We start from the raw sequence: 56,460 nt of genomic DNA, 5'->3' as shown, positions 1-56,460 counted from the left end.
ACCACGATCGTCGCCGGGGCGATCTTCATGGTGTGGGTGGATGCCGGCTCGCGCGTCGCCTTCTCGCCCACGCCGCTGCCCGTCGGCGTCGGAACCGCCCTGGTCGGCGTGCCCGTCTTCATCGTTCTGCTCGCCCGCCGGAGGAACCGCGCATGACCCTCGCCGCACGCGACGTGTCGTGGACGCGCTCGGGCATGCTCGTCGTCGACGGCGTGAGCGTGCGCCCCGAGCCGGGGCAGACCCTGGGCCTGCTCGGGCCCAACGGATCGGGCAAGTCGTCGCTTCTCCGGCTGCTGCACGGGCTCGTCCGCCCGACCGCGGGACTCGTGACCCTCGACGACGAAGACCTCGCCTCCCTTGGTCGGCGCCGAGTAGCGCGCACCGTGGCCGCCGTCACGCAGCACGCCGACACGGAGGTCGACATCACCGTGCGCGAGATCGTGCGCCTCGGGCGCATCCCGCACCGGACGACGTTCGGCGGCGACCCGGCGGCCGATGCCGCGGCGGTCGATCGCGCCCTGGAGCACGTCGGCCTGGCTGATCGGGCCGACCGCATGTGGCACACGCTCTCGGGCGGCGAGCGCCAGCGCGCGCAGATCGCCCGCGCGCTGGCGCAGGAGCCCCGCGAACTGCTGCTCGACGAGCCCACCAACCACCTCGACATCCGTCATCAGCTCGACCTGCTCGAACTCGTCTGCGACCTGCCGGTGACGTGCATCGTCGCGATCCACGATCTGAACCTCGCCGCGATGTACTGCGACGCCGTGATGGTGCTGCAGTCGGGCCGGGTCGTCGCCGCGGGCGCCCCCGCCGAGGTGCTGACCGCCGAGCTCATCGCCGACGTCTACGGCGTGGCCGCCGAGGTCACCCGGGACCCACGGGGCGGGCATCCGGTCATCACCTTCCTGCGCCGCTGACGCGGTCGTCGTCTGCCCCACTCCCCCGTGCGGCTCCCCCGCCGGGTGGGGCCGCACGGCCCACGATCCGCCGTACGGGGGATCCGCCTGCCCCCGCCCGGTCCCTAGCGTGGAGACATCGGCTAAGGAGGCGGAATGCTCGAACTGAGCGGCATCACCAAGAACTACGGCACGCACCGCGTGCTCGACGACGTGGGGTTCCGAGTGCCCGACGGGCGCCTGACCGGTTTCGTCGGCGGCAACGGGGCGGGCAAGACCACCACGATGCGCATCATGCTCGGCGTGCTCTCGCGCGACCGGGGCGAGGTCACCCTCGACGGGTCGCCGGTGACCGCTGCCGACCGCCGCCGCTTCGGGTACATGCCCGAGGAACGCGGGCTGTATCCCAAGATGAAGGTGCTCGAGCAGATCGTCTACCTCGCCCGGCTGCACGGCTTCTCGAAGCCGGAGGCAACGTCGCGCGCCCGTACCCTGCTCGAGGAGCTCGGTCTCGGGGAGCGCCTGAACGACAACATCGAGACGCTGTCGCTCGGCAACCAGCAGCGCGCGCAGATCGCTGCGGCTCTCGTGCACGACCCCGAGGTGCTGATCCTCGACGAGCCGTTCTCGGGGCTCGACCCCCTCGCCGTCGACGTCGTGGCCGGTGTCCTGCAGACGCGGGCGGCCCAGGGCGTCGGCGTGCTGTTCTCGTCGCACCAGCTCGACGTCGTCGAGCGCCTCTGCGACGACCTCGTCATCATCGCCGGCGGAACCATCCGCGCTGCCGGCACCCGCGACGGGCTCCGCCGCGAGCACCAGGGGCACCGCTACGAGCTCGTCTCGACGGGAGATGCCGGCTGGCTCCGCACCGAACCGGGGGTCGAGGTCGTCGAGTTCGACGGCGGCTACGCCTTGTTCGACGTCGATGCCGACGAGACCGCGCAGCGCGTGCTGCGCCGGGCCGTCGAGCACGGCGACGTCGCGAGCTTCACGCCGCGGCATCCGTCCCTCGCCCAGATCTTCACCGACGTCATCCAGGAGGTCGCCCCGTGAGCGCCGCATCTCCCTCATTCGCCCAGAGCACCTGGCTCGTCGCCGAACGCGAGATCGGCTCGAAGCTCCGCAGCAAGTCGTTCGTCATCTCGTTCGCCATCCTCTTCCTCGGCGCGCTCGCGCTCGTGATCTGGGGCGGCTTCTCGGCGGGGAACGACAGCGGCTCGCCCGTCGCGGTGACCCCGGACGCGGCCTCGTACGTCCAGAACGCGCCCGGCCTCGACGTGAAGGATGTCGCCGACCGGGCGGCCGCCGAGAGCGCCGTGCGCGATGGCGACGTCGACGCCGCGGTCGTCGCCGACACGTCCGCGCCGAGCGGATACGTCGTCATCGGCGACACGTCGGTGTCGAACACCATCCTGCTGTCGCTCGCGCAGCTGCCGAAAGTCGAGCTGCTCGACCCCTCCGGCGACGCCGGCTTCCTCGGCTACATCGTCGCGATCGGGTTCGGCGCGATCTTCTTCATCTCGGCGCAGACCTTCGGTGCGACGATCGCCCAGTCGGTCGTCGAGGAGAAGCAGACGCGCGTCGTCGAGCTGCTGATCTCGGCCGTACCGGTCCGGGCGCTGCTCGCGGGCAAGGTGATCGGCAACACGGTGCTGGCGATGGGGCAGATCCTCATCCTCGCCGCGGTGGCGGTGATCGGGCTGACGGTCACGGATCAGACCGCGCTGCTGACGGGCATCGGCGCCCCCATCGCCTGGTTCGCGGTGTTCTTCCTGTTCGGCTTCGTGCTGCTCGCCGCGCTCTTCGCCGCGGCCGCCGCGATGGTCTCGCGCCAGGAGGACATCGGAGCGACGACGACGCCCCTCATCCTGCTGGTCATGGCGCCGTACTTCCTGGTCATCTTCGCGTGGAACAACCCGCTGATCCTCGGGATCATGTCGTACGTGCCCTTCTCGGCACCGGTCGGCATGCCGATGCGCCTGTTCCTCGGCGACGCACTGTGGTGGGAGCCGCTGCTCTCGCTCGCGATCCTGCTCCTGACCTGCGTCGGGGCGATCCTCGTCGGCGCCAAGATCTACGAGAACTCGCTCCTGCGCATGGGAGCCCGCGTCAAGCTCGGCGAGGCCCTGCGCCGCTGACCCGGCCCCTGCTGGGCCGGCCGCCCTCCCGCCGCATCGCCGTCCTCCGGGTTCACGCCCGGAGGACGGCGATGAGTTTCTCGTGACGGGGAATGTCGGCGAACGCGCCGTCGTTCGCACGTGGCGGGACGATGGAGTCCGACGCTGTCCGCACGAACCCGGGAGAATCCCATGTCCCTCATCGAAGAGCGCGTCGCCGAGACCGACGCCCCCGTCCTCGACATCCTCGCCGCGCGCTGGAGCACGCGCCTGTACGACGAGGTCTCCCCCGTCGACGAGGACGCCCTCGCCAGCGCCCTCGAGGCGGCACGCTGGGCCCCGTCGGCTTTCAACGCACAGCCCTGGCGCTTCGTCGTCGCTCGTCGCGGCACCCAGACCCACGAGAAGGTCGTGTCGACGCTCGTCGAGTTCAACCAGGCCTGGGCCGGCCCCGCGGGCGCCCTCATCGTCTTCATCGCGCAGACGGAGAACGACGGCAAGCCCGTGCCCACCGCGCTCTACGACCTCGGCCAGGCCGCCGCGCACTTCACCGTCCAGGCCCACGCCGACGGCCTGTACACCCACCAGATGACCGGGTTCGATGCCGCAGCCCTCGCCGAGAAGCTCGGCATCGAGGCCCCGTTCACGCCCGTCACCGTCATGGCCGTCGGCGACCTCGGCGACATCGACGCCGCCCCCGCCGCCGTGCGCGAGCGCGAGCTCTCGCCCCGCACCCGCCGGCCCGTGGCCGAGTCGGTCGTCATCGACGACTGAGGCCGCCGGCAGCGGTTCGCACGGCGGCGCCCGCACCATAGACGAGGTCTGTGAGGTGCGACACCCCGGCGCCGCGGCGGTGCCGCACCGGTTATCGTCAAGCATGACCGCCCGCATCCTGTCGATCGGCACCGCCGTGCCGCCGGCCGTGCTTCACCAGAACTCCGTGCGCGACCTGTTCGCCGCACAGCCCGGCATCGGACGGCTATCGCAGCGTCTGGTCCGCGCGGCGTTCGACGCCTCGGCCATCGAGACCCGGCACACCGTGCTGACCGATCTCGCCGAGGCGCTCGAGCCCGGTGGCGCGCGATCGGATGCCGCCGGCCCGGCCGCCGGCGACCCGGCAGCCCTTCCCGTCATCTCCGACGACGGGGCACTGCTCTCGCCCTCGACGGGCACACGCAACGACACCTATATCGCCCTCGCCCCCGAGCTGTCGGCGCGCGCGGCGCGGGAGGCCCTGTCTGCGGCATCCGTCGCGCCGGCGGAGATCACTCACGTCGTGACCGTCTCGTGCACCGGCATGTACGCGCCGGGTCCCGACTACCGGCTGGTGCGCGACCTCGGCCTTCCCACGACCGTCGAGCGCTACCACCTGGGGTTCATCGGCTGCGCGGCCGCCGTCCCGGCCCTTCGGGCAGCGGCGCGCATGTGCGCCGCCCAGCCCGACGCCGTCGTGCTCGTGGTCTGCGCCGAGCTGTGCACCCTGCACTTCCGGGTCGCCGACGACCCCGACCAGATCCTCGCGGCATCGCTGTTCGCCGACGGCGCCGCGGCGGCGGTCGTCAGCGCCGACCCGGCGCGTCGCGGAGAGCGGTGGCTCGACCTCGATCGGTTCGCGACCGCGGTGACCGACGACGGTGAGCGCGACATGACCTGGACGATCGGGGACGCCGGCTTCGAGATGGTGCTGACGGCCGAGGTGCCGCGCATCATCGGGCGCGAGATCCGCGCCGCGGTGGCCGAGGTGATCGGCGACGGCCGGGTCGACACGTGGGCCGTCCACCCGGGCGGCCGAGCCGTCCTCGACCGCGTCCAATCGGGCCTCGACCTGCCGTCGGATGCCCTCGCGGCATCGCGTGCCGTGCTGCGGGACTACGGGAACATGTCGAGCGCGACGATCCTCTTCATCCTCCGCTCGCTCCTCGACGCAGACACCCTGCGCGACGGCGAGACGATCGCGACGCTCGCGTTCGGCCCCGGACTCACGATGGAGGCCGCGCTCCTCACGGCAGGAGTCGCCGCTGGAGCCGACACCGGCGTTGCCGAGACCGCGTCGACGGATGCCGTGCGGGCGGAACCCGTCGCATCGTGGACCTGAGTCGTCGCGACGTCGAGCTGCGCGAGCTGATGGACGACCCGGACTGCGATCCGGAGGCCCTCGCGCAGACGCTCCGCCGCTTCGACCTCGTCAATCGCGCCGTGAGCGGCTGGGGAACGGTGTGGCGGCGGCATCTGCGGCCCGCCCTGGAGCGTCTGGATCGACCCGCCCGCGTGCTCGACATCGGGTCAGGCGGTGGCGACGTCACCGCGCGGCTCGCGCTGCTCGCGGAACGGGATGGCCTGGACGTCGGCTGGGTCGGGATCGACCCGGATCCCCGCGCCCTCGCCGTCGCGCGCGAGCGCAGCCGGCCCGACCTGGAGTTCCGCAGCACCGACTCGACGGCGCTGCGCGCCAGCGGCGAGCGCTTCGACGCCGTCATCTCGAACCACGTGCTGCATCACCTCGGCGAGGCCGAGCTCGACGCGTTCATCGCCGACTCCCTGGCCCTGTCGCGCGGCATCGTGCTCCACGCCGACATCGAGCGGGGGCGCGCGGCTTACGCGCTCTATGGCGCGGGCATCCTGCCGGTACAGCACGGGACCTTCCTGCGCACCGACGGGCTGCGCTCGATCCGCCGCAGCTACCGTGCCCGAGAGCTGCGGACGACGCTGGCCGGTCGCGGCGAGTGGCACGTCGTCCGACCGGCGCCGTTCCGCGTGCTCGCCGTGGGAGCGGGGCGTGCCTGACGTCATCGTCGTCGGCGCCGGCCCGGTGGGGATGCTGCTGGCGGCCGAGCTCACGCGACGGGGCGTCGACGTCACGGTGCTCGAGCGCCGCGAACGCAGCGGCGACGGGTCGCGGGCGATCGGGCTGCACGCTCCCGTCCTCGCCGCGCTCGAGGAGGGCGGTGCGACCGACCGCATCCTCGAGGACGCGGTCCGTGTCTCGCGCGGCGAGGCCCGCAGCGACGGAACACTGCTCGGCGTCGTCCGATTCGATCGCCTGTCGGTGCGGCATCCGTATGTCGCCACCCTTCCGCAGGCCCTCACCGAGCGCGCTCTCGCGTTCGGTGCGCCGTCGCCGCTGCGTGGGGTCGCCGTCACCCGCGTGACACCGGGGCCGGCCGACGTACGGGTCGAGACGTCCGGTGCTCGCGGGGCCGGCGAACTGTTGGCGCCGCTCGTCGTGGTCGCCGGAGGCGTCGGCGCACGCGAGCTCGTGTTCCGGCCGAACGCCGTGAGACGCACGAGCTACCCCGACCGGTACCTCATGAGCGACGCCGACGTCCCCGGGAGACCCGATGCCGACGTCGCGGTGGTCCACCTCGCGCGAGCGGGGGTGCTCGAGTCCTTCCCCCTGCCGGGAGGCCGACGCCGCTTCGTCGCCTGGGACGAGCCGCCCGGGCAGGATGACGGCGGGTTCGACGAGCCGGATGCGCGGCTGCGGCGGCTGCGCACGGCGATGCGGGAACGGGGTGAAACGGATGCCGCAGAGGCGCTGACCGGCGCGACGGGGTTCCGCGTGCGACGTGTGCTCGCACCGGCCCTGCGTCGCGGCCGGGTGACGGTGATCGGCGACGCCGCACACGAGATCAGCCCGATCGGAGGACAGGGGATGAACCTCGGCCTCCTCGACGCGGCGACCCTCGCGCCGCTGCTCGCTGCCTGGGTCCGCAGCGGCACCGAGCCCACTGCTGCCCTCGCACGATGGGAGCACGATCGGCTGCGTTCGGCCCGCACGGCGGGACGGCTGGCGGCGGTCAACATGCGTCTCGGCCGCCCGGTGAGTGCGGGCGCGCACGCCGTGCGCAGTCAGATGCTCGGGCGCGTGCTCGCCGCGACCGGCTCGCTCGTCCCGAACGCCTATGCGATGGGGCTCGACGCCGCTGCTCGCTGAGTTCTCAGCGCAGCGAGCCCGCAGCCACCACCAGCTGCGCGGCGAGCACGAGAGCCGCGGCCATGACGAGGCGGAAGCCGGTGCGGTCGGGACCGCGGAGCCGCATCCGCACCACCACCGCGACCGCGAGCACCAGCACCACGCCGAAGAACAGCCACGGCAGGACTCCCTCGCTCCGCCCGCCGATGAGCACGGCGATCGCGGCGACGACGATCCCGGCGACAGCGATGATGATCGATACCGGCGCTCCGAGGCGATGCGGCAGCCCCCGCACACCGGTGTCGCGGTCGTCGTCGAGGTCGGGCAGGACGTTGGTCAGGTGCACCGCCGCCCCGAGCGCAGCACCCGCCACAGCAGCGAAGGGCGCCGCGAGCGTCGGATCGGGTGACGAGAGCGTCGCCAGCGAGGGGAAGAGACCGAAGCTCACGAGGAAGGGCACGACCGACACCGGCGTCGACTTCAGCCCGAGGTTGTACGACCAGGCCGACGCGATCGTCACGGCGTGCGCGAGCAGCATCCCCCATCCGAGCACCGCCGAGAGAGCGAGCGCGATGACGGCGGAGCCCCCGGCCGCGATCCAGGCCGCACGATTCGAGACCTCACCGCGGACGAGAGGCTTGTCGGTGCGGCCGACGGCGCGGTCGCGTTCACGGTCGATCGCGTCGTTGGAGATGCCGATCGAGAGCTGACCGAAAAGCACGGATGCCACCAGCACCGCGAGCCGCCAGGGCTCGAGCCCGGCCGCGAGTCCGAGCGCCAGAGCCAGAGCCGTCACGACGACCGAGGGCCCCGGGTGTGAGGCGCCCCACAGGGCCCGGATCGCACGCATGCGTCCACACTCTCACGTCAGGGTCATCGGCTCCGACGGGGTTGCGCGCCTCGGCGTCGTGGGCAGGCCGTCGCCGCGATCAGTCGTCGAGCAGCTCGGCCTCGATCACGTCGTCGTCCCCTCCGGCAGCTGCCGGCGCGGCAGGCTCCGCCGCGGGACCGGCACTCGTCAGCACGAGTGCCGAGCCGTCGGCGGCCACGTCGACCCGGACGATGTCGCCGTCGCGCACCCCGCCCGACAGGATGGCCATGGCGAGGCGGTCCTGGATCTCGGACTGGATGAGGCGGCGCAGCGGCCGGGCTCCGAACACCGGGTCGTAGCCGCGCTCGGCCAGCCACGCGCGCGCATCGGGGGTGACCGCGAGCGAGAGACGCCGGTCCCTGAGGCGCCGCTGCAGCGCGTCGACGGAGAGCTCGACGATCTGTGCGAGGTCGTCCTGGCTCAGCGCCTCGAACATCACGGTGTCATCGAGACGGTTCAGGAACTCGGGCCGGAACGCCTGGCGCAGCAGGATCTGCACCTGCTCGCGCTTCTGCTCGAGGCTCAGCGTCGGGTCGATGAGGATCGGCGATCCGAGGTTCGAGGTGAGGATCAGGATGACGTTGCGGAAGTCGACCGTCCGGCCCTGGCCGTCGGTGAGGCGGCCGTCGTCCATGACCTGCAGCAGCACGTCGAAGACCTCGGGGTGCGCCTTCTCGACCTCGTCGAGCAGCACGACGGAGTACGGGCGGCGGCGCACGGCCTCGGTGAGCTGGCCGCCCTGCTCGTAGCCGATGTACCCGGGAGGGGCACCGACGAGCCGCGACACGGAGTGCTTCTCGCCGTACTCCGACATGTCGATGCGCACCATGGCGTGTTCGTCGTCGAAGAGGAACTCGGCCAAAGCCTTGGCGAGCTCGGTCTTGCCGACACCGGTCGGCCCCAGGAACAGGAACGAGCCCGTGGGCCGGTTCGGGTCGCTGATGCCCGCTCGCGAGCGACGCACGGCGTCGGCGACGGCCTTCACGGCGGTCTTCTGCCCGATGAGGCGCTTGCCGAGCTCGGACTCGAGGCGCACGAGCTTCTCGGTCTCCCCCTGCAGCAGGCGCCCGACGGGGATGCCGGTCCAGGCGGCGATCACGGCGGCGATGTCCTCGTCGGTGACCTGTTCGTTGACCATCCGCTCGGGCCCGTCGACGGCGGTCTCGGCGCGCTCCGCTTCGACGACCTCGCGTTCGAGCGCCGGGATCTCGGCGTACAGAAGCCGCGATGCCTTCTCGAGGTTGCCCTCGCGCTGCGCGCGCTCGGCTTCGACGCGAGCCGCGTCGAGACGCGTCTTGAGGTCACCGACGCGGTTCAGCGACGCCCGCTCGCGCTCCCAGCGCGCCTGCAACTCGTCGAGCTTCTGCTGCTCGTCCTTCAGCGTCGCGCGCAAGGCGTCGAGACGCTCGCGCGAGGCGGCATCCTTCTCCTTCTTGAGCGCGAGCTCCTCGAGCTTCAGCCGGTCGACGTGCCGGCGCAGCTCGTCGATCTCGAGCGGCGCCGAGTCGATCTCCATGCGCAGACGCGACGCGGCCTCATCGATCAGGTCGATCGCCTTGTCGGGCAGCTGGCGGGCTGGGATGTAGCGGTTCGAGAGGGATGCCGCGGCCACGAGCGCACCGTCCGAGATGGCGACCTTGTGGTGGGCCTCGTAGCGCTCCTTGAGCCCGCGGAGAATGGCGATGGTGTCCTCGACGCTCGGCTCGCCGACGTAGACCTGCTGGAAGCGGCGCTCGAGCGCGGCATCCTTCTCGATGAACTCGCGGTACTCGTCGAGGGTGGTCGCACCGATGAGGCGGAGCTCACCGCGGGCGAGCATGGGCTTGAGCATGTTGGATGCCGCGACCGAGCCTTCGCCGCCGCCCGCGCCCATGAGCACGTGCAGCTCGTCGATGAAGGTGATGATGCGGCCGTCGGACTCGGTGATCTCCTTGAGTACGCTCTTCAGGCGCTCCTCGAACTGACCGCGGTACATGGCGCCGGCCACGAGCGCGGAGATGTCGAGCGAGACGAGCTCTTTGTTCTTGAGGCTCTCGGCGACGTCGCCCGCGACGATGCGCTGAGCGAGGCCCTCAACGACGGCGGTCTTGCCGACGCCGGGCTCGCCGATGAGGACGGGGTTGTTCTTCGTGCGGCGGGTGAGCACCTGGCTGACGCGGCGGATCTCGCTGTCGCGCCCGATGACCGGGTCGAGCTTGCCCTGCCGGGCACGGTCGGTGAGGTTGATGCCGAACTGCTCGAGGGCGCTCTGCGCCTCCTCCTGTCCGGGCTGCTGTGTGGCGTTCATATTTCTCCTGAAATCTCTCGGCTCAAACTTGAGCCTGTGTGACTCAAGTTTACCACCGTGTCGTTCAGGACGCTACGGCCTCTGCCGCAGCCCCGGCCACCGACGCCGCCTCGGGCGTGCAGGCGAAGCGGGCACGGTACGCCGAGGGGCTGAGCCCGAGCGCTCGCGCGAAGTTCTGCCGCAGGACGGAGGCCGAGCCGAATCCACTGTCGGCCGCGATCTGGTCGAGCCCGAGGTCGGTCCGCTCGAGCAGCCGCTGCGCCCGCAGGATCCGCTGCCGCCCGAGCCACGCCGCCGGGGTCGTCCCGTAATCGGCCTTGAATCGGCGCGCGAACGTCCGCGGCGACATGTGCGCGCGCGACGCGAGCAGATCGACGGACAGATCGAGGTCGAGGTTCGCGATCATCCAGTCGGTGATGGGCGCGAGCGACAGCGATGCCGCCTCGGGGAGCGGACGCGCGATGAACTGGGCCTGCCCGCCGTCGCGGAGGGGCGGCACGACCATCCGCCGGGCGATCGTGTTCGCCGCCTCGGCCCCGAGCTCGATGCGCAGCAGGTGCAGGCAGGCGTCGAGCCCCGCCGCGGTACCCGCAGACGTGATGATCCGGTCCGACTGCACGTACAGCACGTCGGGGTCGACCTCGATGCGCGGGTACATCTGCGCCATGGTCTCGGCGTAGCGCCAGTGCGTCGTGGCGCGCTTGCCGTCGAGCACACCGGATGCCGCGACCACGAAGGCTCCGCTGCAGACGGTGAGCACCCATGCGCCACGCTCGACCGCACGTCGGACGACGGCTGTGACACGTTCGTCCACGGAGTCCCAGGTCTCGCGCGGGATGGGAGTGATCACGACCAGATCGGCCTCGTCGGCGAACCCGAGTCCCGCGTCGACGTTGAGTGAGAACGGGAGATTGGCGGGGACCGCCCCGGGATCGGGTGCCACCACCCGGAAGTCGAAGTTCGGGATGCCCTCGTCACTGCGGTCGAGACCGAACGCCTCGCACGCGAGACCGAACTCGAAGGGCGCGAACCCGGGCTGGACGACGCAAGCGACCGTGTGCATGGCAGGATTCCTCCGAATACCGTCTCATCCGCCAGTATCGGCAGGATAACGCTCATCGTAGCGTTTCTGCCATGCCTTCCGACATCCTTCTTCTCGCACTCGTCCTCCCCGTGATCGCCGCCGTGACAGGCACGCTCGCGGTGGTCGCACGCGACGGCTACCGCCGCGTCCCCACCGACGCGACACGCGTGCCGCCGGCAGAGGAATCGACGCCGACACACCGCGAGCGCGAGCGGTCACCGCGCCGGAGCGCGGTCGCCGTCAGCGGTCGCGGCGCGCGCGGGCGCGACGGGATGCCGCGAGCAGTCGCGACGCCGATTCCGCCCAGGTGAATCGGGAGATGTGCGCACGGCCCGCCGCGACGAGCGCCGCGCGGGCGGCATCGTCATCGAGTGACTCGACGGCCGCGGCGAAGGCTCGCGGGTCGCGCGGCGGCACGTAGAGCGCGCCATCGCCGCCGACCTCATGGAAGATCGCCATGTCGCTGACCACCGCGGGCACCCCGAGCGCCAGGGCTTCCGCGATCGGCAGCCCGTACCCCTCGTCGAGGCTGAGTGTCGCGAGCATTCCCGCATCGGCGAGGAGCGCGGCGTACTCGGCATCCGTCACTCCGCCGTGGAAGATGATGCGGGCACCGGCGGGCGCGAGCTCCTCGAGCTCGGCGCGTCGACCGTCGGAGATCCGACTCAGCAGGTGCAGCGTGCGGCCGGGCAGCCACTGCATCGCCCGGACGAGCGTCTCGACGTTCTTGTAGGGCATGAACGAGCCCATGTAGACGATGTTCTGCGGCTTCGCAGCCCCGGGCATGGCCGTCGCGGGCGCCAGCTCGGCGAGACGCTGCGGAGCGTTGGGCAGCACCACCACCTCGCGCTTGGTCAGCTTGACGTCGGCGAACTGACGCTTGCTCGTCTCGCTGACCGTCGCGACGACGTCTGCGGCGTTCAGCGTCGCCCGCTGCGGCGCATACGAGAGGTGGAAGAGCCGCCAGCCCAAGCGCACGAACCACGGCAGATCGCGGGGCGGTGTGCGGTGCCGGTAGTAGATCGTGTCGTGCAGCGTGAGGATCAGCGCGAACCGCCGGCCGAGGGCCCCGATCGTCTGCATCGGCGAGTAGACGACGTCGGGTCGGTGCCGGTTCAGCCGCAGCGCCGCGAACGGCTCGAGCATGGAGGTCGGCGCGTGCAGCGTGACGTGCGGCGCCCCTGCCGGGAGGAACGGCAGCTGCGCGGGGTCGTGCACGATGAACGTGACCTCGACACCCTCGGCGGGCGCCGCCGCGAACAGCGCGTGGGCGAGCTCATGGGAGAAGCGGCTGATGCCGTCGTGGAAGTCGGTGCGGATGTAGCGCGCGTCGAAGAAGAGCCGCATCGTCACGCGTCGAGCGGCTCGCCGCGGTAGAGCTTCTCGAACGTGTCGAGGGTGCGCTCGATGTCGTGGATCTCGACGCCGTCGAGTGAGGCCTGCTGCATCCGCAGGTACTCCGCGGGAGAGGCGGTCAGCACGCGCCGCAGCTTGTCTGCGAGGTCGTCGACGTTGCCGGGCTCGAAGAGGTAGCCATTCACGCCCGATTGGACGAGGTGCGGCAGGGCGACGGCATCCGCCGCCACGACGGGCAGGCCCGAGGCCATGGCCTCCATCGTCGCGATCGACTGCAGCTCGGCGATCGAGGCGATCGCGAAGACGTCGGCCCGCGTGTATGCCGCGCGGAGGTCGGCCTCGTCGGTGCGCCCGTAGAACGTGACGCGGTCGGTGATGCCGAGCTGCTGCGCGGTCTGCTCGAGGTTCCGACGCTGGTCGCCGCCGCCGACGATGTCGAAATGGACGTCCAGCTCGGGGGCGAGCTTGGCGACGGCCTTCAGGGTGACCTCGACGTGCTTCTCGGTTGTGAGGCGCCCGACGAACAGGATGCGGCGGTGCTCGCGCGGAGTCAGGTCGGAGGTGTAGTTGCGCTTGTCGATGCCGCAGCTGATCGGGATGACGCCCGAGATGTCGATCGTGTCCTCGAGGAACTGCGCGGCCTTGCGCGTCGGGGTGGTCACGGCGCGCGACATCAGGAACGTGCGCTTGGCGTCGTCCCAGCAGAGCTTGATGATGATCTTGTCGAGGAACGGCGGCAGCGTCGTGAAGTCGATGACGTTCTCGGCCATGACGTGGTTGGTCGCGACGACGGGGATGCCGCGCTTCTTCGCCTCGCGCGTGAGTCCGCGGCCGATGACGATGTGCGACTGGCTGTGGACGACGTCGGGCTTGACCGAGTCGAGCACGCGCCGGGCGTAGTGCTTCGAGCGCCAGGGCAGCACGAAACGCAGCCAGTCGTGCGGGTACCAGCGCCACCCGGGGAGGCGGTGGACGGTGAGGTCGGCGCCCTCGATGTTCTCGGTGAAGACTCCCGACTGGGAGTGCTTCACGCTGGGGGTCACGACGTGCACGTCGTGACCGCGGGCGGCGAGGCCGGCGGAGAGGCGTTCGGCGAAACGGGCGGCTCCGTTGACATCGGGGGCGAAGGTGTCGGCGCCCATCACGATGGTCAGGGGCGCGCGAGAACTCTCGGCGGGAACACCCTCGGTCGTCGTGGATTCGGTCACGGGTCAGGCCCAATCTGTACGGCGGCGTGCCGCCGGCTGTGGCCGACGCGGCGGGCCCGAGCTTACCCGAGCGGTATAGGGGCTCCCGGGAGGCGGCACGGCGTTGGGGGAAACCGGCTCGGCCGCGTCAGACGCTGCACGCGGCGCCCCGCGCGCACCCAGGCGGCATCCCTAGGCTGGGGTCATGGCCCGACTCGAAGCCGATGCCGATCCCGCCCGCTGGGTTGCCGTCACCGAATCGTTCGGATTCTCCGGACGCCGCGCTCGCAAGCGCGCGATCGGGATGCTGCTGAGCCAGGCGAACGCCGCGATAGGAGCGGCGCCCCGCCCCGGTGGACGCTTCGCCGCGTGGGCCGCGAGCCAGGCGGTGCCGATGCTCATGCGCCGAGCCAACGGGCGCGTGCGAGCGTGGATGTGGAAGGCCGACCCCGAACTGCTCGTCGTCCTCGCGCAGATGCAGGAGGCGACCCCGCAGGTGCGGACCGCGCGGGCGATGATGCCGATGGAGTACGACGACACCGAGGACTTCCGCTCCCCCTACCTCGGGTCGGGCGAGAAGCTCGTCATGACGCTGCCGCCTGACCCGCGGACGCCCCCGTTCGTCTCGTACACCTGGGACACGGGAACCCATCTCGTGACGCTGTCGGCCGTGTGCAGCGATCGCGAGCGCGTGGGGACGGTTCTCGACGAGCTCGATCACCTCGCCCGCTCGCTCCGCGTGGTCGACGACCTGACTCTCGACGAGTCCGCCAACACGCTCCGCCTCCCACCCGCCTGACCGCTCGCACACGCCGTCGACTCGCCAGGAACTGCGGATGCCGGGGCAGCCGGATCCGCGTTTCGTGGCGAGTCGACGGGGGTCACTCCCCCGCAGGCGGGTCGGAGGGGCGTCGGTAGAGCACGACCTCGGTCGCTCGGCGTACACGCGCGCCGTGACGCAGGGTCACGACGGCTCCGGTCGCACCGGCGGCGAACACGCGCGCGCCCGGGCGCTGCTGCATCTCGTCGCGCAGACGCTGCTCGAGGTCGCGCACCTCGCGGCGCAGTCCCGCGACCTCGTTCTCGAGCTCCAGGATGCGCGCGATGGCGGGCAGGCTGATGCCTTCCGCCGACATCCGCGCCACTTCTCGCAGCTGCCGGATGTGACGCAGCGAGTATCGACGCGATCCCCCCTGCGTGCGCCCGGGCACGACGAGGCCCAGCCGGTCGTACTGCCGGAGGGTCTGCGCGTGCATGGCCGCGAGCTCCGCCGCGGCCGCGATCGCGAAGATCGGGGCGTCCTCGTCGATGTCGTCATCAGCCATGGTTGGTCACCTCCTGGGCGTCGAGAGTGTCGTCGGGCGACCCGCCGCGTCCGCCCGTGGGGATCGGATGCGGCGGGTCGAGACGAATGTGTCAGCCGCGCGCCTTGTTCATCAGGTCGGCGCGGGGGTTCTCGCGGGGCTCGACCTCCGCGAATCGTTCGAGGGCCGCTCGGGCCTCCTCGTCGAGGTGCGCGGGAACGGCGACCTGGACCTCGGCCAGCAGATCGCCCGTGCCCTTCGAGGTGCTCACGCCGCGCCCCTTGACCCGCAGGACGCGGCCCGACGGGGTGCCGGGCGCGACCCGGAGCTTGACGGGGTCGCCGCCCAGCGTCGGCACCTCGATCGTGGCGCCGAGGGCCGCCTCGGTGAAGGTCACCGGGACCACCACGCGAAGGTTGAGTCCGTCGCGCGTGAAGACCGGGTGCGGCCGGACCGTGACGCTCACGACGATGTCACCCGATTCACCGCCGTCCGGCGAGGGACGCCCGCGACCGCGGAGCCGGATCTTCTGCCCGTCCTTCACACCCGCCGGGATCTTCACCTTGAACGGCTTGCCGTCCTCGCCCTGGAGCGTGACGGTGTCACCGCGGACCGCGGTGGCGAAGTCGAGCGTCGTCCGTGCGGTGACGTCCGCACCGCGCTGCGGGCCGCCGAAGCCCTGGAAGCCCCCGGTCGAGCGGCCGAAGCCGCCCGACCCGAAGCGGCTCGACCGCCCCGTCTGCTGGTTGAACATCGCGAAGATGTCGTCGAAGTCCGCGCCGCGAGCTCCGGCGCCGCCTCGCGCACCCTGGTTGAAGGCGCTGAAGACGTCCTCGAAGCCACCGGCGCCCTGGCCACCCGCGGTGAAGCGGGCGCTGCCCGACCCCATCGCCCGGATCTGGTCGTACTCGGCGCGCTGCTCCTTGTCGGAGAGCACGGAGTACGCCTCGCTGATCTCCTTGAACTTCGCCTCGGCCGCGGGGTCTCCCTGCGTCGAGTCGGGGTGGTACTTGCGCGCGAGCTTGCGGTAGGTCTTCTTCAGGTCGGTGTCGGAGACGTCTTTGGAGACGCCCAGCACCTTGTAGAAGTCCTTGTCGAACCAGTCCTGACTGGCCATGTCGTTGCCTCCTATTCGGCCGGCACCGCGACGACGACCTTCGCCGGACGCAGCTCGATGCCGCCGAGGCGGTAGCCGACCTCGACGACCTCGAGGATCGTCGGCTCGGCCGTGCCCGGGGTGGGCGCCTGGAAGATCGCCTCGTGCTGCTGCGGGTCGAACGCGTCGCCGGCGGCGCCGTAGGACTCGACGCCCAGTCTCGCCACCACCCCGCGGAGCTTGTCCGCGATCACCGCGAGCGGCGATCCCTCGGCGAGGTCGCCGTGCTTGTCGGCACGGTCGAGGTCGTCGAGCACGGGCAGCAGGCCCTTCGCGACCGAGCCCTTGGCGCGCTCGATCTCAGCCTCGCGCTGGTCCTCGGTACGCCGACGGTAGTTGGCGTACTCGGCCTGCACGCGCTTGAGGTCGAGCAGCAGGTCGTGCTCTTCGGCGGGGGCTTCCGCGACGGCGGCCTCGTCGGACTGCGTCGCGCCGAGGATGTCGTCGATGGTCAGTTCGTCGTCCGCAGCCGCGGCATCCGATGCTCCGGGGGCCCCGTGCGCGTCGGGGCCGGACGCCTGGGCGTCCGACCCCTCCTCGCCGAGGACCTCGTCATCGCCGTGCGGCTCTTCGAAGTCCTTGTCGGTCATGATTACTTCTTGTCTTCCTCGTCTTCGACGACCTCGGCGTCGACGACGTCCTCATCGGATGCCGTCGCGCCGGCGTCGCCGGTCGGAGCGTCGGTCGGGGCGCCCTGCGCCTGGTCGGCCTGACCCTGCGCGTAGATGGCCTCGCCGAGCTTGCCCTGCGATGCGTTGAGCTTGTCGAACGCGGTCTTCACCGCGTCGTCGTCGTCGCCCGCGAGTGCGGTCTTCAGCGCGTCGACGTCGCCCTGGACCTCGGACTTGACGTCCTCGGGGAGCTTGTCGGCGTTGTCGGCGATCAGCTTCTCGATCGAGTACGAGAGGGTCTCGGCCTGGTTGCGGACCTCGGCGGCCTCGCGGCGCTTCTTGTCCTCGGCCGCGTGCTCCTCGGCCTCGCGCACCATGCGCTCGATGTCGTCCTTGGGCAGCGACGAGCCGCCGGTGATCGTCATCGACTGCTCCTTGCCGGTGCCCTTGTCCTTCGCCGAGACGTGCACGATGCCGTTCGCGTCGATGTCGAAGGTGACCTCGACCTGCGGGATGCCGCGAGGCGCCGGTGCGATGCCGGTGAGCTCGAACGTGCCGAGCGGCTTGTTGTCGCGCGTGAAGTCGCGCTCACCCTGGAACACCTGGATCGCGACCGACGGCTGGTTGTCGTCGGCGGTCGTGAAGGTCTCGCTGCGCTTGGTCGGGATGGCGGTGTTGCGCTCGATGAGCTTCGTCATGATGCCGCCCTTGGTCTCGATGCCGAGGCTCAGGGGGGTGACGTCAATGAGGAGGACATCCTTGCGCTCGCCCTTGAGGACACCGGCCTGCAGGGCGGCGCCGACGGCGACGACCTCGTCCGGGTTCACGCCCTTGTTGGGCTCCTTGCCGGCTTCCTTCTTCACGAGCTCCGAGACGGCGGGCATGCGGGTGGAACCACCCACGAGCACGACGTGGTCGATGTCGCCGACCTTGATGCCGGCCTCACGGATGACGTCCTCGAAGGGCTTCTTCGTGCGGTCGAGCAGGTCCTTGGTGAGGTCCTCGAACTTGGCACGCGAGAGCGTCTCCGACAGCGAGACGGGGCCCGAGTCGGTCAGCGAGAGGTACGGCAGGTTGATCGACGTCGACTGCGAGCTCGAGAGCTCCTTCTTCGCCTGCTCCGCAGCCTCCTTGAGGCGCTGCAGCGCGATCTTGTCGCCGGAGACGTCGACGCCGGTCGTGTCCTTGAACTGCTTAATCAGGTACTCGACGATGCGCTGGTCCCAGTCGTCACCGCCGAGGCGGTTGTCACCGGCGGTGGCGCGCACCTGGATGGTCGAGAAGTCGTCGTCCTTGCCCACTTCGAGGAGCGAGACGTCGAAGGTTCCGCCACCGAGGTCGAAGACGAGGATGAGCTCGTCCTCCTTGCCCTTGTCGAGGCCGTAGGCCAGGGCGGCTGCGGTGGGCTCGTTGATGATGCGCAGGACGTTCAGGCCCGCAATCTCGCCGGCCTCCTTGGTCGCCTGACGCTCGGCGTCGTTGAAGTACGCGGGCACCGTGATGACGGCGTCGGTCACGGTGTCGCCCAGGTACTGCTCGGCGTCGCGCTTGAGCTTCTGGAGGATGCGGGCCGAGATCTCCTGCGGCGTGTACGCCTTGCCGTCGATCGCCTGGGTCTTCCAGTCGGTGCCCATGTGACGCTTGACCGAGGTCAGCGTGCGGTCGACGTTGGTGACGGCCTGGCGCTTCGCGGTCTCACCGACGAGCACCTCGCCGTCCTTGGTGAACGCGACGACCGAGGGGGTCGTACGGAGCCCTTCGGCGTTGGCGATGACCTTGGGCTCGCCGCCCTCGAGGACGGCCACGACGGAGTTCGTCGTGCCCAGGTCGATACCCACTGCACGTGCCATGAGTTGTCTCCTTACTTGCGGTTCTATGGGATCGGAAGTCTGCGGCGGCCCAACCTGAGCCGCGATGACTCAACTGTACTCCCGGCCCGAAATGGTGTCAAGCGAACTTGAGCCAAGGCGTATCAAGTTCCGTATAGCGCCGCGCTGCGTAATGTCGTGCACCTGAGCCAAACCTGAGAAAGACTGAGGCACGATCATCGGTTCCTCCCAGGGGCGCGCTATATGTTGAGTCCACCCATGACAAGAAGCGTGATCCCGAACTCGCCTCTCGTCGACCTCGGACCCGCAATGGGCGGTCGTCGAGCGTTGCGTCGCGCCCGGAGACGACCATGACCCGCACCGCTGTCGTGATCGAGGATGACGACGACCTCCGCAGCCTGCTGACCCAGACCCTCGAGCAGCACGGCTTCGCCGTTCACGCTTTCGCAGACGGGCATGCCGGCGTCAACGCGGTGCGCGCCGTGCGTCCAGACCTGACCACCGTCGACGTCAAGCTCGACGGCATCGACGGGTTCGAGGCGGTCCGCCGCATCCGCGCCTTCCACGACGGATACGTGCTGATCATCAGTGCCGTCGACGACGAGACGGCGACCGTCGAGGGATTCCGCAGCGGCGCCGACGACTACGTCATCAAGCCCTGGCGCCCGTACGAGCTCCGGGCCCGCATCGACGCCCTCATGCGACGCCCGCGGACGCTCCAGGCGAACGAGGCGGCACCGGGCGCCTGGCTCGAAGCCGGCGGCCTGCGACTGAGCCCCGGCTCGCGCCGCGTCGAGCTCGACGGACGCTCCCTCGATCTGACGCGTTCCGAGTTCGACGTCCTGCAGGCCCTCATGCAGCGTCCCGGTGACGTCGTCGAGAAAGCGTGGATCGCGCTCATGCTCCGACGGCAGAGCGGAGCGCACGGCGAACACGTCAGCCCCCACGATCTCCACGCGGTCGAGGTCCACCTGATGAACCTGCGCCGCAAGCTCGGCGACGACGGCCGGACCGGCCGCTGGATCGAGACGGTGCGCGGCATCGGCTATCGGTTCGCGCGTCGCGACTGAAAAGGGCGTCGGCCCCCTTCCCGACGGATACGCTGGCCCCGTCGCGATGACGCGACGTGCCGCCGCCGGCAGGCGGCACCGAGTGTTCACGGAGAGGTTCTAGCGTGCCCGGCATGTCACCCGAGACCGATCCGCCCCGTGGACCCAGCTCCCCGACGTCATCCGCGCGCGGCGTGCCCGCGCCGCCGGCCGCAGCCGACACGCAGGCGCTCGGACGCATCGCCGCCATGCAGGGTCGCGATGTCGACGAGCAGCCGGTCCCCCGCAAGGCCGTCGTCTCGTGGGCGCTGTGGGACTGGGCGACGCAGCCGTTCAACTCCGTCATCCTCACGTTCGTCTTCGCGTCGCTGTTCCTCGTGTCGGACTCGTTCCTTCCCGCCGACATCGCGGCACTGCCCGACACCGACCCGGTCAAGGAGGCAGCACTCGCCGAGTTGGCGAGCGGCTACGGCGTGGCCTCGACGGCCGCCGGCATCCTGATCCTGCTGCTGGCCCCGGTGCTCGGCCAGACTGCCGACCGGTCGGGGCGCAAGAAGCGCTGGCTCGGGGTTTTCACCGTCGTCCTCGCGCTGCTGCAGTTCGCCCTGTTCTTCACCTTCGCCGACCCGGCCTTCTTCTGGTACGGCGCGATCGTCCTCTCCCTCGGCGCCGTCGTCTCCGAGATCGCGGGCGTCAACTACAACGCCATGCTCGTGGAGGTCTCGACGCCCCGCACGATCGGCCGGGTCAGCGGCCTGGGCTGGGGGCTCGGTTACATCGGCGGCATCATCGCCCTCGCGCTGGTGGTCGCCCTCACCTTCGCCGACTGGTTCGGGATGGACACGAGCAACGGTCTCGCCTACCGGCTCATCGCCGTGGGCTGCGGCGTGTGGACGATCGTCTTCGCCATCCCCCTGCTGCTGAACGTGCCCGAGCGCACCGCGCCGCACGACACTGAGAAGGTCGGCTTCTTCGCCGCGTACGCTCACCTCGTCACGGACATCGTCCGCCTCTACCGGACCGAGCGCCCGACATTCTGGTTCCTGCTCGCGAGCGCGGTCTACCGCGACGGGCTCGCGGGCGTCTTCGCCTTCGGCGGCGTCCTCGCCGCACGCGCCTTCGGGTTCTCCGCGACCGAGGTCATGGTCTTCGGCATCGCCGCGAACCTCGTCGCCGGCGCCTCGACCATCGTCGCGGGGCGATTCGACGACCGCTTCGGCGCGCGCTCCGTGATCGTGGCCACCCTGTCGGGTCTCATCGCCGTCGCGGTGCTGCTGTTCGTCCTGCGAGACGCCGGCTCGATCGTCTTCTGGATCGCCGGGCTCATCCTCTCGGGCTGTGTCGGGCCCGCCCAGGCCGCGAGCCGCTCGCTGCTCGCCCGGGTGACGCCGCCGGGGATGCAGGGCGAGATCTTCGGCCTCTACGCCACGACGGGACGCGTCGCGAGCTTCCTCTCGCCCGCCATGTGGTCGTTGTTCATCGCCTGGTTCGGCAGCATCATCTGGGGCGTGCTGGGCATCGCCGTCGTGTTGCTCTTCGGGCTCGTGCTGCTGCTCTTCGTTCGACTGCCGAGGCAGGCCGGCATCCGCTGAACGTGCTCAGGCGGGGCGGCGCATGGGGACGTGCGGGATGTCGTCCTCGGAGAACTCGGGTCCGTTGACCTCGAACCCGAAACGCCCGTACCAGTCGGCGAGGTGCTTCTGCGCGTCGAGGTCGATCGCGGTGCCGGGCCACCGCTCGCCGGCGCGCTCGACCGCCGCGCGCATGAGCTGGGCAGACAGACCGCGGCCTCGCGCGTCGGCCGCGGTCGCCACGCGGCCGATGCGGGCGTTTCCCGAGACGTCGCGAAGCAGTCGGAGCGTCGCGAGCACGCGTCCGCCGTCTTCGATCCAGAAGAGTTCGGTGTCGGGCTCGAGGTCGCGGCCGTCGAGCTCCGGATAGGCGGCGGTCTGCTCGACGACGAAGACGCTCACGCGCAGCCAGAGGAGGCGGTAGAGCGTCTCGGCGGGGACATCGGTCAGACGGGCGGAAGACACCGGAGGCATCCGCCCAGCGTACGACCGTGTCAGCCGCGCCTGCCGCCGATCCACGGGAAACGCACTCCCCGTTCGTTCGGCTCTTCGACCTCGAGCCCGTAGTGGTCGCCGATCCGCTCGATGAACTGAGCCCGCTCCGCGCGGGCGTACGCACGACGTTCGCGCTGGAAGGCCAGAACCGTCGACCAGCACATCAGCAGCATCACGATCGAGAACGGCAGGGCGATGAGGATCGCCGCCGTCTGCAACGCCTCCAGACCTCCGGCCAGCAGGAGCGCGCTCGCGAGGGCGGCGGTGATGACGACGAAGAAGGTGCGCACCCAGCGCGGCGGCTCGGGATTTCCGCCCGTCGCGATCATGCCCATGACGAGCGCGCCCGAGTCTGCCGAGGTGATGAAGAAGACGGCGATCAGGACGATAGCACCGATGGTCAGCACACCACCGGCGGGCAGCCCCTCGAGCAGCTGGAACAGGGCGCCCTGCAGGTTCACCGACCCGTCGGCGGCGAGCATCGACCCGGGCTGCTCGAGTTCGCGATACAGCGCCGAGCCGCCGAGGACGGCGAACCACAGGATGCCGATCAGCGTGGGGACGAGCAGCACGCCCGCCACGAACTGGCGCACCGTGCGCCCCTTGCTGACGCGCGCGATGAAGATGCCGACGAAGGGCGCCCACGAGATCCACCAGCCCCAGTAGAACGACGTCCACTGCGCCTGCCACGCCTCGCCCGCCGCGCCCTGCAGGGCGCTGACGGTGAACGAGAGACCGATGAAGTCCTGAATGTAGGCGCCGATCGACTGCACCCACTCGCGCAGCAGGAACTGCGTGGGTCCGACGAAGAGCAGGAACAGCAGCAGCACGCCGGCGACGATGAGGTTGAAGTTGGACAGCCACTTCATGCCCTTCGTCACTCCCGACAGCACGGAGAACAGCACGAAGACGGAGACGATCGCGATGAGCCCGATGAGCATCGCGTCGTTCAAGGGCGGGAGGCCGATGAACTCGAGCCCGGATCCCATCTGCATGACGCCGAGCCCGAGCGAGGTCGCGACGCCGAACAGGGTGCCGACGAGGGCGACCGCGTCGATGACGTTGCCCGCAGCGCCGCGAACCCGATTCCCCAGCAGCGGCTCGAGCGCCCAGCGGATCGAGATCGGGCGGCGGCGACGATGGATCGCGTAGGCGAGGGCGAGTCCGACGACGACGTACATCGCCCAGGCGTGCACGCCCCAGTGCAGGTAGGTCTGGGTCAGAGCGCTCTGCGCCAGCTGCTGCTCGGTGCCCGTGACGCCGGGACGCGGGTCCACGAAGTGGCTGAGCGGCTCACTCACGCCGTAGAAGACGAGGCCGATGCCCATGCCCGCGGCGAAGAGCAGCGAGAACCACGATCCCGTCGAGAACTCGGGCTCGTCGTCGTCGCGTCCGAGCTTGATGTCGCCGAAGCGGCTGAAGCCGACGAAGATCGCGAAGCCGACGAAGAAGGCGGCGATGAGGACGTAGTACCAGTTGAACGAGTCGACGATCGACGTCTGGATGGCGCCGAAGAACGACTCGGCTGTGGTGGGGAAGATGATCGCGAAGGCGCTGAACCCGACGATGACGACCGCGGCCGGCCAGAACACCCAGCGGGCGATCGTGCCCGGGGTGGACACCGCGGCTATGCGTTCTGCGGGAGAGGGCTGATTCTCGGTGCTCACCGAACCAGGGTCGCAGGATACCGACGCGACGCAAAGCGGGGAAGGGCAGTTGCCTGCCGCGATGACACCGGGTATGGCTCAGCCGCGCGGCCAGGCGTCGGCGAGTTTGGTGAGCAGCCGAGCCAGCTCGGCCCGCTCGTCATCGGTGAATCCGCCCAGCGCGCCGCCGAGGGCCGCCCGACGCTCGCCCCGCACGCTCTGTGCGAAGCTGCGCCCCTCGCCGGTCAGCGCGATGCGCGTGCGGCGGGCGTCGTCGGGGTCGGCCTCCCGACGCACCAGGTCGAGCTCGACCGCCTGCTGCACCAGCCGCGAGGCGCGTGGCTGATCGACACCGATCGCCTCGCCGATCTCGCTGACGCTGAGCGGATGGGATGCCGCGGCGAGCGCCTCGAGCATGCGCAGGCGGGCGAGCCCCGCCATCCTCCCGCGTCCCTCGGCGAACGGGCCGCCGTGATGGCCGTGCGGGCCGTGCCCGCCGTGAACGCCGTGCCCGCCGAACGGTCCGCCCGCCTGCGGTCCGCGTTCGACGCCCGGCGCGGGCCGCCGCAGTCCGCGCAGGCGCCCCAGGGCGTCCGCGATGGCATCGATCCGCGGGTCGTCGTCGGCCGTCATGCTTCGAGAATACATGCGGCTTGACATGCACTCGTGGTGCATGTCATAGTGCATACACATGACAGATGACATGCATCAGAGGCCGGATACGCCAGCCATGAAGGGAACACCATGAACAACCACGACAACACCCCCGAGACGCCCGACACCCGCACGCGGTCGCTGCCCTTCTGGATGCGCGCGGCCGGAACCGCCCTCGCCGGCGAGATGAATCGGACGCTCGCCGCCGAGGGACTCGACCGCCGAGACTGGGCCGTGCTCGACGTCCTCGCGGGAGAGCGAGAGATCCCCGGCCTCGCCGAGCGCGTGCAACGCGGCGGCAAGCGCGTCCGCTCCCTCGCGGCTCGCGGCTGGGCCGTCGAGCGCGACGGCGCCTGGACCATCACTGAGGACGGACGTCGCGAGCGCGACCGCATCCACGGCCTCGTGAGCGGTGTCCGCGATCGCGTGCGCGACGCCGTGACGGAGGCGGACTACGTAACGACCCTCGCCTCGCTCGAGGCGATCGCCCGCGAGCTCGGCTGGGACGAGAGCTCACCGCGCCGATTCGGCCCGCGCGGCCGGCACGGCTTCGGGCGCGGCTTCGGTCACGGCTGCGGCCCTCGCTTCGGCGAGCACCCGCACCGCGGCGAGCACCCGCACCGCGGCGAGCGCGCCTTCGAGCGCGGCTTCACCGCGGGCTTCGCGGCCGGGCGCAACGCCGCCTGACCCACGACGTCCCGAACGGCGGCCCCGAGGCTCTCCACCTCGGGGCCGCTGTGCACCCCGGAACGGGCGTCAGGCGCCGCGCGACCCGGCGTCGATGGTGCCGACGTCGGTGCGGTGGAAGTTCTGGAAGGAGCGGGATGCCGTCGGCCCGCGCTGTCCCTGGTAGCGGTTGCCGTAGGGGCCCGACCCGTAGGAGTTCTCGCTCGGCGAGCTGAGCTGGAAGAAGCAGAGCTGCCCGATCTTCATGCCCGGCCACAGCTTGATGGGCAGAGTGGCCACATTGGCGAGCTCGAGCGTCACGTGACCCGAGAACCCCGGGTCGATGAATCCTGCCGTCGAATGAGTGATCAGGCCGAGGCGTCCGAGCGACGACTTGCCCTCCAGGCGCGCGGCGACGTCGTCGCCCAGGCGCACCTGCTCGAAGGTCGACCCGAGCGCGAACTCCCCGGGATGCAGGATGAAAGGCTGATCCGGCTCGACCTCGATCAGACGGGTCAGTTCGGGTTGATCCTGGGCGGGATCGATGAAGGGGTACTTGTGGTTGTCGAACAGCCGGAAGTAACGGTCGAGGCGCACGTCGACGCTCGACGGCTGCACCATCGAGGCATCCCAGGGATCGAGGCCGATGCGACCCTGGTCGATTCCGGCACGGATGTCGCGATCACTCAGCAGCACGGACACAGCCTAGAGCGCGACGCCGCCGCTACCGGCATCCGCGACAGCGTCATCCAGCCCGACGCCCCGCGGGCGGTGCCGTGGTCTGCCGGGCGACCAGCTTGGTCGGAAGCCGCAGGTGCGTGGCCGGCGGCGTCTCGCCGCGCATGAGGGCCAGCAGCATCTGGACCGCAGCCGCGCCCAACCGCCCCATCGGCTGACGCACCGTCGTGAGGGGAACCGGGAGCCGCGTCGCCTCGGGGATGTCGTCGAACCCGACGATCGACAGATCGCGCGGCACCTCGAGCCCGAGCTCGGCGGCGACCTGCAGGATCGCGATGGCCGACACGTCGTTCGCCGCGAACACCGCGGTGGGGCGATTGTCAGCCGAGAGCATCTCGATCGCGACCTCGCGCACCGTCGCCTCGCGATACCGGCCGGCACCGACGTACGTGGCATCGAACGGGATGCCGGCGTCGGCGAGCGCTCGGCGGTATCCGGCGTCGCGCGCGATCGACGATCGCAGGTCGGCGCGCCCCGCGATGTAGCCGATGCGCGTGTGGCCCATGCCGATGAGATAGGCCGTCGCCTCGCGGGCGCCGCCGTAGCTGTCGCTCTCGACGATCGGCACGTCGGCGGGGCCCGTGTGCGGGTCGATCGCGACGAGCGGCACGTCGGCGCTCGCCCTGACGACGGTCGGGGTGACCATGATGGCGCCGTCGATGAGCGTTCCGCTCAGCCGGGAGAGCGATCGGCGCTCCCACCCTTCTTCGTCACCGCGCGAGCCCGAGTACGCGAGCAGGTCGTAGCTGGTGTCACGCAGCGCCTCCCCCACGCCCTTCAGGATCTCGGCGCTGAACGGCTCGAAATCGGCGACGAGCACACCGATGACACCCGTCGAGCGCGAACGCATGCTGCTGGCGATGAGACTCGACTCGTAGCCGAGCTCGGCGACGGCCGCCATGACGGCATCCACGGTCGCCGTAGCGACGCCGTAACGCCCGTTGACGGCCTTGGACACGGTCGACACGGAGACGCCGGCACGCTCCGCGACGTCGTGGATGGTGGGTCGTCGTCGGTCCATGACCGCATGCTAGCCCGAAATGGAAACCGTTTTCGAAAACGTTTGACACCTCTTTGTTGCCCGCGCAAACTTTCGGTGTCCGACAGCACCAGCGAATGTCCGACGACTCCGAGCATCGCCGCTCGGCGATTCGAGCAGCCCAACCCGGGCCCGAAGCGGCGCGCTCGGCAGATGTCCACTCAACGAAGAGAGAAGGAATCACATGGCACGCACCATCACGGCTCGCCGCAAGGCTGCCGTCACGGCCGCCGTCCTGGCGGTGGGGGCGCTCGCGCTCACCTCCTGCAGCGGCAACGGCGACGGAGGCAGCGCCGACGGCACCGTCGAGATGACCCTGTGGCAGAACTCGACGACCGGCCCCGGCCAGGAGTTCTGGAAGGACGCGATCGCGGCGTTCGAGGCCGAGAACGAGAACGTGAAGATCTCGATGCAGTCCGTGCAGAACGAAGACATGGACGGCAAGCTCCAGACCGCGCTCAACGCGGGCGACCCGCCCGACATCTTCCTGCAGCGCGGTGGCGGCAAGATGGCCGCCATGGTGCAGGCCGGACAGCTGATGGACCTCACGGACCTCATCGGCGACACCGCCAAGGAAGAGATCTCCGAGGGCTCGTTCAAGGCCGAGACCTATCAGGACAAGGTGTGGGCGATGCCGCTCGCGGTGCTCCCCAGCGGGTTCTGGTACAGCTCCGACCTGTTCACCCAGGCCGGCATCACCGAGGCCCCCGCGACGGTCGAGGATCTCGAGGGCGTCGTCGACCAGCTCAAGGCCGCCGGCATCGCGCCCATCGCGCTCGGCGCGAAGGACGCCTGGCCCGCCGCGCACTGGTTCTACAACTTCGCCCTGCGCGAGTGCAGCCCGGAGACGATCGAGAAGACCGGCGACTCGAAGGATTTCAGCGATGAGTGCTGGCTGAAGTCCGCCGAGGACCTCGCCGACTTCGCCGAGCTGCAGCCGTTCAACGAGGGCTACCTCACGACCTCGGCGCAGCAGGGCGCGGGCAGCAGCGCAGGCCTCATCGCGAACCACCAGGCCGGCATGGAGCTCATGGGCGCGTGGAACCCGGGCGTCATCGCCTCGCTCACGCCGGACGAGCAGCCTCTCCCCGACCTGGCGTGGTTCCCCTTCCCCGAATTGTCGGGTGGCGAGGGTGAGCCCGGCTCGATCATGGGCGGCGTCGACGGATACTCCTGCTCGGCGAAGGCCCCGAAGGAGTGCGCCGACTTCCTGAACTTCCTCGCCAGCGCCGAGCAGCAGGAGGCCTACTACAAGGCCTTCAACGCACCGCCGGTCAACTCGGTCGCGCAGGAAGCGGTCGAGGAGGAGTACCTCCAGGAGGTTCTCGCCGCATACAACAAGGCACCCTTCGTCTCGCAGTGGCTCGACACCGTCCTCGGACAGAACGTCGGCAACGCGCTGAACGTCGCCGTCGTCGATCTGCTGGCGGGTAAGAGCACGCCCGAGCAGATGATCCAGTCGGTCTCCGACGCAGCGAAGAAGGGCTGATCCGCATCATGTCGCTCAGCGAGACAGCCGTGGCGGACTCCGCCGGCGGCGTGGATCTCGCGGCCCGGGGCGAGGGCGTCACCACGACGCCCTCGCCCTCCCGGCGCCGCCGAGGCCTGGGCTGGTCGGGTCGCCTCGAGATCGCGGTGCTCGTCGGCCCCGCCCTGGTGATGTTCGTCGGGTTCGTCATCTTCCCCGTCGTGATGGCGGCCTACTACGGCTTCTTCCGCTGGCAGGGCTACGGGCCGCCCACCGAGTTCGTCGGCCTGCAGAACTACATCACGATCCTCACCGATCCGACGTTCGTCGAGGCCCTCAGCCACAACGCGATCATCGTCGTGGCATCCCTCGTCCTCCAGGGACCGGTCGCGGTTCTGCTGGCTCTGCTGCTCAACCGCCGCATGCGGGGACAGTCGGTCATCCGCGTGCTGATCTTCGTGCCCTACGTCATCGCCGAGGTCGTCGTCGGCACGGGCTTCGGGCTCATGCTGCAGACGCAGGGCGCCCTCAACGGGGCCCTCGAGCAGCTCGGGCTGGGCGCGCTCACGCGCGACTGGATCGCCGATCCCTCGATCGCGATCTGGACGCTCATGGCCATCCTGACCTGGAAGTACGTCGGCTTCGCCGTCATCCTCTTCCTCGCGGGCCTCCAGGGAATCCCTGACGAGCTCTACGAGGCCGCTGCCCTCGACGGCGCGGGCTACTGGCAGATGCACTGGCGGATCACCCTGCCGCTGCTCGCCCCCACCCTGCGCATCTGGGCGTTCCTGTCGATCATCGGCGCACTGCAGCTGTTCGACCTCGTCTACATCATCTGGGGCCAGTACGTCGCATCGACAGCGGGCACCTCGACGATGGCCACCTACATGGTCGTCAACGGCCGCAACGCCGGCAGCTACGGCTTCGGAAACGCCGTCGCCGTCGTGATCTTCCTCATCTCCCTCGTCGTCGCGATCGTCTACCAGCGCTACGTGCTGCGCCGCGACACCGCGGGGGCCATCACCGAAGGGAAGCAGGAGCGATGACCGCCCTCACCTCCCCCGCAACTCGTGCGATCGTCGCGCCGGCACCCACCGGTCGTCGCGGCCGCCGCAAGGAGCGCCTGCCCTGGGGCAGCCCCGTCGTGTATTTCGTCGCCCTCGTGGTGATCGCGCTGATGCTCGCACCGGTGCTGTACATCATCATCGGAGGCTTCCGCAGCAACGCCCAGATCACCGTGGACCCGGCCGGCTGGCCGTCGCCGTGGAACATCGAGAACTACCTGGCGGTGCTCACCGGCTCGCAGTTCTGGCAGCAGGTGCTCAACTCGACCATCGCAGCCGGCGCGACGACGATCGGGGCCGTGCTGCTCGGCCTCATGGCGAGCTACATCCTCGCCCGGTACCGGTTCCGCGGCCGCGGGGTGCTGTACGCCGTCTTCGCCTCGGGCCTGATGTTCCCCATCACCGTCGCGATCACGCCGCTGTACATCGTCATCCGCGACCTCGGCCTGATGAACTCGCTCGCGGGCATCATCCTGCCGCAGATCGCCTTCGCGCTGCCGATGACGATCATCATCCTGGTGCCGTTCCTGCGGGCGATCCCCGACGAGATCCAGGAGGCCGCGTTCATCGACGGATGCGGGCGCCTGTCGTTCTTCTGGCGGATGGTGCTGCCCCTGTCGGTGCCCGGCGTCATCACGGTCGGCATCCTGGCCTTCATCGGCAGCTGGAACAGCTACCTGCTTCCGCTGTTCATCCTCAACAACGAGGCGACCTTCACCCTGCCGCTCGGCGTGCAGGCGTTCTCGTCGCAGTACTCGGTCGACACGGCGAAGGTTCTCGCCTTCACCTCTCTGTCGATGCTTCCCGCCCTGGCGTTCTTCAGCCTGTTCGAGCGCCGCATCGTCGGCGGTCTGACCGGCGCCGTCAAGGGCTGATCACCCGTAGAGAAAGCACGAACTGTGACCCTCACCGATATCTCCGTCTCGACGCGCGTCTCCGACCTGATCGCGCGCATGACCCTCGAAGAGAAGCTCGCCCAGCTGGTCGGCTTCTGGGTCGATCAGGGCGACGAGGTCGTCGCACCGATGGCCGGCGAGATGGCGTCGTCGACCGCGTACGCCGATGCGACCGTCCACGGCCTGGGGCAGCTGACCCGCGTCTACGGCACGCGGCCCGTCGACCCGATCGAGCGGGCGGCATGGCTGTGGGAGGAGCAGCGCCGACTCATTCGCGAGACGCGCCTGGGCATCCCCGCCCTCGTGCACGAGGAGTGCCTGACCGGCCTGGCGGCGTGGCAGGCGGCGACCTTCCCCACTCCCCTCGCGTGGGGCGCGGCGTTCGACCCGGAGCTCGTCGAGGAGATGGGAGCGCTGATCGGCGAGTCGATGCGCGAGCTCGGCATCCACCAGGGGCTCGCGCCGGTGCTCGACGTCATCCGCGACCCCCGCTGGGGACGCGTCGACGAGTGCATCGCCGAGGACCCGTACGTCGTGGGCGTCATCGGCACCGCGTATGTGCGGGGCCTGCAGAGCACGGGTGTCCACGCGACGCTGAAGCACTTCGTCGGGTACTCGGGCTCGCAGGCGGGCCGCAACCACGCGCCGGTCCACGCGGGACCGCGCGAGATCGCCGACGTGTTCCTGCCGCCGTTCGAGATGGCCGTCCGCGACGGCGGCGTGCGGTCGGTGATGAACTCGTACGCCGAGATCGACGGGATGCCGGTCGCGGCGACCCCCGCCTACCTCACCGATCTGCTGCGCGAGACGTGGGGGTTCGACGGCACCGTCGTGTCGGACTACTTCGCCGTCGCCTTCCTCCACACGATGCACGCCGTCGCCCGCGACCGCGGCGAGGCCGCGCAGCTCGCCCTTGAGGCCGGCATCGACGTCGAGCTGCCCACGGGCGACGCCTACGTCGGGCCGCTCGCCGAGCGCGTCCGCGCGGGCCAGGTCGACGAGGCGCTCATCGACCGCGCCGTTCGTCGAGTGCTGATCCAGAAGGAGGAGCTCGGGCTCCTCGACGAGACCTTCGAGGAGCCGCCGACGAGCATCGACCTCGACTCGCCCGCGCACCGCGCGGTCGCCCGGCGCCTGGCCGAGGAATCGGTCGTGCTGCTGACCAACGACGGCGTGCTGCCGCTCGCATCGCCCCGCCGCGTCGCCGTGATCGGACCGAACGGTGACAGCTCGGAAGCCCTCATGGGCTGCTACTCGTTCGCCAACCACGTGCTCGCCCACCACCCGGGCGTGCCGATGGGATTCGAGATCCCGACGCTCGCGGCATCGGTCATCGACGCCATGCCTGACGCCGAGGTCACCGTCGTGCGCGGCTGCGAGGCCGAGGGCGACGACCGGTCGGGCTTCATCGAGGCGGAGGATGCCGCACGCGCGGCCGACGTCGCGATCGTCGCCGTCGGCGACCGGGCCGGCCTGTTCGGGCGGGGCACCGTCGGCGAGGGGAACGACGCCGACTCGCTCGAGCTGCCGGGCGTACAGCGCGAGCTCGTCGAGCGTCTCGTTGCGACGGGGACGCCGGTCGTGCTCGTCGTCCTGTCGGGGCGTCCGTACGCGATCGACTGGGCACTTTCGGGCGAGGGGGCCGTCGCGGCAGCGCTGCAGACGTTCTTCCCGGGCGAAGAGGGCGGACCGGCGATCGCTGCGGTCCTGAGCGGCGAGGTCTCGCCCTCGGGTCACCTGCCCGTCTCGCTCCCCCGCTCGTCGGGTTCGCAGCCCTACAGCTACCTGCATCCGATCCTCGGCGGGCCGAACGAGATCACGAGCGCCGACAGCACGCCCGCACTGCCGTTCGGGCACGGGCTCAGCTACACGACGTTCGAGCGCGCCGCCCTGTCGGCGACGGCGTCGGTGTCGGCCGGAGACGCCTTCACGGCGACTGTACGCGTGCGGAACACGGGCGAGCGCGCGGGCACCGACCTCGTGCAGCTCTACGCCCGCGACGTCCACGGGAGCGTCACGCGTCCGGTCGCGCAGCTGCTCGGCTTCGCCCGCGTGCAGCTGGATGCCGGCGCCGAGGCGACCGTCTCGTTCGACGTGCCGACAGCGCGTCTGGCGTTCACCGGACGCGAGGGGATGCGCATCGTCGAGCCCGGCGAGATCGAGCTCTGGGTCGGACCGTCGTGCGCGGAGCGCGAGACCGAGGCAGCGATGGAGATCATCGGCGAGGTGCACCGCGTCACGGCATCCGACCGGCGGATCGTCGAGGTCTCGATTGAGCGCTGATTCCGGGGTCGTGCGGGGCGGGCGGTCCGGCTTCGGGCGGTCCGGGCCCTGTGGGGTAAGCTGACCGAGCACCCCCGGGTGCGTGGGGCTGTAGTTCAATGGCAGAACATCTGCTTCCCAAGCAGATAGCGCGGGTTCGATTCCCGTCAGCCCCTCCACTGCCCCGACGGGCGGCCACCGGCCGCGCGGCGGGGCATTCGCGTGGCTGCCGCCGGAAACGACCCGCGCCGGGTGGTCCCACGCCATCCGAGGCTCCACGCAGCGCGCAGCGATGCGAGGAGCAGGCGGTGAACTCGCCTCGCCCGCCTCAGCACTGACGAGCCGCGCACACCGAGCGCACCGATAACGGTTCTCCCCTGTTTTGGCGCATGGGAGGTTTCGGCACAGGGTTTTGCGCGCCGGGACCGGGTGAGCGCTTTGAGGCCGCGTGCCGATATCGATCAGTGTCGAGCGATTGCGGAACCTACAAGGTCGCGCGCTGTTGCGTAGCGGCGCGGATCGCGCCTACCCTTGAAACGTGCATTTGTACTTCCTGTGACGGCTGAGTAAGGCTTACCGCGCTCGTTGAGTCATCCGAGCTTGCGGCGGCCGCTCGTTCTCGACCCTGCACGGGTCGCCGTCATCTTGCGCACCTCGCACGCTTCTTAGCCGTGCGGTGCGTCGTTCCGAAGGATACGAATGCTCTCCCTCAACGCCCCTCTACCCGCGCGCCATCACGCGCAGCTCATCGCGTCCGACGTCTCTGTGATGCGCGGAGCCACCCCCGTCCTTAACCACGTTGACCTCACGATCACGGCCACCTCGCGCGTAGCGATCGTGGGCGAGAACGGCCGGGGTAAGTCGACGCTCCTGCACGTCCTCAGCGGCGCTCTCACCCCGGACAGCGGAGTAGTGCAGCGACTCGGGACGCTCGGCATAGCCGAACAGGAAATGCCGACCGGCGACGATAGAACTGTGGGCCAGGCGGTCGCGCAAGCGATCGCGCAGCCGCTGGCCGCCCTGGCGTCCCTCGATGAGGCTGCGGCGTCACTCTCGGCGGGCGTCACCGGAGCTGAGGAGCGATATGCCGCCGCTCTGGAGCACGCCGAAGTCCTCGATGCGTGGGACGCCGAACGCCGGGTGCAGATCGCGCTGGAAGCGCTTGACGCCGAAACCGATCCTGCCCGCCGACTGCACGACCTCTCCGTCGGGCAGCGGTACCGGGTGCGCTTGGCGTGCCTGCTCGGCGCCGATGACGATTTCCTGTTGCTCGACGAGCCGACGAACCATCTCGACAGGAGCGGCCTCGAGTTCCTGACGGCGCAACTGCGGTCGCGAAACGGCGGCGTGGTCGTCGTCTCCCACGATCGCGCGCTGCTATCCGACGTCGCGGAGACGATCGTCGACCTCGACCCAACGCCCGACGATCGGGTGCGCGTGTACGGCAACGGCTACGCCGGCTACCGGGAAGGCCGGCGCGCGGAGCGCGAAAGGTGGGAGCAAGAATACGAGCGACAGCAGACCGAGCTCGGGCGACTGCAGGACAGTCTCAGCTCAGCGCAGAACCGTCTCGTCTCGGGCTGGCGGCCAGAGAAGGGAACCAACAAGCACGGACGGGCGACGCGCGCGGGCGGGCTCGTGCAGAGTGTGCACCGCCGGCAGGAACAGCTCGAAGCGCACGCGGTGACCGCCCCCGAGCCGCCGCAAGTGTTCCGCTTCCCGGACCTCGCGACCCGAACCGGAGCGGTGCAGCTGAGTGTGGATGAGGTGACCGTGGCCGGCAGGCTCACACGCCCGGTGACGCTCTCGCTGGCGCACCGGGGACGTCTGGTCGTGACCGGCCCCAACGGGGCCGGGAAGTCCACTCTATTGAGCGTTGCAGCGGGTGATCTGCACGCGGACACGGGCAGCGTTCGTCGCCCATCGCATGTCCGGCTTGCGTTCCTCCGTCAGGAGACCGCGCTGCCGCTGGATCGCCGCGCAAGCGAGGTGTATGCGGCCTACGTCGACACACTCGTGACGGCCGGCACCGTCCGGCCGAGCGAGGCCGTCGGGCTGTCGCAGCTCGGACTCCTTCGTGCCCGCGAGTCGGGTAAGCGGATAGGTGAGCTGTCGATGGGCCAGCAACGTCGTCTCGACCTGGCCTTGGTGCTCGCCGCCAAGCCGCACGTGCTTCTGCTCGACGAACCGACCAACCACCTCTCGATCGCGCTCGTCGACGAACTGACCGACGCGCTCAACGCCACCCAAGCGGCTGTGATCGTATCTACCCACGACCGCCAGCTTCTCCGCGACGTCGACGGCTGGCCCTCGTTGCGACTGGCAGCACCGACCGAAAGCGAGGCGCTGGTATGACCCGCGAGACGGCCGACCGGCTGCGGGCGCTGCGCCCTCTCGCCATCCGCGACTATCGGCTGCTGTTCGCAGCCGTCGGTATCGAAGTCTTCGGCACCGGTATGTGGACCATCGTCATGGTGTTCCAGGTACTCGCACTCGACGACAGCCCCCTTGCCCTGTCAGCCGTAGCTACCGGGATCAGCCTCGGCCTCTTCGCCTTCTCGGTCCTCGGCGGGGTGGTGGCAGACCGCTTCTCGAAGCGGCGGATCATCATCATCGTGGAGGGATGCACCGCGGCGGTCATGACCACTGTCGCGGTGCTGTCCCTCACGGGCGCGGTCGAGCTGTGGCATGTCGGGCTCGCCTCGTTCGCGTTAGGTGCGGGTAGCGCGTTCTTCTACCCCGCCTACAGCGCCTATCTCCCGCAAGTGCTCCCACCCGAACAATTGCTCGCCGCGAACGGGCTTGAAGGGGCTCTCCGGCCATCAATGGGCCAGGGCCTCGGCCCCGCCATCGGAGGGATCGTCGTCGGGGCGCTCTTCCCCGCCGCTGGGGCGGTCATCGTCGCCGCGTCGTACGCTGTCGCGTTCGTCATCACCCTGTTCCTCGGTCGCCGGGAAGAAGCCGCCGAACCGGAACCGTCGGAGCAACGCACGAGCGTGTGGGGCGACCTCAAAGCCGGGGTCCGCTACGTCGCTCGCACCCGATGGCTGCTATGGACGCTGATCTTCGGATCATCGCTCGCGCTCATCATCCAGGGACCAATCGAGGTGCTGCTGCCGTTCCTCAGCCGCGACCGCTTCGACGACGCCGAAGCGACGTTCGGGCTCTTGCTCGCCGCCTACGGAATAGGCGGCGCGATCGGCTCGCTCCTCGTGTCGTCTCTCAAACTGCCCCGGCGCTATCTCACGCTCATGATCGGGCTCTGGGGCGGCGGAACCCTCCCGCTCGTGCTGATCGGCCTCATCAGCGACCTCGCGGTGATGCTCGTCACACTGTTCGCCGTAGGCGCGGCCACGGGAGCTGGTGTGGTCATCTGGGGCACGCTGCTTCAACGACTCGTGCCACCGGAGATGATCGGGCGCGTCGCCAGTCTCGACTTCTTCGTCTCGATCGCCTTCATGCCCGTTTCGATCGCGATCGCCGGGCCGCTGTCACTCGTCGTACCGATACCAGCGATCTTCATCGTGGCTGGCGTCGCACCGACGCTGCTCGGCGTCGTCGCCCTTGTCGCAGGACGCATGCGGCATGTCGAAACCAAACAACCACTGGACACGTGACCACGGAACAAGCACTCCCGACGGAACGGGATACTCGGACCGTGACACCGAGTCACTCCGCAACGTTGCCCTTGCAACAACGGGGCATGGCGCTCAGGCTACGGAAGCTATCGAGCACGAGCCGACACCATTTCAGAAGGCGATGACAGGAGGGAGCCGAGGTGGCTACTGACCGCACTGGCTTTGGCGTCGTGGCATTCCTGGCTGCCGCCGCGGTCACACCCGCCGGATGCGGACCCCAGGAGGCCGATGTGACACCAGACGAAGCCAAAGAGACGCTGACGAACATCATCCGCGAGTCCGCTGAGCTACTCGACACCGGCGGGTGAGAAGAGTCCAGCGCCCCCGGCGTCCAGACGTGCGACAACGGAAACAGCATCAAGTGGAACTACTTGTACTCCGCGATGCCCGGCGACGTGGAGCCGCTCGCTGACGCTGAGAAGATCGCCGCGCACTGGGAATCGCTCGGGATGACGGTGCGAATCAACACCGACCATGCGCCGGTGGTCTTCGCGACCGGGGGCCCGCTCCAAGGCCTCAGCTTCTCAACCGGGCCGGGCCTGTACGGGATCGGGGGCACCTCGGCATGCGTTCCCGGGAACGCGGATCAGATTCGCGACGAGGAGTACGTCGGGTAGCGTCGCGCACAGGGCCGCCGCCTACCCGTACCGCGCTGCAAGGCGCCGCGACCGACACCCCGGCTCAGCGGCATCCGTCCCGGGGTGTCGTGTCGGATCCCTTGCATCCCGGCCCAGCACAGCCGGATGCCGCCACCCGGTTCAGCCCTCGACGACGACCTCGTCGCCCACCCGCACCGCTCCCCCGCCGGCGGCGGGGAGGAGCAGGATGCCGAGGGTCGGCTCGGCCTGATCGAACTCGGTCGTCAGCACGCGCAGCAGGCGCGCGTCGCGCTCGCCCGTGTCGGGGTTGGCCATGATCGCGGCGCACCGGCCGATGGGGCGCTGCACGTCGAACGCGACCTCACCGATGCGGACGCGCCCGCTCCACCCCAGTTCATCCCACGCGCCGGCACCCGAAACGACGATGTTCGAGCGGAACCGCCGGCTGTCGACGGGCGCGGCCACCGCAGCATCCACGTCCTCGACCGAGGCGGCACCGTGCAGCGAGACGTAGCCGCGGGCCCGGTCCTGGAACCGGGCGGTGACACCGTCGCCGACGAGCCGCAGGGGCAGCACCCCCTCCTTCTCGAGCCGCCGGGCATCCGGTGACGCCTGCACGAACGCGGTCACGGCTTCCTCGAGCTCGCGCCGGCCGGCGTCATCGAGCCCCGCCTCGGCGAGCACGACACCGTCGGCGCTCAGCCGCAGCCACCGCGCGTCGGCGTCGAACTGCAGGGCCACACGAGCAAGCGCCGGGAAGTCCATGAGCGCGAGGCCGCGGCTCTTCGGCCACGACTCCAGGCCGTCGGCGCCCTCGGGCTCCACCGCGTCGGCGAAGCGGAACGCGAGCACCCGGTCACCGGCGATCCGGCCGTCGGGCTGGACGATGAGCTCGTCGCGCGCTTCGGGAGTGAACCCCTTGACGGGATAGCGGTACAGGGCGGAGACGACGGGCACACCGCTACTCTGCACCACCCCGCCCGAATCGCCACCAGCGCCGGCGATCTCACAACCGCCGATGGTGCGAAGAGAGAAAGAGGTAACGGAACGGACGATCAGCGAGACCGCCGGGGAAACACCCCGCCTCTAGCGTCGAGCACCATACCCACCGGCTCTCGACCGAAGGAGGACGCGATGTCCTACGTCAAGCCCACCGAGCTCGTTCAGACCGTCATCGACGCGGGCGCGTCGAAGGTCATGCTCTCGACCCGCGACACGCTCATCCGCTCCATCATGGGCGGCGCCGTCCTCACGATCGCCGCCGCCTTCGCCGTGACCATCACCGTGACGACGGGGATGCCGCTGCTCGGCGCCGTGCTCTTCCCGATCGGCTTCATCATGCTGTACCTGCTCGGCTACGACCTGCTGACCGGCGTCTTCGTGCTCGCGCCGCTCGCCTGGCTCGACCGGCGGCCGGGGGTGACGCTCGGCGGCATCCTGCGCAACTGGGGGCTGGTGTTCCTCGGCAACTTCATCGGCGCCTTCACCGTCGCCGTGCTGATGGCGATCGTCGTCACGTACGGCTTCTCGACGCCGCCGAACGAGGTGGGTCAGGCGATCGGCCACATCGGCGAGGGCCGCACGGTCGGCTACGCCGAGCACGGCGCGGCGGGCATGCTCACGCTCTTCGTCCGCGGCGTCCTGTGCAACTGGATGGTCGCGACGGGCGTCGTGCTGGCGATGATCTCGAAGGATGTCATCGGCAAGATCTTCGCGATGTGGATGCCGATCATGCTCTTCTTCTTCATGGGATTCGAGCACTCGATCGTGAACATGTTCCTGTTCCCCTCGGGACTCCTCCTCGGCGGCGACTTCACGATCATGGACTACCTGATCTGGAACGAGATCCCCACCGTGCTCGGCAACCTCGTCGGAGGCCTCGTCTTCGTCGCGATCCCGCTCTACTTCACCTACGGCCGGCCGACTTCGCCGCGCCGCGTACGCGCGCCGAAGCGAACCCGTGCGACCGGGACCGCCGAGCCTGTAGCCACCGAGCCCGCCGCCGCGGAGCCGGCAGCCGTCGAGCCCGCGACCGCCCGGGTGTGACCCATGGTCCGCACCGTAAACAGCCGGAAACACGCCGCTGACGGCGCCGCAACCTCGCCCGCGTACGGTCACGACATGAGCTCCACCGGCCCCACCCGACACGTCGTCGTGGTGGGTGCCGGGATGGTCGCCCACCGTTTCGTCGAGAGCCTGCTGAGCCGCGCCGACGACACCTGGCGCGTGACAGTCGTCGGCGATGAGCCGCGACACCCCTACGACCGGGTCGGGCTGACGTCGTTCTTCGCCGGCGCCTCCACTGAAGACCTCGAGCTCGACCGGTCGCCGTTCGACGACGAGCGCGTGCGGTTCCTCCGCGGGCGCACCGTCACCGGCATCGATCGCGACGCCGGCGAGGTGCTCGTCGATTCCGGCGAGCGCATCGGCTACGACCGGCTCGTGCTGGCGACGGGCTCGTACGCGGCCCGGCTCGCCGTGGACGGATACGACCACGAGGGCTGCTTCGTCTACCGCACCCTCGACGACGTCGAAGCCCTCGAGGCGTTCGTGCAGCGCCGGTCGGCCGAGCTCGGCCGGCCGCTCACCGGAACCGTCATCGGCGGCGGCCTGCTCGGCCTCGAAGCGGCGGGCGCGCTGCAGGGACTCGACGTCGACTGCACCGTCGTGCAGTCCTCCGACAGGCTGATGTCGGCTCAGCTCGACCTCCCCGCCGGTGATGCCCTGCGCCGCCTGATCACGGCACGGGGTATCGGGGTGCGCACCTCGGCGCTGACCACCCGACTCGACGCCGATCGCACCGGCCAGGTGGTCGGGCTCGAGTTCCGCGACGGCACGTGGGAGCGCACCGACGTCGTCGTCTTCACCGTCGGCGTCCGGCCCCGCGACGAGCTCGCGCGCGCAGCGGGCCTCGCTGTCGACCCGCGCGGCGGCGTCGTGATCGACCAGGGGTGCGACACCTCGGATGCCCGCATCCTGGCGATCGGCGAGGTCGCCAGCTTCGGCGGGCAGTGCGTCGGGCTCGTCGCTCCCGGCTACGCGATGGCCGAGGTCGCCGCGACGCGCCTGCTCGGGCTCGAGGCCAGCTTCGGCGGCTTCGACGTGTCGACGAAGCTCAAGCTGTCGGGCGTCGATGTCGCGAGCTTCGGCGACGCGTTCGCCGAGACGCCCGGGGCGCTCGACGTCGTGTACGCCGACCCTGTGGCCGGGGTCTACAAGAAGCTCGTGCTCTCGGATGACGCGAAGACGCTGCTCGGCGGCATCCTCGTGGGCGACGCGTCGGCCTACGGGTCGCTGCGTCCGCTCGTGGGCGGCGCGCTCGGCGGCGACCCGGTCGCCTACCTCATGCCGGACGGCGGCGTCGCGGCCCCGACCGGCGAGCTGCCCGATGCGGCCCTCGTCTGCTCGTGCAACAGCGTGACGGCTGGCGGCATCCGTTCGGCCGTCCACGACGAGGGATGCACAGATGTCGCCGCCGTCAAGGCCTGCACGAAGGCGGGAGCCGCGTGCGGCTCGTGCGTCCCGATGATCAAGAAGCTCGTCGGCGCCGAGCTCGCGAAGTCGGGCGCGACCGTCAGCAACGCCCTCTGCGAGCACTTCGACCTGTCGCGCCGGCAGCTCTTCGACGCGGTGCGGGTGTCGGGCCTGACGACGTTCAGCGCCGTGATCGAGCGCTTCGGCGCCGGGCGCGGATGCGACATCTGCAAGCCCGCGCTCGCCAGCATCCTGTCGACCCTCACCGGCCGTCACGTGCTCGACGGCGAGAACGCGACGCTGCAGGACACGAACGATCACGTCATGGCGAACATGCAGAAGGACGGCAGCTACTCCGTCGTCCCCCGCATCCCGGGCGGCGAGATCACCCCGGCGAAGCTGCTCGTGATCGCGCAGGTCGCCCAGGACTTCAACCTGTACACGAAGATCACCGGCGGCCAGCGGATCGACCTCTTCGGGGCCCGGTTGGAACAGCTGCCGGCGATCTGGGGGCGACTCGTCGAGGCCGGCTTCGAGTCGGGTCACGCGTACGGCAAGTCGCTGCGCACCGTTAAGTCGTGCGTGGGGTCGACCTGGTGCCGGTACGGGGTGCAGGACTCCGTCGGCATGGCGGTGCGCCTCGAGCTGCGGTACCGGGGCCTGCGCGCTCCGCACAAGTTCAAGCTCGGAGTCTCCGGATGCGCCCGCGAATGCGCCGAGGCCCGCGGGAAGGACGTGGGGGTGATCGCGACCGAGACCGGGTGGAACGTCTACGTCGGCGGAAACGGCGGGTTCACTCCGCGTCACGCGGTGCTGCTGGCCGAGAACCTCGACGACGACGCCCTCCTGAGGGCGATCGACCGCTTCCTGATGTACTACATCTCGACGGCCGACCGGCTGCAGCGCACCGCTCCGTGGTTCGAAGACCTCGAGGGCGGGATCGACGGTCTGCGCGCCGTCATCTTCGACGACGCGCTCGGGATCTGCGCCGATCTGGATGCCGCGATGGCGCGCCACATCGACGCGTACGAGGACGAGTGGGCGGCGACCCTCGCCGACCCCGAGAAGCTGCGGCGGTTCGCGTCGTTCGTCAACGCGCCGACGACGCCGGACCCGTCGCTGGCGTACATCGTCGAGCGAGGTCAGCCGCGCCCCGCGACCGCCGACGAACGCACGGACGACCGCGTGCTCATCGCCGGCACGACCCTGGAGGTGCGGCGATGACCCTGGTGGACGACACGATGAGCGAGACCGGCAGCGCACCCCGCGCGCGGAGCCGCAGCTCGGCGTGGACGGCGGTGTGCCGGCTCGACGACCTCGAGGTCGAGCGTGGCCGTGCGGCGCTGCTCGGAGACCGGCAGATCGCCCTGTTCCTCCTGCACGACGGTCGTGTTCACGCGACGGCCAACCTCGACCCGTACAGCGGCGCGAACGTCATGTCGCGCGGGATCGTCGGCACCCGCGGCGACGCCCCCACGGTCGCGTCGCCGATGTACAAGCAGGTCTTCGACCTGCGGACGGGCGTGTGTCTCGACACCCAGGGCAAGGAGCAGCGGATGCTGCCGGTCTGGCCGGTGGCCGTGAACGGCGAAGGCACCGTCTTCATCCGAGACGGAGGTGCGGTATGACGACGATGCTCGGGCTCTCGCTCACCGGCCGCCGCGTCGTCTTCGTCGGCGGCGGCGCCGTCGCCGCGCGGCGGATCGGCCGTTTCCTCGACGAAGGAGCGGACGTCCGGGTCGTGTCCCCCGCCCTCGGCGACGCCATGCGGGATGTCGTGACCGCGCACGGCCTCACCTGGCTGCCGCGCGACGTGCGGCGGGACGACATCGCCGACGCCTGGCTCGTGCACACCGCTACCGGCATCCCCCGGGTGGATGCCGCGGTCGCGGCGTGGTGCGAATCGGACCGCGTCTTCTGCGTGAACACCTCCGACGGGGCGCACGGCTCGGCGCGGCTGGCGGCTGAGACCCGCAGTGGCGACGTCATCGTGGGGGTCGCCTCGGACGCGGGCGTCGACCCGCGACGCGCGGTGCGCCTGCGCGACGCGATCGCCGCCGCGCTGCGTGCCGGGATGCTGCCGCTGCGCCGACGCCGCCGCGGCGGCGGTCGCGTCGACCTCGTCGGCGGCGGCCCGGGTCCGGCCGACCTCATGACCGTGCGGGGCCGGCGCCTCCTCGCCGAAGCGGATGTCGTCGTGGCCGACCGGCTCGGCCCCGTCGAGGTGCTTCACGAGCTCGAGCCCGGTGTCGAGGTCATCGACGTCGGCAAGCAGCCCGGCCACCACCCGGTGACGCAGGACGAGATCAACGCCCTGCTGGTCGCTCATGCCCGCGCCGGCAAACGCGTCGTGCGCCTGAAAGGCGGCGACCCGTTCGTCTTCGGCCGCGGTGGCGAGGAGGTCGCGGCCTGCCACGCGGCCGGCATCCCGGTCGAGGTCGTCCCCGGCCTCACGAGCATCGTCTCGGTGCCGCAAGCCGCCGGCATCCCGGTCACCCACCGCGGCGTCTCGGGCGGGCTCCACGTCGCCAACGGCCAGGGGCCGATCACGCCGTCGACACGGGCGGCGCTCGGCGACGACGCGATCACGACCGTCTTCCTGATGGGCGTCGCCGCGCTGCCGCGCATCGTCGAGGCCGCGCGGGCCGCGGGCGCTCCTCTCGAGCGTCCGGTCGCCATCGTCGAGCGGGGGCACACGCCGCAGCAGCGCACGACCCGATCGACGCTCGCGACGGTGCTCGCGGATGCCGCAGCCGCCGGTGTCACGAATCCCGCCGTCATCGTGATCGGCGAGGTCGCCCGAGCGGGCCTGCTGCTCGCGCCGGCTGAGGAGCGGGAGCGCGTCATCCGGTGAACCAGTCCGTCCGTCCCGCGCTCTCGGCCGCCCTCGGCGGCTGCACGATCGTCATCGCCGTCGATCGGCGATCGAACGAGCTCGCGACGGCGCTCGAGAGACACGGAGCGACCGTGCGCCATGCCCCGGCGCTGAGCATCGTGCCCCACATCGACGACGAGGCACTCATCTCGGCGACGCGCTCGCTCATCGCCGATCCGCCGGATGTCGTCGTCGTGACGACGGGCGTGGGATTCCGGGGGTGGATGGAGGCTGCCGACGAAGCGGGACTCCTCGACGATCTGCACGACGCCTTCGCGGGTGCCCAGATCGTCGCCCGCGGGCCCAAGGCGCGCGGCGCGATCCAGCAAGCGGGTCTGCTGGCGGACTGGGTCGCCGAGTCGGAGACCTCGGGTGAGCTCGGCGAGTTCCTGCTCGCCGAAGGCGTGCGCGGTCGCCGCGTCGCGGTGCAGCATCACGGTTCGGGAGCCGATGGCCTCGACGAACTGTTCACGGGGGCGGGCGCGGAGGTCGTCAGCCTCACCGTGTACCGGTGGGGGCCGCCGCCGGATCCGGCCGCCGTCGCGCGCTCGGTCGTCGCGACCGCGCAGGGTGAGGTCGACGCGGTGCTGTTCACGTCCGCTCCGGGCGCAGCGGAATGGATCGCGACGGCCCGGCGCGAGGGTGTCATCGACGAGATCGTCCGGCGGGCGCGGGGCCGGCGGCTGCTTCTCGCGGCCGTCGGGCCGATCACGGCGGCTCCCCTCCGCGGCGCCGGAGCGGAACCTCTCATCGCCGAGCGCGGGCGGTTGGGCTCGCTCGTCCGTGCCGTGGTCACCCACTTCGGCGGCGGGCACGCACCCTCGCTTCCGACGCCGGCGGGGCTGCTGGAGCTGCGCAGCTCGGCCGCCGTTCTCGATGGCCGCGTCATCCCGCTCTCGCCGACCTCGGCCCTCATCCTCGAAGCGCTGTTCACCGCGGCGGGTGGCGTCGTGAGTCGCGCCGATCTGCAGCGGTCGCTTCCGCGTTCGAACGCCGGCGACCACGCCCTCGACGTCGCGATCGCCCGCACGCGCGAAGCGCTCGGGTGCTCCGGCCTCATCCGGACGGTCGTCAAGCGCGGCTACCGCCTCGACCTCACGACGACGGGAGCGACACCATGACGCCGGTCCTCATCGCCTGCTCCCACGGCACGAGCTCCCTCGAGGGGCGCGCCGCGATCGCCGGTGTCGTGACGCGAGTCCGACAGATGCTTCCCGGAGTGCAGGTCGAAGAGGCGTTCGTCGACGTGCAGGAACCCGAGATCGACGCCGTCGTGGCGGGCGTGCCCGCGGGGGCGGCATCCGTCGTGGTGCCTCTCCTGCTCTCCACCGGCTTCCACACGCGGGTCGACATCGCACGTGCGGTCGCAGCGGCTCCCGGCCCGTGCGTCGCGACTCCCGCGCTCGGCCCGCACGACCTGCTGGCCGGTCTGCTCGCCGAGCGGCTGCGCGCCGCCGGCCTGGGCGCAGCCGACGCGCCGCCCGGCGCCGAGGCCGTCGTGCTCGCGGCGGCGGGATCGTCCGATCCGGCGGCCGAGGTCGACGTCGCGGCGATGGCCGACCTGCTGGCCGCCCGCCTGGGGATGCCGGTGTCGGTGGGTTTCGCCGCGGGCGCCGGCATCCGCATCGACGCGGCGGTCGCGGCCGCGCGCTCCGCCGGAGCGACACGCGTCTTCGCCGCGAGCTATGTCCTCGCGCCCGGGCACTTCGCGGGCGTGATCGCGGGCGCCGGCGCCGACGTCGTGACCGACCCCCTCGCGCCCGACGAGGCGGTGGCAGCCGTCGTCGTCGAGAGGTACCGCGCCTCGCTTCGCTGACGCGTGGGGTACCGCTGGCACGCGATTCAGCTGCCGGCGACCGCCCAGGCCGCGAGGGCGGCGACCAGCGTGCGATGGCCCGAGGCCTCGAAGGCTTGCGCGTCGTGGCCGAGCACGTCGACCGCGATGCGCCCGCCGCCGTACTCCCGCACCCACGCCGCGGCCTCCTTCGCGCCGTCGCCCTCGTGCCACGCCACGACGGTGCGCTGCCCGAGCCGCTGCAGCGCGCAGTAGCGCTCGTCGTGGGTGTGGAAGGTGGTCGGCACCTCGGCGGGCACGGCATCCGGCTCGACCTGGACCGTCATCTCGCCCGCCTCCGGGTGGAACGACAGCTCGGGCAGCCAGATCGCGCCGAGCGCCGGCGCCCACTCCGGGTAGTCACGCAGCGATGAGACCGCCGAGTGCACGGCCAGGACGCCGATGCCGCGTTCGAGCGCCGCAGCGAATCCGGCCACGGACGACGGCGGAGCACCCCGCGTCAGGCTGGTGCCGCTGCGCCACGGGTCGCCCGCGCAGACCGCGACGAGGTCGTATCCGTCGAGGTTCGCCATGCCCTGGTCGACGTCGTCCGAGACGGCGACATCCCAGTCGCGGTGGCGAAGGATGTCGGCGACCTGCGCCCCGACCTCAGCGAAGGGGTGCCACGGATCGGCGTACCGACCCGATCCGGTCAGGACGAGTGCTCGATGTGCCATGGCGGTGTCCCCTCGCGTGTGTGCTCCCCACCGTAGGGCGACCACCGGAGACGTCGCAGACGGGTTGAGATTGGACGCCGCCTGTGACAGCGACGTGGTCACGCGGCGGTGAGCTCCCCGGGCCGGAGTCCGAGCATCGCCTCGACGGCGGTCGACATGAGGCGGATGCGCGCATCGGCGTCGCGCCACGAGACGAGAGCGTGGGCGTTGAGCCCGTCGATCATCCCGAGCACCTGAGCCGCGACCGCAGCGGGGTCGTCGACCCGGAACGACCCCGTGCGAACGCCGTCGCGGATGATGCCTTCGAGGAAGGCCGTCCAGGCATCCATCTGCGCGCGCACGCGCTCGGCGAGCGCTTCGTTGCGGCGACCGAGCGCCCACGACTGCACCCACACGAGGGTGACGTCGGAACGGGTGCCGTCGAGGAGCGTGCGCAGCAGCTCGCGCACGAGGGCGACGGCATCGGGACTGTCCGCTCGCAGGTGCTCGAGATCGCTCAGCTCCGCCGCGACGATCGTCTCGAAGGCGGCGGCGACGACGTCGTCCATGCTCGGGGCGTGGTGCGCGACGAGCGCTGGCCCGACGCCGACGGCCGTCGCGACGGCGCGCAGAGTCACCGCGCTCAGACCGTGCTCGCGGGCGATCCGTTCGGCGGCGGCGGCGATCTGCGCGCGGCGCTGCTCTCCGCTCAGTCTCGCTCGCCCCGCGGAATCCTTTGACGCCATGCCCGCCAGTCTGTACGCTTCCGAGAAATTGATCAACTGATCAACTAATCCGGAAGGACCGCGATGGCCTGGAGGATGCCGGCTGAGACCGCGCCGCACGATCGCACGTGGATGGCGTTCCCGCGCGTCGGGTTCACGCTCGGAGACACCGACGCCGACCGGGCCGACGGATACGCCGCCTGGACCGCGGTCGCCCGAGCCGTCGCCGAGTTCGAGCCCGTCTCGATGCTCGTCGATCCGACCGAGACCGCGCGGGCGCGCGACCTGCTGGGCAGCGGGATCGAGCAGCACGAGACGCCGGTCGACGAGTTCTGGATGCGCGATCACGGGCCCACCTTCGTCGTCGACGACGAGCGGCCGGGCATGCTCGGTGCGGTCGACTGGATCTTCAACGGGTGGGGCGCTCCCGACTGGGCTGACTGGCATCTCTCGGCGAAACACGCCCGCATCGTCGCGGCCCACGTCGGAGCAGAGCTGGTCAGCTCGATGCTCGTCAACGAGGGCGGCGGCATCCACGTCGACGGCGAGGGCACGGTGCTGCTGACCGAGACCGTCCAGCTCGATCCGCGACGCAATCCCTTCGCCGATCGGGCGCGCATCGAGGCCGAGATGCTGCGCACGATCGGCGCCGACACGGCCATCTGGCTGCCGCGCGGGCTCACGCGCGACTACGACGAGTTCGGCACGAACGGCCACGTCGACATCGTCGCGACCTTCGCCGCGCCCGGACGGGTGCTCCTGCACGCGCAGCCCGACCCCGCGCACCCCGACCACGCCGTGATGCCCGAGATCCGCGCCGCCCTCGGGGCCGCGACGGATGCTGCGGGCCGGAGCCTCGAGATCATCGACCTGCCCGGCCCCGCGCAGCTGCGCGACGCCGAGGGCTTCGTCGACTTCAGCTACGTCAACCACCTCGTCGTCAACGGCGGGGTCATCGCGTGCGGCTTCGGCGACCCCGTGGCCGACGACCGCGCCCGCGGCATCCTCGCCGACGCCTACCCCGGCCGCCGCGTCGTGACCGTCGACGCCCGGCCGCTCTTCGCCCGCGGCGGCGGCATCCACTGCATCACGCAGCAGCAGCCCGCCCTGCCCTCTCCTTCCCCCGTCGACTCGCCGAACTCTGCGGATGCCGCCCCCGCCGGATCCGCACTCCTTGGCGACTCGACGGTAGGAGCGATGGGGACAGAACGGTGATCGAGGTCTACGAGGCCTCCATCGGCGAGCTGGGGGCGGCGCTCGCGAGCGGCGAGGCCACTGCGGTCGAGCTCGTCGAGGCCTACCTCGCCCGCATCGACGCCTACGACGGCCCCGATACCGCCACCGCACTGAACGCGATCGTGGTCCGAAACCCCGCTGCCCTCGCCGAAGCCCGCGCGTCGGATGAGCGTCGCGCGCGCGGTGAGAGCCGGGGGCCACTCGACGGCATCCCCTACACCGCGAAGAACAGCTACCTCGTGCGCGGCCTGACCGCCGCTGCCGGAAGCCCCGCGTTCGCGGACCTCGTCGCGCGACGCGACGCCTTCACGATCGAGCGACTGCGGGATGCCGGCGCCATCTGCCTCGGGCTGACCAACATGCCGCCGATGGCCAACGGCGGCATGCAGCGCGGTCTCTACGGGCGGGCCGAGAGCCCGTACAACGCCGACTATCTGACCGCCCCGTTCGCATCGGGATCGTCGAACGGCTCGGGGACGGCCACCGCAGCGAGCTTCGCCGCCTTCGGGCTCGGCGAGGAGACGTGGTCGAGCGGGCGCGGCCCGGCCTCGCACAACGCCCTCTGCGCCTACACCCCGTCGCGCGGCGTGATCTCGGTGCGCGGCAACTGGCCGCTCGTCCCTACGATGGATGTCGTCGTCCCCCACACCCGGACGATGGCCGATCTGCTCGCCGTGCTCGATGTCGTCGTCGCCGACGATCCCGACACCCGCGGCGACTTCTGGCGGATGCAGCCCTGGATCGAGATCCCGGCCGCCTCGGCCGCCCGCCCGCCGAGCTACCGCGACCTCGGGGTCACGGGCCCCGCCGACGCCCGCGCCGTGCTGGCCGGCCGACGCATCGGCATCCCGCGCATGTACATCGGCGCCGACCCGGATGCCGGCACCGCCGACTCCCCCGGCATCGGCGGGCCGACCGGGCAGCGCATCGAGACGCGGCTGGGCGTGATCGCGCTCTGGCGGTCGCTCCGCGCCGAGCTCGAGTTCGCCGGAGCCGACGTCGTCGAGACCGACTTCCCCGTCGTGTCGCGCTACGAGAACGACCGGCCCGGCGCGGGGTCCATCGCGACGAACGGCCGCGTGAGCCCCGAGTACCTGCGCCGCGAGATCGTCGACCTGTCGGCGTGGGCCTGGGACGACTTCCTCCGGGCCAACGGCGACCCCGCCTTCCCCGGTCTCGCAGGCGTCGACGGAGCGCGGATCTTCCCGCAGCCCGACGGAGCCCTGCCCGACCGCTACGACGGGTTCGACGACGACATCGCCGAGTACCCCGCCTGGGTCCGCGCACACCCGGGCATCGCGCTCACCGACATCCCGCATCTCGAGGCCGGGCTCCGCGGTCTCGAGGAGACCCGGCGCGTCGACCTCGAGGAGTGGATGGATGCCGCGGGCCTCGACGCCGTCGTCTTCAGCGCCGTCGCCGATGTCGCTCCCGCAGACATGGACGTGAACCCCGCTTCGGCCGACATCGGGTGGCGCAACGGCACCTGGATCGCCAACGGTAACCTCGCCATCCGCCACCTCGGCATCCCGACCGTGACGGTTCCGATGGGACTCCTGCCCGACATCGGGATGCCGGTCGGCCTGACGATCGCCGGACGCGCGTACGACGACAGTGCACTGCTCCGCCTCGGCGCGGCCGTCGAGGCACTCGCCCCTCGCCGGGTCGCACCACCGCGCACCCCGCCGCTGACCTGACCAGACCCGACCCCGCCTCGGGCCCAGCCCCTGCCCCGCCCGAACTACCCTCGACGCAAGGAGGACCCATGACCGAGCGCTTCCCCGCCCGCATGCACGACGTCACCGATGAGACGCGCGCGATCGTCGATCTCGTGCTCGAGTACTCACGCGGCCGGCTCCTCGCCGAAGACACGCCGCTCGACAAGCCTCTGCCGCCGTCCGAACTGCGCCGCCTGGCCGGGCGGACGATCGACGCGGACGGCATCGGAGCCCGCAAGGCCATCGGCGTCTTCGAGCACATCCTCGCCCCGTCGTGCATCTCGACCGACGACCCCCGCTACCTCTCCTTCATTCCGAGCGCGCCATCGAAGGCCGCCGCCGCGTTCGATCTCGTCGTCTCGGCGAGCGCGCTCTACGGCGGGTCGTGGCTCGAGGGCGCCGGAGCGGTGCACGCCGAGAACGAGGTGCTGCGCTGGCTCGCCGACGAGTTCGGGCTGCCCGCGAGCGCCGGTGGTGTCTTCGTGCAGGGCGGCACGCTCGGCAACCTCTCGGCGCTCGTCGCCGCTCGCGAGACCGCTCGCGCGCGCGGCATCCGTCCCGACCGCTGGCGCGTGGTGTGCAGCGCGGAGGCCCACTCGTCGATCGCGTCGGCCGCTCGGGTCATGGATGTCGAGGTCGTGGCGGTGCCCGTCGCGGATGACGGCGTGCTGCGCGGCGACGCGGTGCGGGCTGCGCTCGCGGAGCACGGCGAGAGCGTGTTCGCGGTCGTCGCGACCGCCGGGTCGACCAACTTCGGCATCGTCGACGACATCGCCTCGGTGTCGGCGGTCACGCGCGAGCACGGCGTCTGGCTTCACGTCGACGGCGCGTACGGTCTCGCGGCGATGCTCTCCCCGGTTGCGCGCCACCGCTTCGCCGGTGTCGAGAACGCCGACTCGGTCATCGTCGACCCGCACAAGTGGCTGTTCGCGCCGTTCGACGCCTGCGCGCTGATCTACCGCGACCCCGAGCTCGGGCGACAGGCGCACACACAGCACGCCGAGTATCTCGACACCCTGACCGAGACCTCCGACTGGAGCCCGTCCGACTACGCCGTGCACCTCACGCGCCGGCCGCGCGGTCTTCCGCTGTGGTTCTCGCTCGCGACCTACGGCACCGACGTGTACCGCGACGCCATCACCCGGTCGATCGAGCTCGCCGAGCGCATCGCCGCCGAGATCGAACGCCGCCCGGAGCTGACGCTGGTGCGCCGCCCGCAGCTCGGCGTCGTCGTCTTCGAGCGCGTCGGGTGGGAGCGGCCCGACTATGCGCGCTGGTCCTCGGATCTGCTCGAGCGCCAGCACGCGTTCGTCACCCCGAGCAGTCACGCCGGTCGGACGAATGCCCGCTTCGCGATCCTCAACCCGCGGACGACGTACGACGACCTCACCGGCATCCTCGACACGATGGCCTGATCAGGCGGCGCAGGAGGACGTGAGGCCGAGGGCGACGGAAAGGAAGCCGATCGTCGCGGTGTTGGTGGCGGCGCGCTCCCACCCCCCGGGGCCGACCGCGTAGAGGGTGAAGACCGACGAGCCGAGCTCGACGAGGCTGGGCGAGAGCGAGACCGACGTGGCCGTGGCCGGAAGCGTACCGGCGCGGTTGGAAGCGCCCACGAGCGTCCAGCGGTACGAGGCGATGTTCCCTCCTGTCGGCGCAGCGTTCCACCCGACGACCGCGGGAACGAGCAACCCGGACTGCACGCACCGCACCGAACCGGGCGATGTCACGGTCACGGCAGAGAGGGTTGCCGAGGCGGCGACCTCGGCGTCGACCCACGCCGCATCCGTGTCCACCGGCGTGATCAGCCCGACGGCGACGCACCCGGCGAGAGCGACCCCGGCGGCGACGAGCCGGCCACGGCCCCGACGCCGACGCGAACTCACGGGCGCCTCCCCGGCGCACGTCGCCGCGGCGGGCGTCCCCGTTCTCGCCGCGGCCAGAAGATCGCCACGACGAGCACCGTCGCCGCCAGGGTCACCCCGACCATGACGGGCGGCGTCCCCGCTCCGGCGATGAGGGGCGCGATCCCCGGAATCGAGAACAGCACGATCCGAACGCGCTCCACGTCGTAGGGGAACGGATCCTCGACAGCGTTCGCGTCGCCTCGCATCGTGATCCGACGCGCCTCGGGATCGCCGGCTGGAACGGCGGCGACACTCGTCACCCGGTGGGTGATCGGCAGCTTGCCCGCGCGGTCGACGGTCACGACGTCACCCACGCGGACCTCGGACGCCGGGATGCCGCGGGCGACGGCGGCCGCACCGGCGGGGATCGTCGGCGACATCGAGCCGGTGCTGAAGAGCGTCACGCGCACGTCGAACACGGCTGCCGCGATCGCGAGCACGATGCAGAGCGCCCCTGCGGTTGCAGCGAGCCCGAGCATCGCGTCACCGACGCGCGAGAGGGGCCGGCGTCGCGGGGTGACGACCCGCGCCGTCCGGGCTTCGGCGCGGGTCGTCGGCGTCGTCGGCTTCGGCATCGTGGTCGGCGAGGTCATACGGTTCTCAGTTCGCCGACGTTCCCGTGAAGGTCCACGTGACGTTCCCGGATGCGCCTTGGAAGGAGTTTGCGGCACCGGGCTGGATGCGGACTTCGAAGCAGAAACCGAGCTGCGCCCCCGCGGCGTCGATCGGGTTCGCGGCGATGTTGCTGGGAACCGTGGTCACCGGAATGTAGCTCGAGGCGCCCCCCGCGACGAAGACGGGCGTGCCCGAGGTGAACGCAGCCGCATTGCAGGTCGCGGTGGGGACCGCGGCGTTCAGCCGGACCGCGCGGTACTCGAGCGCTGATACCAGCCCGCCGGTCGCGGTTGCGGACGTGAGCGAGATCGTTCCGCCGACCGTCGAGGCGGGCGACGTCCGCACGTTGATCCAGGCCTGCGAGAGGGCACCCGGGGAGAGCGCCCCACCCGGGAAGGTGAGGGTGGCCGCGTTCGCCGCTGTCGCGTGACTCGCATAGGTCGGAGAGCCGGCCGTCTGCGACTGCGTGTCGAAGACGCTCGCGACGAACGAGCCGGTGGCCACCTCGTTGTCGGTCCAGGCGGCGATCGTCGACGCCGCGCCCACCCCGAGCACACTCCCCGCCGCGAGAACCGCCAGGACGCGGCGGCGCCGCCACCGGCGCCGCACATCCCGTCTCGTCTGCATCCGCGGACTCAGGGCAGAGTGTCGCCCGAGGTGCCCGCGAACTCCCACGTGATCGTCCCGGCTTCGCCCTGCGCGATCGCACCGGCGGTGACCACGAAGCAGAGGTTCACCGGGGTCCCGGCAGCGGTCAGGTCGAAGACGTCGACGGTTCCGGTCGCGTCGGCGGCACGGTCTGCCACGACCTCCGTTCCGGTGGGAGGGGTGGCAGCCGAACACGTCGCGCCGAAGTCATCCTCGACGAACAGCGAATAGGTGAGGTCGTCGCCGATGGCCCCGCCGATGACGTTCTCGAGCGTGACGGCGGCCTCGTTGGTCGACGTGCCCGAGAGCTGCACGGCGAACGGCGCGTAGACCACGTCGTCGGGGGCGAGGGTGTCGGCGTCGAGCGTGAACGTCAGGGTCTTGCCGGGCGCGGCGGCATCACTCGTGAACGTCGTCCCATCGGTGCTGCCCTGAAGGTCGAACGACCCCGCGCCGAACGTTCCCGTCGCGAACTCCGAGTCGTTCCAGACGGCAAGCGTGACGATCGCACCGACGCCGAGGACCAGGCCGCCCGCTGCGAGCGCCAGCGCCATCCGCCGGCGACGGTGCGGCTCAGGGCCCCCATCCGCCCGGGATCGTTCTGATGATGCGGGTGCGGATGTCATGGGCAGGGCTCCTCGGACGCGGTGCGGAAGATTCAGGTCCTGAGGACTGTAGCCGCGGGGTGCGTGCGCCCGAGAGCGTCGAGGACCGAAGTCAGTACACCGGGATTTCTCCTCAGTATTCCCTCAGTAGCTGTATCCGCTGACTACGTAGTCGCGGCGCAGCGCGCGCCGGCGTCAGCCGATGATGGAGATCCGCTGCTCGTCGCCCGCGGGCGACACCAGCACGATCTCACCCGGACGGGCGTCGTCCGAGACGCCCTCGACCGCGAGCACGCTCAGCCGCGGCGCGTAGTCCATCGTGCAGACCTGATCGGCGGCTCCCGCTGTCTCCGTGGCGCGCACCGCGGAACCGTCGAGGGCAACGGTCTCGAACACGGGCGGGCAGCTCGACGAGCCCCAGGTGAGCAGCACGAGGCCCGCGTCGTCGAACCAGCCGGCGCTCGGAAGCATCTCGTCGTTCACCCCGCCCGTCGGCGCCTCCAGGCCGGCGACACCGTCGAGGTCGGCGTCGCCGCTGTATCCGCCGGTCACGACGATGTCTACGTCCTGCGCGGGGTCGACGCCCGCCGGCAGCCCGACGTACGACGCACGCGGCACGAGATCGCGCGTGCACGCTGTCCCCTCGGGGTCGCTCAGCTCGACCGTGACCGTCTGCCCCGCGGCGGAGACCTCGCCGACGACGGGCTGACACGAGGAGCTGCCGTAGGTCACGAGGCCGACAGCACGCCCACCGTCGAGCCACGCCGCCTCCACGTCGACGTCCTGCGACGGCGCCGCGGAGCCGGCATCCGATCCGCTGGAACCCGTGTTTCCGGGCGCGGCCCCGCCGGGGGTCGTGGCGCAGCCGGCGAGCGCGAGCGCCGAGAGGAGCAGCAGTGCGGATGCCGCGGTCGTACGTGTCGTCGTCATGGTCTCATCCTTCCGTCATCCCGAGAGTGTCGCGTCACCGCGCATCGTCTCAGAACCCGATCACTGCAGGGCGGAGGTCAAGCGAGCGAGGTTGTCGAGCACCGTCGATCTGAGCGGCTGCTTCATCCATTCCTCGAGCGTGAGCTCACGCGAGAGCGACCGGTACTGGTCTTCGACCTGGCGCAGCTGGGCGATGAACTCCTCGCCGCGCACGAGCATCGAGATCTCGAGGTTCAGACCGAACGACCGCATGTCCATGTTGCTCGAGCCGATGATGGCGACATCGTCGTCGATCGTCAGGCTCTTCGTGTGCAGGATGTAGGGCTTGCGGTACATCCAGATCTTCACGCCCGCGCGCAGCAGCGCCTCGTAGTAGCTGCGCTGGGCGTGGTAGACCATCGCCTGATCGCCCTCTTCCGAGACGAACAGCTCGACCTGCAGGCCACGTTGGCAGGCCGTCTGCACCGCCAACAGCAGCCCCTCGTCGGGCACGAAGTACGGGCTCACGATGATCACCCGCTTCTGAGCGGCGAACAGCAGCGCGGTGAACAGCTTGAGGTTGTTCTGGAACTCGAACCCGGGTCCGGACGGGACGATCTGGCAGTCCAGGTCGCCCGGCCCGCTCTCGAGCTCGAACAGACCCACGTCCTCCGATGGCGCCGAGCCGGTCTCGCTGTACCAGTCGGAGAGGAACACCGCGTCGATGCTCGCCACCACGGGACCCTGCACCCGCACCATCAGGTCGACCCAGTGAAGGCCGCGCTTGATGTTCTTCTTCAGGTTGTAGGTCGAGTCGGTCATGTTCTGCGACCCGGTGAACGCCACGCGGCCGTCCACGACGATGAGCTTGCGGTGGTTGCGGAGATCGGGGCGCTGGTACTTCCCCCGCAGCGGCTGCACCGGGAGCATGTGGTGCCAGTCCGCGCCCATGGCCGTGAGGCGCTTGACCGTGGCGCGATAGTTCGGCTTGCCGCGGTTGGCCCAGTAGTCCAGGAGGACGCGCACAGTCACGCCGCGGGCTGCGACCTCCTCGAGCGCCGCGAAGAAGACGTCGGTCGTCTCGTCGGACTGGAGGATGTAGAACTCGACGTGCACGTATCGCTCGGCCGTGCGCACCTCTTCCGCCATCCGGCGGATGCTCTCCTCGTAGTCGGAGATGATCTCCGCGCCGTTGTCGCCCGCGAGCGGCATCGCGCCCAGATTGCGGTTGAGCGTGACGACCGAGGTGAACCACGCGGGGGCGTCGGGTCGGAGGGTGCCGAAGTCGAGCCCCTCGCTGGTCTCGCGGATGTACTGGTTGATCTCGCGCTGCATCCGGCGCCGCTTCCGCGGCAGGCGCGGGTTGCCGATCAGGAGGAACAGCAGCACACCGACGAATGGGATGAAGTAGATCGCGAGCAGCCAGGCCATGGCCGCTGTAGGCCGCCGGTTGCGGGGGACGACGATCACCGCGGTGATGCGGATGATGAGGTCGGCGATGAACACCAGGACGAGCCACCAACCGGGGAACTCGAACGCGGTGAACTCGATCGTCACGCCGCCCCTCCGATCTCCTCGGAATCAGCGTATCGGGCGCGACCGCTCATCCCACGGGTTCAGGGGGTCGAGCTGTCGGGCGCGGGAGCGGCGAGCCCACGGGCCGCACGCTCCTCTGCCTCGATCTTCGCGTACGCCCGGCGCTCGGTGCGGTCCATGCGCAGGATGCCGCGGAGGACGAAGACGAAGAGCACCGAGACCACGAGGGTCGGCAGCAGCGACCAGATGACCGCGCTCACGTATTCGTCCATGCCCCCTATCGTACGGGTCCCCGCTGATGAAAGGCCCAGTCGGGCAGGTGACCGATCTGCGCGAACGACAGCAGGATCTCGGCGAGCCCGTGATCGGGATCGATCTCGAGGGCGCGCTCGGCGTACGACGCGGCGTGCGAGGATCGCCCCAGCGCCCAGGCGAGCCACGCGCTCAGCGCGAGCGGTCCGGGCCGCAATCGACGCGGAGCCAGCGCGGCGACCTCGCGCACCACCGCGAGCGCGGCCAGCAGCCGCTCGGGATCGGGCCTGTCGCCGTCGCCCCACATGATCCGGCCGAGCCGCTCGGGATACTCCTCGCCCTCCTCCCACCGACGCTGCGCATCGAGGGCGTCGTCGCCGCGGCCGGCATCCGTCGCCCATTGCACGAGGGCAACGTCACGTAGGGAGGGACGCGAGAAGCACCAGGCAAGCAGCGCGACGACGAGGGGATCGAGCTCGGCGGGATCGCCGTCGAGGACCCGTTCGAACAGTCGCGGCGGGTCGTCGAGCTCGCACGCCGCCTCGAGCGCGGCGGGGTCGACGCCGCTCCCAGCCTCTGCCCCCGTGTCTCGCGTTCGCCGCCGGCCGCCTCCCACCCGCGGGATGCCGCACAGCACAGCGAGGGCCGTCTCGAGCGAGCGGAGCGCGCCGCCCACCACGCGGCGCTCTGCGGCGCTGCGCCGCGGCAGCTCGGCGCCCGACGTGTGATCGCGATCGATAGCCGGGCCCGGATCGCCGTCGCGCGCGGCGGCCCGTTCGATCTCGCTGAGCGGCCTCCCGCCCGCCGGGCACGACGCGTCGAGGTGCGATCCCCAGCCGTCCGTCGCGACGGTCAGCAGGTCGACGACCCGCACGCCGCAGACGTCGGCCGCCCGGCTGACCGCCGCCAGGACGGGAACCGCCGGCAGCCCGTCAGCCGCGGACTCCGGAGCGTACGCGATCGCCGTCAGGGCATCGGCATCCGGAATGCGACACACCATTCCCACGATGGTCGCGGCGGCGCTGTCGAGGTCACCGAGCGCGCCGGTCGGCAGGTCGACGCGCATCGCCCCGA

Annotated in this window: 54 protein-coding genes and 1 tRNA gene (2 of these 55 only partly in view); 30 read left to right on the top strand and 25 right to left on the bottom strand. The window is 70.6% G+C overall.

All coding sequences use genetic code 11. From position 1 onward, the window contains the following. The 8 genes from DO944_RS07265 to DO944_RS07230 all read left to right on the top strand — a co-directional run. On the top strand, nt 1-156 hold the end of the coding sequence (locus tag DO944_RS07265) for an iron ABC transporter permease (RefSeq protein WP_258524604.1). It extends 870 nt beyond the left edge of the window; only the last 156 of its 1,026 coding nucleotides appear in the window; the start codon falls outside the window, past its left edge; the stop codon is at nt 154-156. Then, on the top strand, nt 153-917 hold the full coding sequence (locus DO944_RS07260) for an ABC transporter ATP-binding protein (protein ID WP_112616109.1): 765 nt from the start codon (nt 153-155) through the stop codon (nt 915-917). Before DO944_RS07265 ends, DO944_RS07260 begins: the two co-directional genes overlap by 4 nt. Nucleotides 918-1,052: 135 nt before the next feature. Further along, complete coding sequence (locus DO944_RS07255; RefSeq protein WP_112616107.1) at nt 1,053-1,949, top strand: ABC transporter ATP-binding protein; 897 nt, start codon at nt 1,053-1,055, stop codon at nt 1,947-1,949. Next, nucleotides 1,946-3,034 (top strand): ABC transporter permease, encoded by a 1,089-nt coding sequence (locus DO944_RS07250; RefSeq protein ID WP_112616105.1) that lies wholly within the window; start codon nt 1,946-1,948, stop codon nt 3,032-3,034. The genes DO944_RS07255 and DO944_RS07250 overlap by 4 nt, the downstream gene beginning before the upstream one ends. A gap of 171 nt (nt 3,035-3,205) precedes the next feature. Further along, on the top strand, nt 3,206-3,787 hold the full coding sequence (locus tag DO944_RS07245; protein WP_112616103.1) for a nitroreductase family protein: 582 nt from the start codon (nt 3,206-3,208) through the stop codon (nt 3,785-3,787). A gap of 103 nt (nt 3,788-3,890) precedes the next feature. Next, nucleotides 3,891-5,108, top strand: coding sequence for a type III polyketide synthase (locus DO944_RS07240; protein WP_112616101.1), 1,218 nt, complete (start codon nt 3,891-3,893; stop codon nt 5,106-5,108). After that, nucleotides 5,099-5,797 (top strand): methyltransferase domain-containing protein, encoded by a 699-nt coding sequence (locus DO944_RS07235; protein ID WP_112616099.1) that lies wholly within the window; start codon nt 5,099-5,101, stop codon nt 5,795-5,797. The genes DO944_RS07240 and DO944_RS07235 overlap by 10 nt, the downstream gene beginning before the upstream one ends. Further along, entirely contained in the window at nt 5,790-6,947 is a 1,158-nt protein-coding gene (locus DO944_RS07230; RefSeq protein ID WP_112616097.1) for an NAD(P)/FAD-dependent oxidoreductase, read from the top strand. Before DO944_RS07235 ends, DO944_RS07230 begins: the two co-directional genes overlap by 8 nt. A 4-nt stretch (nt 6,948-6,951) precedes the next feature. Here the strand turns inward: DO944_RS07230 and DO944_RS07225 are convergent, their stop codons facing one another. The 5 genes from DO944_RS07225 to DO944_RS07200 all read right to left on the bottom strand — a co-directional run bounded on the left by DO944_RS07225 (nt 6,952) and on the right by DO944_RS07200 (nt 13,666). Further along, on the bottom strand, nt 6,952-7,776 hold the full coding sequence (locus tag DO944_RS07225) for a UbiA family prenyltransferase (protein ID WP_112616095.1): 825 nt from the start codon (nt 7,774-7,776) through the stop codon (nt 6,952-6,954). A 79-nt stretch (nt 7,777-7,855) separates the two neighbouring features. After that, the gene (locus DO944_RS07220) at nt 7,856-10,084 is read right to left on the bottom strand and encodes an ATP-dependent Clp protease ATP-binding subunit (protein ID WP_112616093.1); all 2,229 of its coding nucleotides are present in this window, start codon (nt 10,082-10,084) and stop codon (nt 7,856-7,858) included. Nucleotides 10,085-10,148: 64 nt separating this feature from the next. Then, complete coding sequence (locus tag DO944_RS07215) at nt 10,149-11,147, bottom strand: helix-turn-helix domain-containing protein (protein WP_112616091.1); 999 nt, start codon at nt 11,145-11,147, stop codon at nt 10,149-10,151. Nucleotides 11,148-11,408: 261 nt separating this feature from the next. Continuing rightward, a complete protein-coding gene (locus DO944_RS07205) occupies nt 11,409-12,515 on the bottom strand; it encodes a glycosyltransferase (RefSeq protein WP_112616087.1) in 1,107 nt (368 codons plus the stop codon). Between the two features lie 2 nt (nt 12,516-12,517). Continuing rightward, nucleotides 12,518-13,666 (bottom strand): glycosyltransferase, encoded by a 1,149-nt coding sequence (locus DO944_RS07200; RefSeq protein ID WP_396652021.1) that lies wholly within the window; start codon nt 13,664-13,666, stop codon nt 12,518-12,520. A 250-nt stretch (nt 13,667-13,916) separates the two neighbouring features. On the opposite strand from DO944_RS07200, the gene DO944_RS07195 reads away from it, so the two are divergent. Then, nucleotides 13,917-14,510 (top strand): hypothetical protein, encoded by a 594-nt coding sequence (locus DO944_RS07195; protein WP_112616083.1) that lies wholly within the window; start codon nt 13,917-13,919, stop codon nt 14,508-14,510. 82 nt (nt 14,511-14,592) lie between these two features. On the opposite strand, the gene DO944_RS07190 is transcribed toward DO944_RS07195, so the two are convergent. From DO944_RS07190 to dnaK, 4 genes are all read right to left on the bottom strand, one after another. After that, nucleotides 14,593-15,036, bottom strand: coding sequence for a heat shock protein transcriptional repressor HspR (locus tag DO944_RS07190; protein ID WP_112616081.1), 444 nt, complete (start codon nt 15,034-15,036; stop codon nt 14,593-14,595). Nucleotides 15,037-15,127: 91 nt separating this feature from the next. Then, nucleotides 15,128-16,132 carry a DnaJ C-terminal domain-containing protein gene (locus DO944_RS07185; protein WP_112616079.1) on the bottom strand — a complete coding sequence of 335 codons (1,005 nt, stop codon included), beginning with the start codon at nt 16,130-16,132 and terminating at the stop codon, nt 15,128-15,130. A gap of 11 nt (nt 16,133-16,143) precedes the next feature. Then, complete coding sequence (locus DO944_RS07180; protein WP_112616077.1) at nt 16,144-16,761, bottom strand: nucleotide exchange factor GrpE; 618 nt, start codon at nt 16,759-16,761, stop codon at nt 16,144-16,146. A gap of 2 nt (nt 16,762-16,763) precedes the next feature. Further along, on the bottom strand, nt 16,764-18,632 hold the full coding sequence (dnaK, locus tag DO944_RS07175) for a molecular chaperone DnaK (RefSeq protein WP_112616075.1): 1,869 nt from the start codon (nt 18,630-18,632) through the stop codon (nt 16,764-16,766). A 329-nt stretch (nt 18,633-18,961) separates the two neighbouring features. Between dnaK and DO944_RS07170 the strand changes: the two genes are divergently transcribed. Both DO944_RS07170 and DO944_RS07165 read left to right on the top strand, forming a co-directional pair. Beyond that, the gene (locus DO944_RS07170) at nt 18,962-19,681 is read left to right on the top strand and encodes a response regulator transcription factor (RefSeq protein WP_112616073.1); all 720 of its coding nucleotides are present in this window, start codon (nt 18,962-18,964) and stop codon (nt 19,679-19,681) included. A 113-nt stretch (nt 19,682-19,794) separates the two neighbouring features. Next, nucleotides 19,795-21,252 carry an MFS transporter gene (locus DO944_RS07165; RefSeq protein ID WP_112616071.1) on the top strand — a complete coding sequence of 486 codons (1,458 nt, stop codon included), beginning with the start codon at nt 19,795-19,797 and terminating at the stop codon, nt 21,250-21,252. Between the two features lie 6 nt (nt 21,253-21,258). Here the strand turns inward: DO944_RS07165 and DO944_RS07160 are convergent, their stop codons facing one another. From DO944_RS07160 to DO944_RS15895, 3 genes are all read right to left on the bottom strand, one after another. Next, entirely contained in the window at nt 21,259-21,705 is a 447-nt protein-coding gene (locus DO944_RS07160) for a GNAT family N-acetyltransferase (RefSeq protein WP_112616948.1), read from the bottom strand. Nucleotides 21,706-21,725: 20 nt separating this feature from the next. Then, on the bottom strand, nt 21,726-23,393 hold the full coding sequence (locus DO944_RS07155; protein ID WP_112616069.1) for a BCCT family transporter: 1,668 nt from the start codon (nt 23,391-23,393) through the stop codon (nt 21,726-21,728). 78 nt (nt 23,394-23,471) lie between these two features. Continuing rightward, nucleotides 23,472-24,005 carry a MarR family winged helix-turn-helix transcriptional regulator gene (locus DO944_RS15895; RefSeq protein ID WP_258524603.1) on the bottom strand — a complete coding sequence of 178 codons (534 nt, stop codon included), beginning with the start codon at nt 24,003-24,005 and terminating at the stop codon, nt 23,472-23,474. 111 nt (nt 24,006-24,116) lie between these two features. Here DO944_RS15895 and DO944_RS07145 point away from each other — a divergent pair, with 111 nt between their 5' ends. After that, a complete protein-coding gene (locus tag DO944_RS07145) occupies nt 24,117-24,713 on the top strand; it encodes a hypothetical protein (protein WP_112616067.1) in 597 nt (198 codons plus the stop codon). Between the two features lie 69 nt (nt 24,714-24,782). Here DO944_RS07145 and dcd read toward each other — a convergent pair whose 3' ends face one another. Together dcd and DO944_RS07135 are read right to left on the bottom strand one after the other, a co-directional pair. Next, nucleotides 24,783-25,388 carry a dCTP deaminase gene (gene dcd, locus DO944_RS07140; protein ID WP_023952839.1) on the bottom strand — a complete coding sequence of 202 codons (606 nt, stop codon included), beginning with the start codon at nt 25,386-25,388 and terminating at the stop codon, nt 24,783-24,785. Between the two features lie 49 nt (nt 25,389-25,437). Further along, entirely contained in the window at nt 25,438-26,451 is a 1,014-nt protein-coding gene (locus tag DO944_RS07135; RefSeq protein ID WP_112616065.1) for a LacI family DNA-binding transcriptional regulator, read from the bottom strand. A 202-nt stretch (nt 26,452-26,653) separates the two neighbouring features. Between DO944_RS07135 and DO944_RS07130 the strand changes: the two genes are divergently transcribed. The 9 genes from DO944_RS07130 (at nt 26,654) to DO944_RS07095 (ending at nt 36,414) form a co-directional block, all read left to right on the top strand. Continuing rightward, entirely contained in the window at nt 26,654-27,958 is a 1,305-nt protein-coding gene (locus DO944_RS07130; protein ID WP_112616063.1) for an ABC transporter substrate-binding protein, read from the top strand. 8 nt (nt 27,959-27,966) lie between these two features. Beyond that, a complete protein-coding gene (locus tag DO944_RS07125; protein WP_112616061.1) occupies nt 27,967-28,983 on the top strand; it encodes a carbohydrate ABC transporter permease in 1,017 nt (338 codons plus the stop codon). After that, the gene (locus DO944_RS07120) at nt 28,980-29,876 is read left to right on the top strand and encodes a carbohydrate ABC transporter permease (protein WP_094261028.1); all 897 of its coding nucleotides are present in this window, start codon (nt 28,980-28,982) and stop codon (nt 29,874-29,876) included. The genes DO944_RS07125 and DO944_RS07120 overlap by 4 nt, the downstream gene beginning before the upstream one ends. 78 nt (nt 29,877-29,954) lie before the next feature. After that, nucleotides 29,955-32,180, top strand: a complete 2,226-nt coding sequence (locus DO944_RS07115; RefSeq protein ID WP_112616946.1) for a beta-glucosidase — start codon at nt 29,955-29,957, stop codon at nt 32,178-32,180. 84 nt (nt 32,181-32,264) lie between these two features. Then, nucleotides 32,265-32,338 (top strand) — tRNA-Gly (locus tag DO944_RS07110). Nucleotides 32,339-32,858: 520 nt separating this feature from the next. Then, nucleotides 32,859-34,514 carry an ABC-F family ATP-binding cassette domain-containing protein gene (locus DO944_RS07105; protein WP_112616059.1) on the top strand — a complete coding sequence of 552 codons (1,656 nt, stop codon included), beginning with the start codon at nt 32,859-32,861 and terminating at the stop codon, nt 34,512-34,514. Then, on the top strand, nt 34,511-35,776 hold the full coding sequence (locus DO944_RS07100) for an MFS transporter (RefSeq protein WP_112616057.1): 1,266 nt from the start codon (nt 34,511-34,513) through the stop codon (nt 35,774-35,776). Before DO944_RS07105 ends, DO944_RS07100 begins: the two co-directional genes overlap by 4 nt. Nucleotides 35,777-35,937: 161 nt before the next feature. Beyond that, nucleotides 35,938-36,105, top strand: coding sequence for a hypothetical protein (locus DO944_RS15660; RefSeq protein WP_181574178.1), 168 nt, complete (start codon nt 35,938-35,940; stop codon nt 36,103-36,105). 75 nt (nt 36,106-36,180) lie between these two features. Beyond that, on the top strand, nt 36,181-36,414 hold the full coding sequence (locus DO944_RS07095; protein WP_112616055.1) for a hypothetical protein: 234 nt from the start codon (nt 36,181-36,183) through the stop codon (nt 36,412-36,414). Nucleotides 36,415-36,555: 141 nt separating this feature from the next. Here DO944_RS07095 and DO944_RS07090 read toward each other — a convergent pair whose 3' ends face one another. Then, nucleotides 36,556-37,353, bottom strand: a complete 798-nt coding sequence (locus DO944_RS07090) for an MOSC domain-containing protein (RefSeq protein WP_112616053.1) — start codon at nt 37,351-37,353, stop codon at nt 36,556-36,558. A gap of 177 nt (nt 37,354-37,530) precedes the next feature. On the opposite strand from DO944_RS07090, the gene DO944_RS07085 reads away from it, so the two are divergent. The 6 genes from DO944_RS07085 (at nt 37,531) to DO944_RS07060 (ending at nt 44,561) form a co-directional block, all read left to right on the top strand. Then, a complete protein-coding gene (locus DO944_RS07085) occupies nt 37,531-38,442 on the top strand; it encodes a formate/nitrite transporter family protein (RefSeq protein WP_112616051.1) in 912 nt (303 codons plus the stop codon). A gap of 75 nt (nt 38,443-38,517) precedes the next feature. Continuing rightward, nucleotides 38,518-41,094 carry a nitrite reductase large subunit NirB gene (gene nirB, locus DO944_RS07080; RefSeq protein WP_112616945.1) on the top strand — a complete coding sequence of 859 codons (2,577 nt, stop codon included), beginning with the start codon at nt 38,518-38,520 and terminating at the stop codon, nt 41,092-41,094. Continuing rightward, entirely contained in the window at nt 41,091-41,498 is a 408-nt protein-coding gene (gene nirD / locus DO944_RS07075; RefSeq protein WP_112616049.1) for a nitrite reductase small subunit NirD, read from the top strand. Before nirB ends, nirD begins: the two co-directional genes overlap by 4 nt. After that, nucleotides 41,495-42,724, top strand: coding sequence for a uroporphyrinogen-III C-methyltransferase (cobA, locus tag DO944_RS07070; protein WP_112616047.1), 1,230 nt, complete (start codon nt 41,495-41,497; stop codon nt 42,722-42,724). Before nirD ends, cobA begins: the two co-directional genes overlap by 4 nt. Continuing rightward, complete coding sequence (locus DO944_RS07065; protein WP_112616045.1) at nt 42,721-43,866, top strand: uroporphyrinogen-III synthase; 1,146 nt, start codon at nt 42,721-42,723, stop codon at nt 43,864-43,866. Before cobA ends, DO944_RS07065 begins: the two co-directional genes overlap by 4 nt. Further along, nucleotides 43,863-44,561 (top strand): sirohydrochlorin chelatase, encoded by a 699-nt coding sequence (locus DO944_RS07060; protein WP_112616043.1) that lies wholly within the window; start codon nt 43,863-43,865, stop codon nt 44,559-44,561. Before DO944_RS07065 ends, DO944_RS07060 begins: the two co-directional genes overlap by 4 nt. Nucleotides 44,562-44,587: 26 nt before the next feature. Here the strand turns inward: DO944_RS07060 and DO944_RS07055 are convergent, their stop codons facing one another. Then, nucleotides 44,588-45,256 (bottom strand): ThuA domain-containing protein, encoded by a 669-nt coding sequence (locus tag DO944_RS07055; protein WP_112616041.1) that lies wholly within the window; start codon nt 45,254-45,256, stop codon nt 44,588-44,590. Nucleotides 45,257-45,354: 98 nt separating this feature from the next. After that, entirely contained in the window at nt 45,355-45,981 is a 627-nt protein-coding gene (locus DO944_RS07050; RefSeq protein WP_112616039.1) for a TetR/AcrR family transcriptional regulator, read from the bottom strand. 63 nt (nt 45,982-46,044) lie between these two features. On the opposite strand from DO944_RS07050, the gene DO944_RS07045 reads away from it, so the two are divergent. The 3 genes from DO944_RS07045 to DO944_RS07035 all read left to right on the top strand — a co-directional run bounded on the left by DO944_RS07045 (nt 46,045) and on the right by DO944_RS07035 (nt 50,329). Next, the gene (locus tag DO944_RS07045; RefSeq protein WP_112616037.1) at nt 46,045-47,175 is read left to right on the top strand and encodes an agmatine/peptidylarginine deiminase; all 1,131 of its coding nucleotides are present in this window, start codon (nt 46,045-46,047) and stop codon (nt 47,173-47,175) included. Next, nucleotides 47,172-48,893 (top strand): amidase, encoded by a 1,722-nt coding sequence (locus DO944_RS07040; RefSeq protein WP_112616035.1) that lies wholly within the window; start codon nt 47,172-47,174, stop codon nt 48,891-48,893. Before DO944_RS07045 ends, DO944_RS07040 begins: the two co-directional genes overlap by 4 nt. A 68-nt stretch (nt 48,894-48,961) precedes the next feature. Then, entirely contained in the window at nt 48,962-50,329 is a 1,368-nt protein-coding gene (locus tag DO944_RS07035) for an aminotransferase class V-fold PLP-dependent enzyme (RefSeq protein ID WP_112616033.1), read from the top strand. Here DO944_RS07035 and DO944_RS07030 read toward each other — a convergent pair whose 3' ends face one another. The 8 genes from DO944_RS07030 to DO944_RS06995 all read right to left on the bottom strand — a co-directional run. Continuing rightward, complete coding sequence (locus DO944_RS07030) at nt 50,330-50,800, bottom strand: hypothetical protein (protein WP_112616031.1); 471 nt, start codon at nt 50,798-50,800, stop codon at nt 50,330-50,332. It abuts the gene before it with no gap. Further along, a complete protein-coding gene (locus DO944_RS07025) occupies nt 50,797-51,414 on the bottom strand; it encodes a S26 family signal peptidase (RefSeq protein WP_258524602.1) in 618 nt (205 codons plus the stop codon). The genes DO944_RS07030 and DO944_RS07025 overlap by 4 nt, the downstream gene beginning before the upstream one ends. A 7-nt stretch (nt 51,415-51,421) precedes the next feature. After that, nucleotides 51,422-52,063, bottom strand: a complete 642-nt coding sequence (locus DO944_RS07020; RefSeq protein WP_112616029.1) for a SipW-dependent-type signal peptide-containing protein — start codon at nt 52,061-52,063, stop codon at nt 51,422-51,424. Nucleotides 52,064-52,071: 8 nt separating this feature from the next. Beyond that, complete coding sequence (locus DO944_RS07015) at nt 52,072-52,638, bottom strand: SipW-dependent-type signal peptide-containing protein (protein WP_112616002.1); 567 nt, start codon at nt 52,636-52,638, stop codon at nt 52,072-52,074. Nucleotides 52,639-52,884: 246 nt separating this feature from the next. After that, nucleotides 52,885-53,619 (bottom strand): hypothetical protein, encoded by a 735-nt coding sequence (locus tag DO944_RS07010; protein WP_112615991.1) that lies wholly within the window; start codon nt 53,617-53,619, stop codon nt 52,885-52,887. Between the two features lie 60 nt (nt 53,620-53,679). After that, on the bottom strand, nt 53,680-55,149 hold the full coding sequence (gene cls, locus DO944_RS07005) for a cardiolipin synthase (RefSeq protein WP_258524646.1): 1,470 nt from the start codon (nt 55,147-55,149) through the stop codon (nt 53,680-53,682). Nucleotides 55,150-55,214: 65 nt separating this feature from the next. After that, a complete protein-coding gene (locus tag DO944_RS07000) occupies nt 55,215-55,406 on the bottom strand; it encodes a hypothetical protein (protein ID WP_112615987.1) in 192 nt (63 codons plus the stop codon). A 5-nt stretch (nt 55,407-55,411) separates the two neighbouring features. Further along, on the bottom strand, nt 55,412-56,460 hold the 3' portion of the coding sequence (locus tag DO944_RS06995) for a DUF4192 family protein (protein ID WP_112615985.1). 118 nt of this gene lie beyond the right edge of the window; the window shows 1,049 of its 1,167 coding nt (coding positions 119-1,167); its start codon lies beyond the right edge, outside the window; its stop codon occupies nt 55,412-55,414.

The organism is Microbacterium sp. SMR1, from assembly GCF_003289625.1.
Classification (GTDB): Bacteria; Actinomycetota; Actinomycetes; order Actinomycetales; family Microbacteriaceae; genus Microbacterium; species Microbacterium plantarum.
The sequence above is the reverse complement of the archived record's forward strand: the minus strand, read 5'-3'. Positions and strand labels throughout refer to the sequence as shown.

What these genes read in the sequence shown, in the direction of transcription:
- DO944_RS07260 (WP_112616109.1), top strand. Translation starts at nt 153, where the DNA reads ATGACCCTCGCCGCACGCGACGTGTCGTGGACGCGCTCGGGCATGCTC.
- DO944_RS07255 (WP_112616107.1), top strand. Translation starts at nt 1,053, where the DNA reads ATGCTCGAACTGAGCGGCATCACCAAGAACTACGGCACGCACCGCGTG.
- DO944_RS07245 (WP_112616103.1), top strand. Translation starts at nt 3,206, where the DNA reads ATGTCCCTCATCGAAGAGCGCGTCGCCGAGACCGACGCCCCCGTCCTC.
- DO944_RS07240 (WP_112616101.1), top strand. Translation starts at nt 3,891, where the DNA reads ATGACCGCCCGCATCCTGTCGATCGGCACCGCCGTGCCGCCGGCCGTG.
- DO944_RS07225 (WP_112616095.1), bottom strand. Translation starts at nt 7,776, where the DNA reads ATGCGTGCGATCCGGGCCCTGTGGGGCGCCTCACACCCGGGGCCCTCG.
- DO944_RS07220 (WP_112616093.1), bottom strand. Translation starts at nt 10,084, where the DNA reads ATGAACGCCACACAGCAGCCCGGACAGGAGGAGGCGCAGAGCGCCCTC.
- DO944_RS07215 (WP_112616091.1), bottom strand. Translation starts at nt 11,147, where the DNA reads ATGCACACGGTCGCTTGCGTCGTCCAGCCCGGGTTCGCGCCCTTCGAG.
- DO944_RS07205 (WP_112616087.1), bottom strand. Translation starts at nt 12,515, where the DNA reads ATGCGGCTCTTCTTCGACGCGCGCTACATCCGCACCGACTTCCACGAC.
- DO944_RS07200 (WP_396652021.1), bottom strand. Translation starts at nt 13,666, where the DNA reads ATGGGCGCCGACACCTTCGCCCCCGATGTCAACGGAGCCGCCCGTTTC.
- DO944_RS07195 (WP_112616083.1), top strand. Translation starts at nt 13,917, where the DNA reads ATGGCCCGACTCGAAGCCGATGCCGATCCCGCCCGCTGGGTTGCCGTC.
- DO944_RS07190 (WP_112616081.1), bottom strand. Translation starts at nt 15,036, where the DNA reads ATGGCTGATGACGACATCGACGAGGACGCCCCGATCTTCGCGATCGCG.
- DO944_RS07185 (WP_112616079.1), bottom strand. Translation starts at nt 16,132, where the DNA reads ATGGCCAGTCAGGACTGGTTCGACAAGGACTTCTACAAGGTGCTGGGC.
- DO944_RS07180 (WP_112616077.1), bottom strand. Translation starts at nt 16,761, where the DNA reads ATGACCGACAAGGACTTCGAAGAGCCGCACGGCGATGACGAGGTCCTC.
- dnaK (WP_112616075.1), bottom strand. Translation starts at nt 18,632, where the DNA reads ATGGCACGTGCAGTGGGTATCGACCTGGGCACGACGAACTCCGTCGTG.
- DO944_RS07170 (WP_112616073.1), top strand. Translation starts at nt 18,962, where the DNA reads ATGACCCGCACCGCTGTCGTGATCGAGGATGACGACGACCTCCGCAGC.
- DO944_RS07165 (WP_112616071.1), top strand. Translation starts at nt 19,795, where the DNA reads ATGTCACCCGAGACCGATCCGCCCCGTGGACCCAGCTCCCCGACGTCA.
- DO944_RS07160 (WP_112616948.1), bottom strand. Translation starts at nt 21,705, where the DNA reads ATGCCTCCGGTGTCTTCCGCCCGTCTGACCGATGTCCCCGCCGAGACG.
- DO944_RS15895 (WP_258524603.1), bottom strand. Translation starts at nt 24,005, where the DNA reads ATGACGGCCGACGACGACCCGCGGATCGATGCCATCGCGGACGCCCTG.
- DO944_RS07145 (WP_112616067.1), top strand. Translation starts at nt 24,117, where the DNA reads ATGAACAACCACGACAACACCCCCGAGACGCCCGACACCCGCACGCGG.
- DO944_RS07135 (WP_112616065.1), bottom strand. Translation starts at nt 26,451, where the DNA reads ATGGACCGACGACGACCCACCATCCACGACGTCGCGGAGCGTGCCGGC.
- DO944_RS07130 (WP_112616063.1), top strand. Translation starts at nt 26,654, where the DNA reads ATGGCACGCACCATCACGGCTCGCCGCAAGGCTGCCGTCACGGCCGCC.
- DO944_RS07125 (WP_112616061.1), top strand. Translation starts at nt 27,967, where the DNA reads ATGTCGCTCAGCGAGACAGCCGTGGCGGACTCCGCCGGCGGCGTGGAT.
- DO944_RS07120 (WP_094261028.1), top strand. Translation starts at nt 28,980, where the DNA reads ATGACCGCCCTCACCTCCCCCGCAACTCGTGCGATCGTCGCGCCGGCA.
- DO944_RS07115 (WP_112616946.1), top strand. Translation starts at nt 29,955, where the DNA reads ATGACCCTCGAAGAGAAGCTCGCCCAGCTGGTCGGCTTCTGGGTCGAT.
- DO944_RS07105 (WP_112616059.1), top strand. Translation starts at nt 32,859, where the DNA reads ATGCTCTCCCTCAACGCCCCTCTACCCGCGCGCCATCACGCGCAGCTC.
- DO944_RS07100 (WP_112616057.1), top strand. Translation starts at nt 34,511, where the DNA reads ATGACCCGCGAGACGGCCGACCGGCTGCGGGCGCTGCGCCCTCTCGCC.
- DO944_RS07095 (WP_112616055.1), top strand. Translation starts at nt 36,181, where the DNA reads ATGCCCGGCGACGTGGAGCCGCTCGCTGACGCTGAGAAGATCGCCGCG.
- DO944_RS07085 (WP_112616051.1), top strand. Translation starts at nt 37,531, where the DNA reads ATGTCCTACGTCAAGCCCACCGAGCTCGTTCAGACCGTCATCGACGCG.
- nirB (WP_112616945.1), top strand. Translation starts at nt 38,518, where the DNA reads ATGAGCTCCACCGGCCCCACCCGACACGTCGTCGTGGTGGGTGCCGGG.
- nirD (WP_112616049.1), top strand. Translation starts at nt 41,091, where the DNA reads ATGACCCTGGTGGACGACACGATGAGCGAGACCGGCAGCGCACCCCGC.
- cobA (WP_112616047.1), top strand. Translation starts at nt 41,495, where the DNA reads ATGACGACGATGCTCGGGCTCTCGCTCACCGGCCGCCGCGTCGTCTTC.
- DO944_RS07060 (WP_112616043.1), top strand. Translation starts at nt 43,863, where the DNA reads ATGACGCCGGTCCTCATCGCCTGCTCCCACGGCACGAGCTCCCTCGAG.
- DO944_RS07055 (WP_112616041.1), bottom strand. Translation starts at nt 45,256, where the DNA reads ATGGCACATCGAGCACTCGTCCTGACCGGATCGGGTCGGTACGCCGAT.
- DO944_RS07050 (WP_112616039.1), bottom strand. Translation starts at nt 45,981, where the DNA reads ATGGCGTCAAAGGATTCCGCGGGGCGAGCGAGACTGAGCGGAGAGCAG.
- DO944_RS07045 (WP_112616037.1), top strand. Translation starts at nt 46,045, where the DNA reads ATGGCCTGGAGGATGCCGGCTGAGACCGCGCCGCACGATCGCACGTGG.
- DO944_RS07035 (WP_112616033.1), top strand. Translation starts at nt 48,962, where the DNA reads ATGACCGAGCGCTTCCCCGCCCGCATGCACGACGTCACCGATGAGACG.
- DO944_RS07025 (WP_258524602.1), bottom strand. Translation starts at nt 51,414, where the DNA reads ATGACCTCGCCGACCACGATGCCGAAGCCGACGACGCCGACGACCCGC.
- DO944_RS07020 (WP_112616029.1), bottom strand. Translation starts at nt 52,063, where the DNA reads ATGCAGACGAGACGGGATGTGCGGCGCCGGTGGCGGCGCCGCCGCGTC.
- DO944_RS07015 (WP_112616002.1), bottom strand. Translation starts at nt 52,638, where the DNA reads ATGGCGCTGGCGCTCGCAGCGGGCGGCCTGGTCCTCGGCGTCGGTGCG.
- DO944_RS07010 (WP_112615991.1), bottom strand. Translation starts at nt 53,619, where the DNA reads ATGACGACGACACGTACGACCGCGGCATCCGCACTGCTGCTCCTCTCG.
- DO944_RS07000 (WP_112615987.1), bottom strand. Translation starts at nt 55,406, where the DNA reads ATGGACGAATACGTGAGCGCGGTCATCTGGTCGCTGCTGCCGACCCTC.